We start from the raw sequence: 57671 nt of genomic DNA, 5'->3' as shown, positions 1-57671 counted from the left end.
CAAAACAAAACAGAAATGGTATACTCCTGAAAAAGGAACCCTCACGTCTAATCATCATCAGTCCGAATGAGCGGGTTCAGCAGCAGGAAGCAGCAGCGATGTTACATATACTGGATTATCAAATCGCGCTGTGACCAAGCCAATATATGGAGGATGAAGCATGATACCAAATCAATGGGATTCCAGTCAGGCAGCAGCTATTCAGGAAGGTGTAGATCAGCTTGTATATCGCTCCAATCTGATCGGTTCCGATCGTCGGGTATGTAACTGGGGCGGTGGTAACACGTCGAGCAAGACGATCGTGCAGGATTTTCGCGGTCGCGATGTAGAAGTGATGTTTGTGAAGGGCAGTGGCTCCGATCTGGCTTCGATGAAGGCGCAGCATTTTACCGGATTACGGATGGAGGATATTCGTCCATTATTCGAGCGGGAAGAGATGTCGGATGAAGAGATGGTCGCTTACCTTGCGAACTGTATGATCGATTCCAAGGCACCTCGTCCATCGATCGAGACATTGCTGCATGCGTTTCTGCCATTCCGTCATGTGGATCATACACACCCTGATTCGATTATTAGCCTGTGCTGTGCGGATAATGGTAAGGAAATTGCGAAGGAGATTTTTGGCGATCGATTTGTATGGGTGCCATATATTCGTCCGGGCTTTACGCTATCCAAAATGATTGCACAGGGTGTGCTGGAGCATCCGAATGCTGAGCTTGTGCTGATGGAAAAGCATGGTCTGGTCACATGGGGAGAGACGCAGGAGGAATGCTACAATAAGACGATTGAGATGATTAATCGCGCAGCTGATTACATTGCAGAGAAGGCAAGTCAGAAGGAAGCCTTTGGCGGTGCAAAAGTGGAAGCGTTATCATCAGAGCAGCGTCAGCAGCTTGTTGCGAGTCTGATACCTTCGCTACGCGGTGCTGTTAGTGATAGTAAACGAATGATCTTAACCTTCGATGATGCGGACGATGTGCTTACCTTTGTCAATGGAAGGGATTCGGCTACTTTATCTCAGGTTGGGGCAGCTTGTCCGGATCATCTGGTACATACCAAGATGACGCCGCTATTTATCGATTGGACGCCAGCAGCTGATGATCAAGAGGGCTTGAAGCAGGCAGTGCTGGAAGGTGTGAATCGCTATAAGCAGCAGTATAAAGAATATTTTGAACGTAATCATAGCGAAGGCGATGTGATGTTCGAGCCTGCGCCACGTGTTATTTTGATCCCGGGAATTGGAATGATCAATACAGGTAAAAGTCATGCGATGTCACTGGTCAGTGGTGCGCTGTACCATCGGGCAATTGCAGTTATGGGTGGAGCGACAGCACTGGGACAATTTGTATCGTTGAGCGAAGCGGAATCGTACCATGTGGAATACTGGCCGCTGGAGCTGTACAAGCTAACACTCGCACCGCCAGAAGCAGAATTTTCTCGCCAGATTGCCCTGATTACCGGTGGAGCAGGTGGCATTGGTAGTGCCACAGCACGTCGCCTTGTGAGCGAGGGAGCACATGTCGTACTCGCCGACCTGAATCTAGAAGGAGCACAAAAAGTAGCCGATGAGCTGAATGCCAGCTTCGGTACTGGACGTGCACTGGCGGTTCGCATGGATGTGACGAATGAAGCGCTCGTGGAGGCTGCTTTTGCCGAAGCTTCCATCGCATACGGTGGCGTTGATATTTTGATCAACAATGCAGGTCTGGCAACTTCCAGTCCATTTGACGAAACATCGCTCAAGGAATGGGAGCTGAACATGAATGTACTGGGCACAGGTTATTTCCTTGTCGCTCGTGAAGCGTTCAAAGTGATGAAGCAACAGGAGCTAGGCGGCAGCATGGTGTTCATCGGCTCCAAAAACTCCGTCTACGCCGGCAAAAATGTCACTGCCTACAGCTCAGCCAAAGCACTGGAAGCTCATCTGGCACGCTGCATCGCAGCCGAAGGCGGCGAACACGGTATCCGCGTCAACACCATTTTGCCCGATGCGATCCTGCAAGGCTCAGCGATCTGGAACTCCAACTGGCGCAACGAACGCGCCGCCGCCTACGGCATCGAACCGGATCAGCTAGAAGAACACTACCGCAAACGGACAACACTGCTCGTCAACATCTACCCGGACGACATCGCCGAAGGCGTAGCCTACTTCGCCTCATCCAAATCAGCCAAAACAACCGGCTGCATGCTAACGATCGACGGCGGCGTGCCTGCGGCGTTTACGAGATAGAAAGTGGATAGCGACACAGAGCTGTTATGCTTTTATATGGAAGAAAAGAGCTATACAGCTTAAAGTCATACTCAAGTTAATATTGAAGCGATCCACAAACTAACCTGAATCATACTTCTAATGCCACCACTTAGCGTGTATGTGAATTTATATGTTGCAAGCATCGCGGAACGGAGGGAAGGAAATAAGGGGAAAGGACGACTTACCGTGCTAGCGATCTCCTAACACGGGGTCCAATAAAAAGTGATTTTTGCGGAGCAAAATATCTTACAGCTTTGGAGGGGCGGGAATCTACATTCAATCCTAATCCGTAGATTCCCGCGGCTCCACTCGAGTCCGTCCCCTTATTCCTTCCCGCAGTGAATAATGCCCCAGCAAGAAAATTCAATTACACGCACACACAATCACATGTTAAATAAATTATCCGCCTAAGGAGGCAAAATCATGACCGATAAAGCCTACGCCTTATTCGAAGAACAGCAGCAAGCACGCGGAATGGATCTGAACAAAATCAAATCTCGTCTCAAAGCGCTCCAAATCGAAACCCCTTCCTGGGGATATGGCGATTCAGGTACACGGTTCAAAGTGTTTCAAAAGGAAGGCGTGCCGCGTGATCCATTTGAAAAGCTGGAGGATGCTGCACAGGTTCATCGGGTAACTGGATTATGTCCATCTGTAGCTATCCATATTCCGTGGGATAAAGTCGACGATTATGGCAAGCTACGCAGTCATGCAGAAGGACTGAATTTGCAAATTGGTGCGATCAATCCGAACCTATTTCAGGAAGAGGATTATATGCTGGGTAGTGTAACGCATACCGATCCCGCAGTACGGCGCAAAGCGACTGCACATTTACTGGAATGCGTCGATATTGCCCGTGCCACAGGCTCGCGCGATATTAGTCTATGGTTTGCCGATGGTACGAACTATCCGGGGCAGGGCAGCATTCGTCAGCGTAAGCATTGGATGCTGGAGGCTCTTGCCGAAATGTATGGGGCGCTATCGCCGGATATGCGGATGCTGATTGAATATAAGGCATTTGAACCTGCCTTTTATCATACAGACATTGCGGATTGGGGCATGGCGTACAATCTTGCCCTCAAGCTGGGTGAGCAGGCACAGGTGCTGGTCGATACCGGTCATCATCTCCCTGGTGCGAATGTGGAGCATATCGTCTCATATTTGATCGATGAAGGACGATTAGGTGGATTTCATTTTAATAGCTATAAATATGCAGATGATGATCTGATCGTTGGTGCGATTAATCCATATGAGCTGTTTCTGATCTTTTATCAGATTTTGGATGCAGCGGAAAGTGGAGAGCAGCGTCTGATCGATGCGGTGAATAGTATCGCGTATATGATCGATCAATCGCACAATATTGAGCAGAAAATTCCAGCGATGATTCGCTCGGTGCTGAATGTGCAGACCCAGTATGCGAAGGCACTGCTGGTCGATCATCGGGAGGTAGTCGAGGCACAGCAGCGTGGCGATGTGCTTGGTGCAGAGGATGCGGTCAGACGAGCATTTGAATTTGACGTAACGCCATTATTACATGCGGTTCGTGAAGAGCAGGGCTTGCCGGTTGATCCAATGAGAGCGTATCTCGGTGATGCCTATGGACAACGTATTCTGGTACGAGGTAAGGGTGGTGCAAGCTGGTGACGATTCTTGCTTATGATCTGGGCGCAGGCAGTGGCAGGGCGATTGTCGGCAGACTGACAGACCACCGGATCGTGACGCAGGAGATTCATCGTTTTGCGAATGAGCCGGTGAAGGTTGGTCCGCATCTGTACTGGGACATTTTACGACTGTATCATGAGCTACAGCAGGGATTGGTAACAGCGAAGCAGGAGCGGATGGTGCCCGAAAGTATCGGTATTGATTCATGGGCAGTGGATTTTGGCTTGATTGGGCGCAGTGGTGAGCTGCTTGGCAATCCGTATCATTATCGCGATCCGCATACGACAGGAGTGATGGACGAGCTGATCGCCGAGCTAACAGCTGAGCGGATTTTTGAAGCAACGGGTATTCAATTTTTGAGCTTTAACACGCTGTATCAGCTTGCAGCCTTACGTCGCGAGGATTCATCGTTGCTAAAGGAAGCGCAGCGCTTGCTCATGATCCCCGATCTGCTGCGTTATTTTATGACAGGTGAGATGATCAACGAATTTACGAATGCAACGACGACGCAGCTGTACAATGCACGTCAGCAGGAATGGGATCGCAAGCTGTTATCGCATATTGGCATCCCATCATCATGGTTCGGTAAGCCTGTTCAGCCCGGCACCTCGGCAGGGCGACTGCGCTCATCGCTTATGGATGAGCTTGGATTGCCTGCCATTGCGGTTACAGCCGTAGCGGAGCATGATACAGCATCCGCAGTTGTCGCTGTTCCAGCATTGTCGGATTCCTTTGCTTATTTAAGCTGTGGTACATGGTCACTGATGGGCACAGAGGTGTCGGAGCCTGTTATTCATGAGCAAGCGCTCCAGCTTAATTTTACCAATGAAGGTGGGGCATACGGCACCTATCGTCTGCTGAAAAATATTATGGGGCTATGGATTTTCGAGGAGTACAAGCGTGAATGTGAGCGCAATGGGCATCATGCTTCCTATGGAGAATGGTTATCCGGAGTAGAGCAAGCACCTGCATTTCAATCGTTTATCGATCCAGATGATCCGATCTTCCTCCATGCAGGCGATATGGCGAAGCGAGTTGCTGATTACTGCCGGCGGACGAATCAGCCGATCCCAGCATCACGTGGCGCGATGGCACGCTGCATTTTTGAAAGTCTCGTATTAAAATATCGTTATGTGTTAGAACTGACCGAGCAACTGTCAGGTAAAACCTTTGATGGCCTGCATATGGTAGGCGGCGGCATTCAAAATCGTCTGCTCTGTCAGTGGACAGCTAATGCGATTGCACGTCCCGTATGGGCAGGACCAGCCGAAGGAAGCGCAATTGGCAATCTGGCGGTACAATGGATAGCACAGGGTGCATTTCGAGATATTCGGGAAGCGCGCGCCGTTATTCGCGATTCCTTTCCTGTTGATGTGTATGAGCCACAGGATCAGGAGGCATGGGAGCAGGCGTATGCACGCTTTTGTCGATATGTTGAGGTGCCCGTACAATAACGAGTCGGAGTTGAGGATATGATGCTGGTGGCACAGCGATATGACAAGATTGTGAAGCTGGTCAATGAACATGGAAGTATGCGCGTTACGGAGCTGAGTGAACGCTGTCAGGTAACGGAGGAGACGATACGGCGTGACCTGGATCGTCTGGAAAGACAGGGACTGCTAAGGCGCTCACATGGTGGCGCGGTTAGCGTACAGGGCGAACAGCCAGAGACCCCGTTCTCTGAACGTGAAATTATGCATGCGGAGGAAAAACGCCGTATTGCTGAGCAGGCGGTCAAGCTCATCGAGCCCAACGATCGGATTCTGCTGGATGCGAGTACGACAGCATGGTATATGGCTGCCTCGTTACCGGATATTCCGCTGACCGTACTCACCAATTCGATTCGCGTGGCAACCCAGCTTAGCAATCGGGAGAAGATTGAGGTGATCTCGACTGGCGGTCAGCTGGTGTCTCGCTCGTTGTCCTTCGTTGGCCCACTGGCTGAGCGCTCATTGGACACCTACTATGTGAACAAGCTATTTTTATCCTGTCAGGGGGTTCATCTGGAGCGCGGCGTGAGTGAGTCGAATGAGCTACAGGGACGTGTGAAGCAGAAAATGGTCGGTATGGCGGATCAGGTGATTTTACTGGCGGATGCGAGCAAATTCGGGGTACAGGCATTTGCACATGTGATGAATCTGAATGAGGTCGATCAGCTGATTACCGACAGTCGTATTGAACAGCGTATTGTGGAGCAATTACAGGAGCAGGCTATGAAAGTCATGATTGTCTGATCATCGTTCAGTCTGCTAAGTCAGGTCATAACGGTTGGATAACTTTTGGAAATGAGTATAGGTAGCATAAGCATCATTGAAAAGATGGCGGTCATGCGGCGAATTGCATGTGTATGCCCGGAGCGCCGGGTATGGGATGAGTGTTCGCAGCGAGAAGCCATCTTTTTTATATAGGATTCGATTCCATGAAGGTGAGGTGCAGCAATGAAGGTATCGCTATTTATTACCTGTCTGAGTGATGCGATCTATCCGCAGGTTGGCGAGGCGATGGTTCGCCTGCTAGCAGCGCATGGAGTGAAGCTGGATTTTCCTTCGGTACAGACCTGCTGTGGACAGCCGTCTTACAATAGCGGCTACTGGGAGGAGACACGTACGACCGCAAAAACGATTTTGAAAGCGTTTCAGGATAGTGACTTTGTCGTCTCACCCTCAGGATCATGCACATATATGATTCACCATTATGCAGAGCTATTCAAGGACGAACCGGAATGGCTGGCGCAAGCGCAGGCGCTGGAAGCGAAGACGTATGAGTTTACGCAATTTCTCGTACAGGTGCTTGGTATGACCGATGTTGGTGCTTATTTTCCACATCGAGTGACGTATCATCCGTCCTGTCATGGTAGTCGTCTACTGGGCGTGAAGGAGGAGCCGATGGCGCTGCTATCTCAGGTGAAGGGGCTGGAGCTGGTGCCATTACCGTTTGCTGACGATTGCTGTGGATTCGGCGGTACCTTTGCCGTGAAGATGGCAGATATATCCGGTGCAATGGTGACGGAAAAGGTTGACCATATTAAGGAAACCGAAGCCGAGGTGCTGGTCGGTCTGGATATGGCATGCCTGATGAATATTGCTGGCAATCTGCGACATCGGGGGGAGCAGGTGCGGGTGATGCATCTGGCTGAGCTGCTCTACGAGGGGGTGGCGGTGCGATGAGTAGGAGCGAGAAAACCTCTGCTACAGTAAAAGAACGCGCGGATATCGCACTGAATAACGACTTTTTGCGTAAAGCGGTTCGTTTTACGACCGAGCGGCTACGTAATGGCAAGCAGCTGGCTTCGACCGAGCATGGCAACTGGGACGAGTGGCGCGAGCGCGGTAGACAGATTCGTTTGCATACGATTGCCCATCTGGACTATTATCTGAATCTATTTGTGGAAAATGCGCGTGCGAATGGAGTACATGTTCATTTTGCCGAAGATACAGCGGCTGCGACGGAGATTGTCATGACCATTGCCCGCCATAAGCAAGCCGAATCGGTCGTCAAATCCAAGTCGATGGTATCCGAGGAACTGCATATTAATCATGCACTGGAGGAAGCAGGCATTGAAGCGGTGGAAAGTGATCTGGGGGAATACATCATCCAGCTCGCTGGCGAAGGCCCTTCCCATATCGTAATTCCAGCGATTCATAAAAACCGCTATCAGATTGCCGAGCTATTATCGAAGGATGCTGGCGAGGAATTACCACCTGATACAACGGTACTGGCAGGCTATGTGCGGCGTAAGCTACGCGAGAAGTTTCTCGATGCGGATATCGGAATGACCGGCTGTAACTTTGCAATTGCCGAGACAGGCTCTATGGTGTTATTTGAAAATGAAGGCAATGCTCGGATGGTAACGACTGTGCCAAAGACACAAATTACACTGATGGGCATGGAGCGTATTATCCCGTCCTGGGAAGATCTTGAGGTGATGGCAACACTGCTGCCACGCTCTGCTACAGGTCAGCGTCTTACGATGTACATGTCTGGTATTACGGGTCCTAAGCGCGATGAAGACAGCGATGGGCCTGAGGAAATGCATATGATTATCGTCGATAATGGACGCTCCGGTCAGCTCGGCGATCCTGAATTTCAAGAATTGCTCAATTGTATTCGTTGTGGTGCCTGCCTCAATGTATGCCCGGTCTATCGTCAGATTGGAGGGCATTCGTATGGTGGGACTTATAGTGGCCCGATTGGTGCAGTATTAACGCCTGCGCTCAATCGCAATGTAGCCGAATGGGATGATATCGCTAATGCATCGAGTCTGTGCGGTGCATGCTATGAAGCCTGTCCGGTCAAAATTCCGCTGCACGATATGCTTGTCTATTTGCGTCGCCGTAAGGTAGAGCGTGGTCACGGCAATCGCTGGGAATCGATCGGCATGAAGGGCTTTGCGATCCTGATGGGCAATTCCAAGCGTCTTGGTACAGCACTCAAGATGGGACGAATATTACAGAAGCCTGTAGTGCATAATGGCACGATTTCACTGAAAATAGGGCCGCTCAAGGGCTGGACTACGTACCGGGATATGCCGCCGATGGCAGATGATCCATTCCGTGAGCGCTGGAGCAAGCTGGAGCAGGAGTTACAGCAGGATCAGGTAACGATGGATGCTACGGTTAAGGATCGCATGGAGCAGCTCGTTCAGGCGAGACAACGAAGTAAAAGAGGTGACTTCGATGAGTCTTGATACCAATCGTTCTAATGATCTATCGAAAAGTAAAGCGACCAACATTGCAAATACTGTGAATCACAATGCTACACAGCCGCCCTGGCTTGCCGAGCTAGAGCAGCGCTCACGGCGCAATCAGCAGACCTTTATCGATCATATTTCCTCTCGTCTAGGACGTCCGCGAGCTACAGAGCCGCCTATCCATCCATTTCGTGGTGCGCCCTCCTTCTGGAAGGAATGGAGCTGGGAGGAGCAGGAACGCGTCGAGCGATTTACCGCTCATTTTCAAGAGGTGGGCGGACATGTGGTATCGGTCGATAATCTGGAAGCCGCAGGAGAATGGATTGCGCAGTACGCTCAGGATTTAGAGGCACGAGAGATTGTACGTCAGCAGCTGCCTGAGCTGGAGCAGCTCCGTCTGGAGCAGCGGCTACCCGATGCACATCTTGCAGTATGGAATGAAGACCAGCAGACCGATTGGCGAGCAACAGCCGCAGGTGCGGATATCGGAATCGTCATGGCAGAAGGTGCCGCAGCGTATACCGGAACCGTGATGGTCACTTCGTCCGCTATGCAGGGACGCTCTGTAAGCTTACTACCAACTGTATGTATTGTTTTGCTGTATAAAAAGAATTTGCATACTCGCCTGGGCGAGCTACTGGTTCCACTGGATCAGCGTGGACGACAGCAACTGCCCGCCGGTGTACACTTTATCTCAGGCCCCAGCCGTTCCTCGGATATTGAAAATGACCTGACGATTGGTGTACATGGGCCAGGAATTATTTATACGTTGCTGATTGGTTAGAAAGGATGACAGGTAGGCTGCAAAAATAACGCGTTGGAAGCTAAGCATAGCTTAACGGCGAGCGTTAACAGCTATAGAGTAAGACGCAAGGCAGGCAGCCGCGAGGGATAATGATTCGGGAAGATATCGAATAAAGATAAGGCTTTTCAAGCAGCTCCTATCCATATTATCCGTAAAAAAAGGTCATCCTACAAAGGATGACCTTACTTCTATTTTATTCTTATATGCAGTAGCATTTTCTGATACAAAGTGGCATGTTTTGCTATGCAGTATCCAGTCTAAAGTAGCTGATGCTATACAGGTGAATAATCACACAAGCGCGACTATTTCGCTTTTTTACAGACACTAATGATCGAAGGTGAGGAGACCGAGAAGGGAGTTCGATCCCAATCTGCATATTGATGCTCGATTATCCATCTAAACACCCCTATATCGCTTTATTCCTGTACCGATTCTTCATTTTCTTCATCCGAATCATTCAGCATCTTCTCTATATACTTCCGCAGACGCACTTCATCCACGCCAAGTACGGCGGCACCACGAACGGTTTTCGCTTCGAGTAACGAATTCGGTGGAATCTGTACCTTCTCAGTACGGCTCACATTCACGTCCAGCCCCAGGCGTGCCAGCTTTAGCATCGTCGACGTAGACATATTCGTTTCGATGTAAGGGGCTACGCCATTCAGAATGCTGGGGAGCTTGAGCAGTGAACTGGAGCTTTGTAGCTTCGCCGCCAGTGCCGTTAAGAATTTACGCTGGCGCTCCGTACGTGTAAAGTCAGAGGTCGCATCATGACGAAAACGTACATATTGAAGGGCATGGGTACCATCTAACGTCTGGACGCCCTTTTTCAGATCGATATCATAGCGATGTCCATCGCCACCATCGGTATATTTCATATCCTTTTCGACATCAATTTCGACTCCGTCTACTGTATCCACAAGTGATTTGAAGCCTTCAAAATCAATCTTCACATAATGGTCGATCGGTATGCCAAGCAGCCTACCTACCGTTTCCATTGCAAGTGGAGCACCACCATATGAATAGGCAGCATTGATACGACTATAGCCATGACCCGGTATATCAACATATGTATCACGCAAAATAGACATAAGATACGTTCGCTTGGTGACTGGATCGATGGTAGCCACCATCATCGAATCGGAACGTCCATTGCTATCTGTATCCCGGCTGTCTGTACCGAGCAATAACAGGTGTACGGGCTCTGTACCATCCCATTCGGGAATATCTGGCAGCTCGCCACCCTTACCTGCACCAGATGGATCTGTATTTGGATTACTCTGCTGGGCCGTAGAGATCGATGAAGCAAAATGAGCTATGGAATAGGCGTAATACCCTGCGATACCACCACCTGCAAGCAAGACGACAAGCAGAAACCATTTCCATGCTTTAAATGATTTTATCAAAAATGACACTCCTTTCACCATTCGTTGCTATCACTAGGCGATCAAGAAATAGAGAATGGATCACAACTTGTTACGGTCTATCAACCTATCACAACCTTATAAATCATAGACAGAAACAAACACAATGTCAATTTTATAGCACTTTAGTAGCGTTTTTGAAATCAAAAGATCAATTTTTCATACAAAAAGATATCATATGTCATTATTAGATTACACATATCGTTTAACTAGTAAGGTATCTATTAAAATAGCGGAACATGTTGCATCCAGTGAACAGATGCTTTATACTTTATTAATAGTAATAATTACGATTAAATAAAGGGATGGAGTGTGTATCCGTGGCTAAAAAATCTAAGGTTGTTCGCCAACGCCAGCGCGAGGCACTGGTTGCTAAATATGCAGAGAAGCGTCGTCAATTGAAGGAAGCAGGAGATTATGAGGCGCTGAGTAAGCTACCGCGTGACTCTTCACCAACACGCTTGCATAATCGTTGTCAGGTTACCGGTCGTCCACACGGATATCTGAGCAAATTCAAGGTTTCTCGGATCGTCTTTCGTGAGCTTGCCTATCAGGGACATATTCCTGGTGTGAAAAAGGCGAGCTGGTAAGCAGTAATATATAATTTAGAATCAGCGTTCTAGCAATGGAGACAGTCTGTTACCAATAAAAGGGTAGCAGACTGTTTTATAAATTTCAGCCTATTCATTCGACGGCTTATGCGAAATTATTATCTTTTTCGGCAAAATCAACTTGAAAGCGCTTCAAAAGATGCTATAATGAATAGCAAATGATGGATTGTTACCGGAATTCCGGGCGAAACCTGATTTGGCAAAGGTCTGTACCTCTGTGTACATGCTGTTGCCGGGTCAGGTTTTTTGTTTGTCCGGAGGAAGATTGCACACTACTGCAATCGTTTACATATCAGTCATCGCAGCAACAATCCACATTCTAATCGTATGACTACAGTGTATGGATGAGAGAGGCGGGGTATAATGAGTACAATGAACAAGCGCTTAATTGCGGCAATCATGACGATGCTACTACTGCTATGCACATGGGGCACGAATGGTCTAGCTTTAGCAGCGAGTAGCGAAACAGGAAGTGAGCAGATGGCTTACGCGTATCAGGCAAGCCTTGTACAGCCAACATCTCAAGCCATCCTGAGTGGTACAAGGGCAGCGTCTGCGAATACATGGACATGGCTTGGTGTACCTTATGCGAAGCCACCCGTCGGTGAGCTACGCTGGCGTGCACCGCAAGCACCGATAGCCACACCAGAGCAGACGGTTGAAGCAAGCAAACTGCCGCAGGTATGCACACAGCTTGCCAATGGTAAAGTTACAGGTAGTGAGGATTGCCTGTATTTGAATATTTATCGTCCAGCTACGGCAGACGACTCGCTGCCTGTGCTTGTCTTTTTGCATGGGGGCGGTAATGTGACGGGAAGCGGTGGCTCTTTCGATGCGAGTAAGCTGGCGGAGCAGACGAATGCCGTTATTGTAACGGTCAATTATCGTCTTGGCTTGCTTGGCTGGATGCGTTCTCCCGCACTGCAAACGGGCAATGCAGCTGAGGATTCGGGTAACTTTGCGCTGCTGGATCAGATTCAAGCGTTGAAATGGGTGCAGCAGCATATCGCTAGCTTTGGCGGAAATGCAGCGAATGTTACACTGGGTGGACAATCAGCAGGCGCACGCGATGTACTGGCATTAACGATTTCTCCGCTCGCCAAAGGGCTATTTGTCAAAGCCATGCCATTGAGCGGTGGAATGACTACGTCCACACCTGCACAGGGCGAAGCTTATGATCGCGAGAAGCTGGCTGAGGTGCTGGTGAAGGCGGGTAAAGTGCAGACCGCCGAAGAAGGGATACGTTATTTAAAAGAAACCGACCCGACCGAGCTCCAGCAGACACTCCGTAGTCTGGATAGTGCCGCACTGGTTGAAGCGGTAGGTACGGTGATGATTCGTATATCGGAATTCCCGCATCTATTTACTGATGGCACCGTATTGCCGAAGCAGGGCTTTGATGTGGTCGACCGGGGGCAGTATAATCGTGTACCGATGCTGATTGGAAGCATGCAGCATGAATTTAACGCATTCGCTGCTTTTGATCCGACATTTACGAACAGCTTTATGAAAAACACATGGGAGCCAACACTGCAAAAGCAGTTCTGGCAAGCCACGGCGTACGGAAGCGAGCTGTATTCATCCTTTAATGCTGATCAAGTAGCAGCGAAGTATAGTAAAGACTCGCAGTCGAAAAATATGTATGTCTATCGTTTTGCCTGGGGCTTGGATGGAGCAGGTGTGAAGGCACCAGCTAAGTATGTAGCTGCTACACATGGCGTCGATCTGGACTTTTTGACTGGAGCATTCGATAAGAGTGCATTCGCCGCGCTGTTCAAGGATCAGTTCTATACGACAGCCAATGAAAAGGGACGCCTTGCGCTCGCTGATCGCTATCGTGGGTATGTGGCGAACTTCCTGCATGGACGCTCGATTCAATCTGGCGGTCTCACACCGTGGAGCACATGGCAGCAATCCGGCAAGTTGATGAAGCTGGATGCAACCTCATCTACAGTCAAGACTTCTATGATTGCAGGCAAGCCTGATGTGGATGCTTTGAAAAAGCAGATCCAAGCCTCGCTAACACCGCAAGCCACAGCGATTGTGTGGGATAAAGTGCTGAATGGGCGCTTCTTCTTTGACCCACAGTATAAATAACACAAATCAATACAAGGCTCGACTAGTATGAAAGTAGCCGCCATGAATCGGACAGCGATATCCATTCGTGGCGGCTATTAGTATGTGGTAGGTATCCTTCACTTCTGATCATAGTCCGCATACTCCTCACGTATGCGGATCAAGAGGAGCTGCTTGTCGATGTATCGACTTTACGAATTGCTTTATAATATTTGTTTTTGTGGCTGACGATGATGCAGTCGCGGGTACTGCGATTACGGAATTTGTAGATCGGGGTATCTACACTGAGTACATTGCTATCGCCATTTTTATAAGAGGTATCGATGAGTGAATTGTCATCATCCACCTGATCAAAGCTACTAATATTCCGCTCAACCTTGCCCAGCTTCGGTCCTACCTTGATCGTATTCACTGCCGGGTCCATCATAATCCGATACGTGCCATTACGGAAATGCACGATAGGATATTCCCACGACGAACTGGAGACGATCTGAGTGGTGTTGTCCTGTGAAGCCGGAATAACCGCATCGATCACATCTTCAGCGTAAGAGGTGGCAGGGCCAGCCACGAGAGACGCAATAATCGGTGCTAACAGATACGCTTTCATGATTGTTCCTTCATACTCCTTTCGTTCAGCAAATGCCGATTGATTACAGATGAACCAAGCTGCATTCCATGGTCTATCATAATACAAAACAAGTATGTTTTTCAAAGCAAGCCCGCTTGCTTACGTAGGATAACTGTCCCTATTCATCAATATAGCAAGCTTACAGTACAAAACTGGATATATTCGGATTATATACGATAATATAGCATAAAGGTGAACAAAATGAGTGAAATTCGACTGCATATTGCCGAATTTCAACAATATGCGTAGAGAACAGGAGGAGAATGCGATTGAAATCTTATAGGGTCGTGCAAGCTCATACTAGCAATTACCCGAATCCGATTCGCTTGCGTCAGGGAGAACGGATACACATTGGAGAAAAATACGAAGGCCCAGAGGCGTGGGATCGCTGGTACTTTTGTGAAAATGAAGCAGGCATCAAGGGCTGGGTGCCAGAGCAGATTTTTACCCGTAGCTTAGCTAATGCTACCGAAGGTGTGGCGACCGAAGCCTACGATGCTTTTGAAATGAATGCTGTACCGGGTGATCAGGTGATCGCTTTGCGTGAGTTGAATGGCTGGATCTGGTGCTTACGCGAAGCGGATGGGCAACAGGGCTGGTTACCGCTTGACCATCTTCAACCGATGCCAGTGTTGTGAAGGAGAGGAGCAGGCTCACAGCGATCGGCTGCGAAGATGGTGCAGTCCGCATACATAACGTTTAAAAGCAAGTATAGGGTGAATGAAGCTACATCGATTTTGCCTGTTGATTCCACTATAATGAATAGAACAGAATGAATCAAAAAAGAATGAATACAAAAGCTAATGAAGGCTTTCTGTAGTATCTGATTTCCAAGTGTATGCACATTCGTATTCAGCATCGATCCAGAATGAGAACAGGAGTGATCATGATGACCTCTACCCCGGCAACACGTTTGCATAAAGATAAGTCCAAGCAGTGGCACGATGTATTAAGCGAGCTATACGATAAATTTCAACAGCATGGGCAACGTGCAGTGGATACCTTCGATGAGGAGGATGTGCATCAGGCAAGGGTCAATTGTCGCAAGCTGATGACCTTGCTACGCATTCTAGATCCGAATGATACAACAGAGCTGCTGCCGCTTTTCAAAAAAGCCCAGAAGCGTCTTGGCAAAGTGCGTGACGAGGATGTGCTGATCGATGCCTTCAAGGATCGCCGTAAGCAGGCAAAGAAGCTAGACCAGGATCAACTAGCTAAATTGTTGAAAGCGGTTATCGAGGAGCAAAAGGAGCATCGTCGTCTGTACCGGAAAAAGCTCGTGAGTAAGCTGCCCAAATTGCAGGGCAAAAAGCTGCAAAAGAAATGGGAGCCATTTTTGGAGCAGCAATTATCGGAGCTTGTCGCGACATCAGATGTCAACCGTCTCATGCGCGAGCTGGAAATCTCCTATGAGCAGAAGAAAAAGCACTATCGTCAGATCGCTAAGGAGCAGGGCTTAGAAGCAGATGATACATTAACTGCGCTGCACAAGGTTCGCATTGCGGCCAAGGAGCTACGCTACACCGCAGAAGCGGCAGGCTTTGCGCTCAATGCTAAATTCCGTGAGCATGAGCAGGTGTACAAAGGGATTCAGAAGGAGCTTGGTCATATTAACGACCGCCATGTCTGGATCGAAGCGCTGGAGGAGCTGGAGCCCAAGCGAGTCAAGTTCGATGCGGATGTACGCGATGAACTGATTGGCGAGCTGCGCCGGGAGATGAGTGAAGCCATTCATGAAAATGAGCGCGTGATTTAGATCAAGCTCAAATGCGGGTAATATGTAGATACTGACATTTCAGTCATACTAGACATCATTCCACCAAAAGGAGCGATTTTCATGTCCAAGCATAAAAATTGGGTTCTAGCAGCAGGCGATTCGATCCGTTTAAAGGATATTGATCCGAAGGACACGGGCAAGTATAAAAACAAAGCGGATGCAGAGCAGGAAAAAACGGAGCTATCTGCCGTATTTGAGGATTTGCAGCCCAAGCTATTTGCCAGTAAAAAGAAAGCCGTGTTATTCGTCTTTCAGGGCATGGATTGCAGTGGTAAGGATGGCGTGATCAACAAGGTGTTTAGCATCTCTAATCCTGCGGGTGTGCATACCTATAGCTTCAAGGCACCGACACAGGAGGAGCTCAGTCACGACTATCTATGGCGTGCGCATCAGTATGTTCCCTCCTATGGCTATATCGCTACCTTTAACCGTTCGTATTATGAAGATGTGCTGATCACCCGTGTACATGGACAGGTAAGTGATGAGCAGGCACATGCGCGCTTCCGTCAGATCAATGATTTTGAACAAATGCTGGAAGAGAATGATGTTCATATCGTAAAAATATTCCTGCATATCTCCAAGCGCTTCCAGCTCGAAAAGCTAATCGATCGTATCGAAAAGCCGCATAAAAACTGGAAGTTCGATGAGAGCGACCTGCATGAGCGTCAATACTGGGATCAATATCAGAAGTGCTATGAGGATCTGTTCAAGCATTGCGCGACAGAGAAGCACCCATGGCATATTGTACCCGCCGATCATCGCTGGTATCGCGATCTGGCTGTATTGCAGATTGTGACCGAGACATTGGAGGAAATGGGGCTGTCCTATCCAGATCCAATGCCCGAACTGAAGGAGCACTTGCCTGATATGTATGCAGAGCTGAAGAAGTTGAAGAAAAAGTGATTCCATTATACACATGATAGTGATAGTAGACGGTGCCTTGCTGGTGCCGTCTTTTCTATTGCATGATAATCAAAGGACAAGCTACAATCTTCAGACAGACAGACAGACAGACAGACAGACAGACAGACAGACAGACAGACAGACAAATAAGACCACCTGCGATCTATTAGATATTGTAATCTACATATTCACTAGCTCGAAAGCGGCTAATGTCCATGCAGCAATCGATAATAGTTTGCACAGGTGGTCTTGCTTGTATTGAAGTACAGTCATTTACGTAAAAGCGATTTATTTAGCGGATACTTTATACGTAGCACGCTCTGTCGTTAGATGTACGTGCTCGTCATTGATTTCATCAATACGCAAATCATTCGTAATGATCTCATACGTATCACCAGGCACAGGTACGCTTTCACCCTCAGCATTTTGCGTACGACCTTCACCACGAAGAAGCAATGCGCTCTCCAAATAATCATCAATCTCATTATCCTGACTGCGCTCATCTACATCGGATAGTACAAAGTGAATGATATCGGTATCGTCCAACTCCTGCTTTTCAATCACGAGCGTCGTACCCGTATAGCGATTCAGCCATTCCTGCAATTGCTTAATATCATTTTGTTCCGTCATTGTGATCAGTCCTTTGTTATAAAGTAATGGCATATCATCGAGCTGGACGAGTCCATATAAAACACAGCATGTAATTCGCCCTCTAGCCATCTTTTACCCGATCACTTGCTTTCATAATCGGGTGCCGATTGTACTTCTAGTTATCCATATCCATTTGTGGGTCTTTTACCGCATTTACAGTTGCGGTTTACTCGTTCATAATTTTGTATGCAAGCCAGATTAGTTCGGGAACGCTAGAATGACGTTTAAACGCACAACGTACACCTGCCTCGTCCCGTTAGTATGGCTTTTTTGCCTGTTTTCCCCAGATCGGTGGTCATGCAATGAACTGTGATGGAAGGCGCGGTAACTGGAGAGTTGTGGAAGAGAGTCCGGATTACGGATAAGCTGGATGATAGACTTGGTGCTTTAAGCACATTGTCTTTTGGCAAAACTGCGGCTTCCTACGCATTTATGCTAGAAGGTGATTCAGCGATGAATCGTTGCGGTATATTCGATTGACTTCAATATTCTTCCCGATAGGATTGCACGTACCTTGCCCCATGGCATGCTGACATAGGCACGGAACAGGAGCATTACTTCTTTAAGCCATAGAAGTCCACAATCACTGCTCATATACACAGATGGAGCATCTCCAGGTAACTGGAGGATAGGAGGAGTATGGATGAATAGTAATCATAGTGGGAATGTCCATCAGCGTGCGTACCACATCGTGGCGCTACATATGATGGAATGGAACCCGATGAAGTTACGGGAATGGTGTCTGCCTCACGAATATAATATTGAAATTGAACATATTATCAATGTATTGCCGCATGTTCATTCCTCAGATGAGCTGGGCCAGCAGCTATATTGGATTATGCAAAAATATTTCGGTGCCTATGCGAAGTGTACAGATCGTGAATGCTACGACGTAGCTGAGCGGATGTACGCCGATCTACAGGCAGTACCTGAAAAGGCACGCCCGCTCGCATCTTTTCAAGTGTGCGATGATCGTATCATATTTGGTATCCGAGAAGGTAGCTTGTATCGCCGTTCCGACAGATCGGATTGAACAACTTTATGCATAGTAGTAGAACGATGCAGTCCTGGAGGGGCTGCATTTTTTGCTATGTTTGGTGAGGGAGTGCGAAAATGCACTGGTTCAATTTTGAAGGCTCGAATGATGGATGCTTGAGGAAAAAAGCTGGTGTTTTGCTTTGAGCATTTGCAAGCGTGATTGTAACGGTTCAGCTGGAATATTTACTTGGAAGCAAAGACGACTAAAGATGACCAAAATATGACTAAATATGATCAAAGGAGTTAATGTTGGGCGACTTGCACCGACCACTCCAGCCAGAGAACATGCCAGCGACCTCCGGTTAAGCCGGGATACTTGGAATGGGGGGAAAGATGTCGTATCCCGGCTTAAAGGTCGGTCTTTTGGCATTGTTCTCTGGCTTGCGTTCTGTGGGTGGATGGAATGTGGCTGTGTTTTAAAATCTTGGTGTGTATGTGTATGTGTATGTGTATGTGTATGTGTATGTGTATGTGTATGTTTCTTGAGGATTAGTATTTACAGTATATTTCAAGGAATTTCTTAATATTTCTTACTTATCCAATGCCTATCGTTCGGCTATCGTAAGCTCTCTACTGAGATAGCAACCAGCAATAGAGTCATAAGCTGGCTAGTTTGCTTACATTTTGGTTAGGAATTTTGAAATATTGCTGAAAAGTTCGGAAAATGACGATTCATAGTGTGTTTACAAAGAATGAGTCATTAAAGTTCGTGAAAATACATATTTAGCTCTTATTTATTATTTATATATTCGTATTTATATTATAAAAACGAACATTAATTTATTTTAACTATTGACCATTCGTATATTATTCGTTAATATACGATATGTAGCTCGCTGTTAAGTCGCGTGAGCGGTACGTTATTCCGACGATAAGCGTACATTAAATAGTATAAAATATATTAATATTCGTATATCCTCGAAAATAAGGTTCGGGGGTCTCTACAAGGAACCGCAAATTCCTGGCTACGGATAGGATGCTTTGGCATACCTGTTCGCTGGCCGGGGATTTTTTTGTTGTCTTGTCGATCGAGGTTCTGTTTTGTCATGCCCAGACAGGCCGTTTTGGAGCAGGATGAATGTACAGAAGCTGTGGATCAGTTGGAGATGTAGCCGCCAGTAAGCAGAAGCATGCCACTAAAATGAATGAATACAGGTGGGGGATACGATACCATGAATAAGTATGATTGCATCGTTGTAGGAGCAGGGCCAGCAGGGATTTTCGCTTGTTATGAGCTGACGCGCATTGCGCCAGATTGGAAAGTGCTGCTCATTGATAAAGGGCATAACATTTACAATCGGAATTGTCCGATCATGCAGGAAAAGATTCAGTTTTGTCCGCCGCCAGCAGGGAAAAAGGACTTTGCAGGCTGCTTGCCAGCATGTTCTGTAACCGCAGGCTTTGGTGGAGCGGGTGCTTACAGTGATGGCAAATTCAATATTACGACAGAGTTTGGCGGCTGGTTGACCGATTATTTGCCAGGCTCACGTGTTGAGGATCTGATTCGTTATGTGGATAGTATCAATCTGGAGCATGGGGCGACAGAAAGTATTACCGATCCAACAACCGATGTGATCCGTGATATCGAGCAGCGTGGGTATGCGTCCGGGCTAAAGCTGTTGCGCGCAGAGGTTCGCCATCTGGGGACCGAGCAAAATCTTGAGATTCTCAAATCCATCTATGAATACCTGAACACTCGCATTGATATGGTATACAAAGTTGAGGTTGAAGATATTATTACCGTCAAGGAAGATGGCAAGCACCGTATTACAGGGATCGTAACGAAAAAAGGCGATACCTACGAGGCCGATCAAGTGATGATTGCACCGGGTCGTGATGGCTCCGCATGGTTGACTGAAATTTTGAAAAAGCGTCGTCTGAAAATGTACAATAATCAGGTTGACGTCGGTGTACGCGTAGAAACATCGGATGTAGTAATGCAGGAAATCAACAAGCATCTGTATGAAGGGAAGTTTATTTTTAATACATCGGTTGGTACGCGTGTGCGTACATTCTGTAGCAATCCATCCGGTCACGTAGTGGTTGAAAATCATAGCGGCGTGATGGCGGCAAATGGTCACTCATTTAAAGACCCGGCGCTTGGCTCGCGTAATACGAACTTTGCCCTGCTCGTATCGCATAAATTCACCGAGCCATTTGATAAGCCTAACGAATATGCACGTGAAATTTGCCGTCGTGCAAATGATCTATCCAGCGGCGGTGTAATTGTACAGAAATTTGGCGATATTTTACGTGGACGTCGCTCGACGACCGAGCGTATTAAGGAAGGCTTTTTGGAGCCGACGCTCAAGGAAGCTGTACCGGGCGACCTTGGACTCGTGCTGCCATACAACACGATGAAGAGTCTGGTGGAAATGGTGCATGCACTGGAAGGCGTAACACCAGGTATTGCATCGGAGCATACGTTATTTTATGGCGTAGAAGCGAAGTTCTATTCTGCTCGTCCGAAGCTGAACGAGAATCTGGAAACGGAGATCGGTGGCTTGTACTGTGGTGGTGATGGCGCAGGCGTAACGCGTGGTCTGGCTCAAGCTGGCGCTGCTGGCGTATGGATTGCACGCAGTATGCATACTCGTGCAGGAAGCGGCAGCCGTGTACCGGCAACTGTAGTATAAATTCACCTTCTGCCAATCCTAAGTATTCCATTTATATCGTAACTGTATAACTGCGCTATCGAACCGACTTTTCTTTAATGAAAAGTCGGTTTTTCGTTATCCGCTTTCTGTAGCAAGGATCGTGTATAATCAAACCAGGTGTAAAAGTTGACACTGGATTCATCTATCCCCTATAGTTGCATTAAAACTTACTTTTAGTAAGCTTTTTTAGCAACGAGCAACGAGCAACGAGCAACGAGCAATAGTTGAACGAATGTAAGATTGCAGCTTACCGCGTAAGCTGGTGGCGTAAGCAAGATGACTCGACGATTGGAGAGGGCACGCTATGAAAATGATTATTTTCGGAGCTACGGGCAAGACAGGTCGTGAGCTGCTATTACAGGGACTGGAGCAGGGGCATGAGGTTACCGCTTTTGTACGAAATCCAGATAAGCTAAATATGGAGCATCCATCCTTGCATATCGTGCAGGGGGAGGCGACAAGCTATGATGATGTGAAAGCAGCGCTGGCAGAGAAGCACTATGATGCGGTCTTTTCCGCGCTCGGTGCCAAAAGCCCATTTCAGCGTGATCTCCGTCTGGTAGAGGCTGTGCGCCATATTACTCGCGCCGCCGCCAAGCAGCAGGCAGGAAAGCTAGTGCATATTTCCTTTGTGGGAACGAGGGAGGATGCAGGCAAGCTGGGGCTGCTATATCGCTGGGTCACTCCATTGCTAATGAGGAACTTGCTTGCCGATCATCGGGATAAAGAGCAGATCGTATCCTCTGGTGCAGCGAACTGGGTGATCGTGCAACCGCCAATATTAACCAGCGGTGAGCGTACACGCAGCTATTATTACGAAACGACTATTCGTCAGCTTCCTTCCAGTAAACTCAAAATGTCCAGAGCGAATCTGGCGCAGTTCATGCTTAAGCAAGCACAACAATCCGAGCACGATCGAAAAGCGGTTATGGTGAGTGAGTAAGCAGGGCTGAATCGAAAGCGCTGGGTGGAAGCATATCCATCGTTATAGGGATGAAGTCGCATGGATCAGAATTGATCTGGTGGATGAACTCAATGCTGGTTATCCGTTGACTCCTATGTGAAAGTATAGATTTGCTTTAATGCAAAGCCGATCAAATGAGATTATAATGTACATTTTTGAAGCACCAACAATGAATGGGTCACATTTATATAAGTAAAAGCAAAAAATAAAAGCCGCTTGTTCTCCAACGGACGTCTTCTGTTTTAACCTACAGCTTTGAGGTGTACAGATTGCAGTCTTTCATGGAGGACAGCGGCTTTTTTGTACAGTTATGCGGGCCCTTCAAGCCATTCAAACATACGTGCAATCGCCTGCTTGTGTACTTCTTCTGGCATATGATGTCCGTAATGCTCATACCAGTGTACGGCAAATGGCTTGTGCAGCTCTTCCAGCCGTTCGCGCATCAGCTTGCCGTGACCGGGATCAACCTGCATATCCTGCTCACCATGAATAATTAGCACAGGGCAGGAGAGCTGTGGAGCCAGTGCGACTGGCGATCTTGCTTCATACCGCTCTGGATATTTTCCCGTAGAACCGCCGATTACGCGCTTAAGCATACGACGTAGATCGATACGTTCCTCATATGTGAGTGCCAGATCTGCTACACCGCCCCACAATACCAGTCGGTAAACTCCATTATCTGTCTCCCCATTGCCCGCATCCTGGCGCTGCCATGTTGCCGCCGCCAGTGTCGCATTCACGGAGCCGCGCGAGAAGCCCATTAGACTGATGCGAGTCTCATCTACAAAGGAGAGTGTGCTGAGCCAGTCCAATGCAGACGTGACATCCTGTGCATCTGCTCCTCCAAATTGATCCCAGCCCTCGCCGCCTTCTGCGCCACGATAGCAGGGCGCAAAGACAAGCTGACCGTGCTGGGCGAAGCGTTCTAGCCATGTAGCGCGTACACTACCGACTCGTCCAATCCCGCCTCTACAATATACAAATACAGATAAACGTTGCTCGCGTACATCCTCATGCGGATGATACAGTGGACAGGCAATCTGCTCCACTTCCAGATCCGTTCTATCATAAAATTGTTGTAATGAAAGCTGGAGTACTTCCTGATCCACATTCATACCGTATGGCAAAGCCAGATAGCCCTTCACCTTGTACGTATCTGATATATAACTGACACGATAAATCATGTCCTCATCTCCTATCCTGCCGAAGCACATGCTGTCTCTGGTATTATTCCATACATAAACCTCCTCGTCGACCGCCAAACGGTAAGCAGTGGTTTTACAGAATACTCCTCTATATCAAATGATGTGCGCTTCATAAATGTGTTATACATACTTCTGTTGTACATGCTTCTCTTATAGATGAGAGACTCTGTTTAACAGAGTGAAATAGCTTGACGCTCGACATGATTCTAGTTCGACATGCTTGCGACCAATCGCTACAATGAAGTCATTACTAGATTCAGTAACAAATTCAGTAATCGATTCATATTAACGGCTATAGATAAGGGATACACCGATAGATTGGGAGTATATAGTTTAGTACGGTGAGGATTTCTCATACTGATTTTCAAGCTATCGTATCTAATAAATAATATATATTTCAAATGTATAGCGTATAAGGAGGAACGAGATGAAGCAGACGCGCTGGCAGATGGATCCACTTGGGGATGCAGCGGTTATTATTGAATTTGGACATGAGATCGGGCTTGACGTACTCGCGAATGTACAGCGGGCATTACGTGCGCTGGAGCAGGAGCCTGTCACTGGAATTATAGAATATGTACCTTCCTACACAACGCTGGCTGTGTATTATGATATGGAAGCGTGGGCAGATCACAGACAGCCATCGATTCCTCCGTACGAAGCGATCTGTATGTATTTGGAGCGTCGTTTGTCTGCTGTATTTCAGTCGTCGTCAGATTCGCAACGATTGGAGCCGTCTATCACTCGTATTCCAGTATGCTATGGAGGCGAATATGGCCCTGATCTGGATGAGGTGGCGTCCTATCATAGAATATCTGCTGCTGATGTCATACAGATACATAGTGGGACACTGTATACGATCTATGCGCTGGGGTTTGCACCGGGTTTTCCGTATCTGGGGGGGATGCCGGAGTCCATTGCAGTACCACGGCGCGATACTCCGCGTCTTCGCATACCAGCCGGCTCGGTTGGTATTGCAGGGAAGCAGACGGGAATTTATCCGCTGGATACACCGGGAGGCTGGCAGCTGATTGGGCGAACGCCGCTGCGTTTATTCCGACCAGAGCAGCATCCACCGGTGTTGTTGGAGAGCGGTGGACAGGTGCAGTTTTATCCGATTACGCCTGCTGAATATGAGCAGTGGCGAGAGCAATAACAAGAGCAGGATCGATATTAAGAACGAAATCACAGCGAGAGCACCAACGAGCTTACACGTAAAATCACAGCCAACGTCACAACAAGCTTACAGGCGCAATGACAAGCACCATCACAATAAGCTTATAAGTGAAATCACAACAAGATTACAATCAAGATCAAAAGCATAGCCGTAAGCATCATAGTATGAATGTACAAGTACATTCCTCTTTAGTGTCAAACCGAACGTTTAATTGGAAGCAAGCCAGAAGGGAGAACAGAAATGAGCATACAGATCGAAAAGCCGGGCATGCTAACGACTGTGCAGGATGAAGGTCGACAAGGCTATGCCCGCTACGGTATTAGCACCAATGGAGCAATGGATGGACTCGCTCATACGCTGGCGAACTGGCTCGTTGGTAATGATGCAGCAGAGGCCACTCTGGAGGTCACATGGTCTGGATTGTCAGCTCATGTGCTGGAAAATAGCTGGATTGCAGTGACAGGCGGCAATCTGGAGCCTTGGCTGGATGATCAGCCGTTGCCGATGTGGAGACCCGTGTATGTACAGAAGGGGAGTCGGATTTCGTTTCGCAAAGTGATCACTGGCTGTCGTGCTTATATCGCTATTGCAGGTGGCTGGCAGATGGAATCGGTGTTAGGGAGCTACAGTACATATTTGCGCGCAGGTATTGGCGGCTGGGCAGGCCGAGCTTTGCAGCAAGGCGATGTGCTGTATAGTCGTTTCGAGCATGCTATAAATGCGGCAGAACTGGAGCAGATTAGTGAAAAGGCTACCGATTCTGCACTTGAACCTATAGATACTATGGTAGAGGATTGGACTGATGCTCCGTCTGACCAGTCCAATATAGCTGCAAACACAGGCAAGGAGGATAGGACGAATGCGACGTCTTCTTTGCCAGCTTCATCTCGTAATACGTTTGAAAATAGCGTGGTTGCTTCAGAAACTACTACTCTACCCAGCCCTGTACGCTGGCGGGTCAGTTCTCATATATTGCCTCATTATAGTGATGAGGTGACGATTCGGATTGTTGCAGGCAGGCAATGGGAGGATTTTGAACAATCGTCTCAACAGCTGTTCCTTGAGCAGGCATATCGGGTCACTCCGCAATCGGATCGTATGGGTTATCGTTTAGCTGGCGAGCCGCTTCAATTGAAGCAGTCTACGTCTTATCTGTCTGAAGCGGTGACGCATGGGACGATACAGGTTCCTGTTGATGGACAGCCTATTATTTTAATGGCTGATCGGCAAACGCTGGGCGGCTATGCCAAAATCGCTCATGTGATCCGCATGGATCTGCCTTTACTGGCACAGCTTGCCCCGGGAGCAACCGTACGCTTTCGACGGATCGAGCTAGATGAGGCACAACGAATATATGTGGAATGGACACACGAGCTAAAGCTGCTACGTCGAATGATTCAGCTACGCCTTTCAGCACTCGGTTTACGTGTTCAGAAGAATGGATAAAGGAAAGCGTAGTGTCGTATGGGTAGTTCTTCTATGGAAAGTTCCTCTATGAATAGCTGTACGGACAATACGTACACGGACGACTGGTATATTGATAAATGCAAAAGGGTTACATGAACTGATATCAAGCTGCTCATATTAAGTTACTGATATAAAGCTACTGGTGTGAAGATGCTGGTCTGAACCCACTAGTTAGTTATTTCAAATATAGGATAGTCAAAAGAGCGAAGGGATGTGAATCGGGCGATGCGCTCAATTGATCTGAATTGTGATATGGGAGAGGGCTTTGGTATATATGAGCTAGGACATGATGAACAGCTACTGGCAGAGGTAACCTCGGCTAACATTGCCTGTGGCTTTCATGCAGGTGATCCTTCTGTAATGCGTAGGACGGTGCAGTCTGCACTTCGGCATGGTGTAGCGATTGGAGCCCATCCCGGCTTTGCTGATCTGGCGGGATTTGGGCGGCGGCAGATGCAGCTATCGGTACAGGAGGTACGCGATCTGATCACGTATCAGATTGGTGCGCTTCAGGCTTTTGTCCATCAGGAAGGCGGCAGACTGCATCATGTGAAGCCGCATGGAGCATTGTACAATATGGCGGCTGTATCCTTACCACTGGCAGAGGCGATTGCTGGAGCGATTGCGGATTTGGATTCGTCTCTCATTTTATATGGATTGTCGGGAAGCCAGCTTATTGAAGCAGGACGTGCGGCAGGCTTGAAAGTGGCAAGTGAAGTTTTTGCCGACCGTACGTATCAGGCAGACGGCACACTAACACCACGAACGCATCAGAATGCGATGCTACACGATGCGAGTCAAGCCGCTGAGCAAATTATGAATATGCTTCATACTCGTACCGTCCGTGCAATTGACGGTACAGTTGTACCTATTGAGGCAGCTACCGTCTGTATCCATGGCGATGGTGCTAGAGCGGTAGATTTTGCACGTGAGCTTAAAAAATGTCTATTGGCTGAAGGAATCGCACTGAATACCATTTGAGACAGAGACAGAGACAGAGACAGAGACATCGTGGCGCGAGTCGTTGCTTGCTACCCAGCAGTTCAGAACTGGATGGAGTAGCAGCACGATGCGCACACATCCATATCTCTACCCCAGCATTGCAATATAATGGAGGTCATGTATTGATTACCGAATTACAAACGGAACGTCTAATTGTACGACAGATTAAGGTAGCCGATGCGCCTGAGCTGTTTCGGATTTGGTCTGATCCTGTCGTTACGCAATATATGAATATCAGTCCTTTTCAGACGGAAGGTCAGGCGCTCGAAATGATTGAGCTATTGCAGGAGCTCGCTCAGGAGGATAAGGCGGTTCGCTTCTCGATCATTCATAAAGAAACGAATACGATTATCGGCTCCTGTGGCTACAATTTTTTGGATGATGAGCAAGGAAAAGCTGAGATCGGCTATGATCTGGCACAGACCTACTGGGGAAAAGGCTATGCATCCGAAGCGATTGGCTTATTAGTGGACTATGCTTTTTCCTCATTACAATTCAATCGTATCGAAGCCAAAGTAATGCCTGAAAATAGGAGCTCGATCAAGCTGCTGCAAAGGCTCCACTTTACCTGTGAAGGTGTGCTTCAAGAATACGAGGAAACAGATGGGCAGCGTATCGATCTGCATATGTATGCAAGATTAAAGGTAGATTGATAGCATATAAGCTAGAAATCAATCGGTGCTCCTCATATCAATGTTTCTGATCTCCGCTCTGCTGCGGTTCCACTGACATCCTCTATAGTCACGAATATGCTATATTACTATAATCGAATACACAACATATACAACGAGATCGATCATATCTCATCTCGAACCGCACCAAACAGAAAAGAGGACTACCAATGCCAGAACATATAGATTCCGCAACAAACGAGCAGTCTAAGTTTGACACACTGCAAACGCCACACCAGTATATATATACCTATGCCTGTCACGAAGATGAGCAGGATCTATGCTCTTTGGAGCTTCGTCGTTTATTGAACGCAAGCCCTGCATCGGATTATGTGCGTAGCTCCGTAGGTATATCCCCGTCACGTAGCCCATTTATTCACCAGCGACTTGATATTTGGCTTACAGCGAACACGCTGGAGGAGCTGGAGCAACGGGTGCGTGAACTGCACATAGCAGAATGGAGCGTACAGGAAGGTATAGAACATGAAACGGAATTGACCGCAGAATCATCTGTACAACAATCACAGTCATCCTCAGTATCTGCGATTACTTTCAAGCTACTCTGTCTCAATGGCGATGAGCCATTGACATATGAGGACAAGCGTGGCCTTGAGCGGCGCATCGGTATGAATGTGCGTGCCCGAGCACAGATGAAGCAGCCGCAGGTATGGCTTGGCATGATATACGCAGACGGACAATGGCTGCTCGGACAGCTATGGCAGGGCGAATCGGTGTGGCTTCAGCATAATGATAAGCCGCGTCATTATTCGACCGCGCTCAGTACGCGTGTAGCTCGCGCCGTTGTTAATATCGCTGTGCCGCAAATCGAAGGACATACATTGCTTGATCCATGCTGTGGCATCGGTACTGTCCTCGTTGAAGCGTTATCGATGGGAATTAATGTTACAGGCTCTGATCTGAATCCGCTGGCTGTGCAGGGTGCGCGTGAGAATTTATTATTTTATGGGATGCCCGATGTGGTGAGCATTGCGAATTTGACTGAATTGAAAGGAAGCTATGATGCCGTTATTCTCGATCTGCCTTACAATCTATGCTCCGTACTGGAGGAGGATGAGCGGTTACGCATGCTGCAAGCAACGGGGATATTGGCACCTCTTCAAGTCATTATTTCGACAGAGCCACTGGAAGTCTCGCTCGATGCAGCAGGCCTACAGCTACGCGAGGTTTGTCATATTCGCAAAGGGCATTTTACGAGGTATGTATGGCTTTGCCACACTCGCTTGGATGGAAGTGGGACAGAATGATATGCTACTAACTATGCCTTTATTCCGAAAACGATGGGAATAATTGCATATTAAATTAGGACTATTCGCCATCTATCCGCTATTTATATGGAGTATATGTAGGACATTTTACAGTTTTATTCGACCAGCGGATAAAAAATCTGTTCACTTAGTGTGAAATTTAGTAACATAGAGTTAGCCGGTACATTCCGAGACTATTACAGTGAGGTGCAAGTGCATGAAGTTTAGCGAATTTACTTATCAGCGCCCCAAAATGGATGAGCTGAAAACAAATTTTGATTTGCTGCTGAACCGCTTTAAGGAAGCATCTAGCTTTGCGGAGCAGGATGAAGCAATGGCGGATATTAACAAGCTAATCAATACGTTTTCCACCCAAACTCAGATCGTATCGGTGCGTCACTCGATCAATACAGAGGATGCCTTTTATAAGGCTGAGCAGGAATTTATGGATGAGATCGGCCCGGTATTTCAGGAGTACATAGATAGCTATTACAAAGCACTTGTACATTCTGCTTTCCGCAGCGAGCTGGAACAGAAATGGGGTAATCAGCTGTTCAACTCTGCTGAGCTGACACTGAAAACATTCCATCCTGACATTATCGCTGATCTGCAACAGGAAAATAAGCTGACTACCGCTTACGGACAATTGATCGCTTCGGCGAAAATTCCGTTTGAAGGCGAAGAGCGTACATTGACGCAGCTTGGACCTTTTGAGCAATCGAAAGATCGTTCCATGCGCCAGCGTGCAGGTGAAGCACGTTATGGATTTTTTGCGGAAAATAGCGAAGAGCTGGATCGCATCTACGATGAACTCGTGAAAGTACGTACGACGATCGCACGCAAGCTGGGATATAACACATTTACCGAGCTGGCGTATGCGCGTATGAATCGTACCGATTATGGCCCGGAACAGGTAGCGGCTTTCCGTAAACAGGTACAGGAATATATCGTACCTGCTGCTGCACGCTTGAAGGAGCGTCAGCGTCAACGCCTTGGTCTGGATCGTCTGGCGTATTTTGATCAATCGTTTAGCTTTGAGAGCGGGAACCCGACACCGAAGGGTGATGCGGACTTTATTATTAACAACGGTGCGAAAATGTACTCGGAGCTGTCTCCAGAGATTGATGCCTTTTACCGGATGATGCAGGAAAATGAACTGATGGATCTGCTCAGTAAAAAAGGCAAAATGGGTGGTGGCTACTGTACCTTCCTGAATGATTATCAGAGCCCATTCATCTTCGCTAACTTTAACGGTACATCGGGCGATATCGATGTATTGACCCATGAAATGGGACATGCTTTCCAGGTGTATGAAAGCCGTCACTTTGAAGTGCCGGAATACATCTGGCCAACCTATGAAGCAGCCGAAATTCACTCGATGAGCATGGAATTCTTTACATGGCCGTGGATGGAGCTGTTCTTCAAGGAAGATACGGATAAGTACAAATTCGATCACCTGTCCGGTGCGCTGAACTTTATTCCTTACGGTGTAGCGGTTGATGAATTCCAGCATGTTATTTATGACAATCCAGAATTCACACCAGCAGAGCGTAAAGCGGCATGGAAAGCGATCGAAGAGAAGTACCTGCCATTCTGGGATCAGAGCGATAACCCATTCCTGGCAGCAGGTGGTTACTGGCAAAAGCAAGGACATATCTATGAAGCGCCTTTCTACTATATCGACTACACGCTGGCTCAAATCTGCGCGTTCCAGTTCTGGAAAAAGATGCATCAGGATCAGAAGGCAGCGTGGGCAGACTATGTGAACCTGTGTAAGCAGGGCGGAAGTAAGTCCTTTACCGGACTTGTTGAAGTAGCGGGTCTGATCTCTCCATTCCAGGAAGGCTGCGTCGCTTCGGTTATCGATGATATCGAAGCCTGGCTGAACGGAATCGACGATAGCAAGCTGTAATGAAACGAAAACAGGCTCATTGCTACTCATTTGCCATATAACAGGCAAACGATGAAGCGATGAGCCTGTTTGTTTTGCGGAAACACAGAGGTGTATAATGTGGTTCATACCGTAGTCGAAACGAAGGACAGGAGCGTGCGCAGATGTCATTATTAGTATGGAAGCCCAATCAAGTCATTATTCCTGATGAGCTTAAAGCATATTTACCAGTATATGAAGCAGGGGAAGCGATTCATACATATATAGAGCGAGCATTTGATCATAATGGACAGCGAGATACATGGCTGCATAGTCAGGCAGTAGCAGAGCAGGCACAGCATCTGGCTCGTCAATATGGAGCAAATGAAGAGCTGTCGATACTGGCAGGCTGGCTACATGATCTATCAACCGTTATACCGGATACGGAAAAGTGGACACTTGCCTGTCAGTACGGTCTTGCTACAGTGGAGGCAGAGCGTCAGGTGCCATTTTTGCTGCATCAACGATTGTCAGCATGGATTGCTCAGCATGTACTGGGCTATAAGCAGTGGGAGCTATTACATGCGATTGAATGCCATACTACCCTGCGTGGTGATCTGGAGCTACTGGATAAGCTATTATTCGTGGCGGATAAGCTGTCATGGGCCGATTCCGATGCAGCGCCTTATATCGCTGCGATGCGCAAGGAAGCAGAGGTATCCTTGGAGCAGGCGATTCATGTCTATATCGAAGCGATGCTCGGTGAGCCGGGCAAGCTAGCCGTTATTCATCCGTGGCTGGAAGCGGCACGATATATACTGGCAGCAGAAGAGTACTGGCGCTCACTGCCTGCCTTAGCTGCGCCGATCCACTGGGGACCCGTTACAGCCCATTTTCAGCCGCGCAGGATATTACGCCCGGATCAGCAGGCGCTTGTTAGCAATGTGTCGATTGTACCGATGGTGGGTGATCAGCTGGTGATGATTCGTTTAACGGATGGTCGCTGGGAATTACCAGGCGGTACGCTGGAACCACAGGAGGCACCGATGGATGGACTGCAACGAGAAGTAGCCGAGGAGATGGGCGGTACGTTGCTGAACTATCATCTATTTGGCTACTTTGCATGTGAATCCTCTGCACCGATTGCCTATCGACCGCATATTCCGCATCCACATTTTATTCGCATGGCTGGCTATGGACAGGTGAAGCTTGATGGGAAGCCGCTGAATCCAGCGGATGGAGAGCAGATTGAGACGGTGGATATCGTAACAATTGAACAAGCTGAGCAGCGCTTTCGCAGTACCGGACGCGATGATCTGGCAGACTTTTATCGGATGGGCTATTATGCATGGCAGCAATCGCAGTCAGGCGAAGCGTTCACTGACACGGAGGAGACGGGATTATTATATAGTGGGAGCGAGAATGAATGATGATTCGTGCGGCTAAGCTGAGCGACGCAGCCGACATTGCTGCTGTTCATGTGCAGAGCTGGCAGACGACCTATAGCGGGCTACTGGATGAAGCCTATTTACAGCAGCTTTCGATAGTGCAACGCGAGCAGGCATGGGTAGAACGTCTGCGTGAGGCTAAGACCGAGCATGATGTGATCGTGCTGGAAAATGAACAGCGACGTATCGTTGGCTTTATTAGTGGAGGTAGGAACCGGGAATCAAGTTTTCCTGCTGCGCAATATGACGGTGAAGTGTACGCCTTATATTTGCTCGCTCATGTACAGGGTCAAGGCTGGGGCAGACGGTTACTGGATCAGATGCTTCAATACCTGTATCAAAGCGGCTATATATCGGCAGTAGTATGGGTGCTCAACGGTAATCCAGCATTGCAATTTTACAAGCATACAGGTGCTATACCTGTGCAGGAAAAAACGATCCGCATCGGCGGTAAGGTATGCCGTGAAACCGCACTGGTCTGGGAAAGCTTGCATGATGTGCTGGTAGAGCGAGGAGTGATAGAACGACAATGAGGCAAAAGCGCAAAAGAATAGAAACACGCCAATGGGTATCGGTCTGGCAGTATGTTGCGGCAGGCGTACTGCTTGCTTATACAGGCTTGCTACTGTATTGGATGTTCTGGGGCTTCGGACGCTCAGCACCGAATGCAGATACGCCTTATCGCTACAATATCATACCGCTGCATACAATTGTTGAATTTGCCATGATGCGTGTAGGTAGCAGGCTGGATCAGTGGATTAATTTGCTTGGGAATATAGCGGTATTTGTTCCGTTTGGTGTGCTGATTCCGATGGTGCTAAGGGTACGGTTTTGGATGTTTACCTTTGGGTTTGCGGGTTGGATTCTGCTGTTGGAGCTAATGCAGCTGGCTACTCGGCGTGGAACCTTCGATGTGGATGATATTTTGCTTAATACATTGGGGGCAGGTGGGGGTTATGCGCTATTCATGCTGATGATTCGCTGGCGTCGAGCGAAGTGAGAGTGTTAATAGGAAAGCTAATTGTATGGTAGCTGTAAAATAACGATATAACAGTACATAGAAAATAGGACGTTCACGCCTCGAACGTCCTGTTTTGGTATTTATATCTGTGAGTTATACTTTGCAACATAGCACATAGCACATAGCACATAGCACATAGCACATAGCACATAGCACATAGCACATAGCACATAGCACATAGCACATAGCACATAGCACATAGCACATAGCACATAGCACATAGCCACAGATAAAGGCATATAGGAAGAGAGAAATATAGATTAGGTTGAAGGCAGTGCGGATAGACGCTGCTATTAGCGACTTACGCTAGGGTTTGTGTAACCGTGCCGCTTCCATTTTGCACATGAACCTTCGCTAGCGCGCCATTAATCATTGTAATCTGTGGTGGAATATGTCCAATATCGACACCATACACGACCGGGATATTCAGCTCGTCAAATACCATATGCAGCGCGTCGATCAGTTCAAACTCCTGTAGTGGCTTATAGCCAGCAGGTCTACCGATCAGCACCGCATGCGTATGCTGGAACCAGCCGGCTTGCCTCATTTGCCACAGATGTCGATAAATCGCACCTGCATTCAATTCACAGCTTTCCAAATACCAGATCATGCCATCCTGTTCACCGTATTGCTGGATAAAGTCAGTCACTTGTGCCCAAGGTGTGCCGACCAATGCGGCAAGTACATCCAGACATCCGCCTATTAAACGACCGGAGACAGTTAGCTCCGCTTCGGATTGTTGCTCGTGGCCGAGCCATTCCCAGCGCGTTGGTGCATCAAGCGTGAATCCAGCACGGCTATAATCAGCCTTTGATTGATACATCGCCGAGGATGACTGTTCGATCGATTGGCCGCTGGTGGCAGTCAGCAGATCATGCCAGCGTGAGGTCGTTTCATCCTTCGATTGTGCAATATCCACACCGCTTGGTCCATGCGCACTTCCATATCCTGTTTGCAAGGTATATGCGAATGTCAGTGTGCTAATATCGGAAAAGCCAAGAATCCATTTGGGCGGTAGCTGACGGATGCGTTCCCAGTTCAGGAGTGGCAACAGCTCCATCAGGAATTCGCCACCCCATGGAGGGACGATCGCTTTGATCTCTTCATCGAGCAGATAGCGCTCCAGCTCCGCGGCACGTTCAGCCTTTGGCAAGCTGACGCATTTATAATTTGTCCACATGCTATCGCCGATTACTGGCTCATATCCCAGTTCAATCAGATAATCACGCATACGGTAAACGAGCTGATGCAGATCAGCGCGGACTCCACTCGATGGTGCCGTCAGGGCGATTCGATCGCCAGGCTGAAGGGGTGCAGGAAAAGTGATCGCAGCTGGATACGGTACACGCTGCGCAGGCTGTGATGATATAGATGTAGCGTTGTTTGGATTGAAGCTGGAAGATGTGCTCATCGAATTCCTCCTTAATAAAATATGCGATGGTGCGCTATTACAATAATGCTTGGATTCTATCTTATTTTCCAATGCTGAATACTAATAATGCGTAATGAAACGAATCGTAGGCTAGCGGTATAAACATATTACCAGAGACGATACGTAGCAAATGGCTCACTATAGCGGAAGGGCTTGCTCAGATGCTCCAGCTCTTCCTTGATCTTATCGCTCAGCACCACATTCACACTGTTCAGATTATTGTTCAGCTGCGCTACGGAAGTGGCACCTGCAATAATGCTGGATACGGCAGGTTGCTCCATCAGCCATGCCAGTGATAATACCGCTGGATCGATCGAAAGTGAACGCGCCGACCAGCTAATGCCATCTGCAAGTCCGATCCGCTCGCCGGTCATGAGTCGATTAAACGAAGGGTCTTTATCCGCACGCGAGCCAGCAGGGGCCTCATCCTCCTGCGAATATTTGCCAGTCAAAATACCACCTGCCAGTGGGAAATAAGGAATGATGCCAATGCCCTGATCAAGACAGAGTGGCATTAATTCTTGTTCGGGTGTACGGTCAGCGAGAGAATAGGACGTCTGAATCGATACGAATCGCTCCAGTCCGAGTCGATCACTGATGCCGAGCGCCTTCATCAGCTCCCATGCGGCATAATTGGAAGCGCCGATATAACGAACTTTACCGGATTGAACGAGATGCTCTAACGTGCGTAATGTTTCTTCAAGCGGTGTATTAGGATCAAATGTATGAATCTGGTATAGATCGATATGATCGGTTTGCAGTCGACGCAGACTGTCTTCCAGCTCACGCTGGATATGAAAGCGTGACGAGCCTCGTTGATTGGCACCCTCGCCACGTGGCAAGCCTGCCTTAGTCGCCAGAATGACATCGTAGCGCTTAGCCCCTTTAAGCCCGTCACCGATAATTTCCTCTGAAGCGGTATTCGCATAAATATTAGCTGTATCAATAAAGTTCACACCGCTATCAATCGCAGCGTGTAGAATCTCGATCGATGTTTTTTTATCGGCACGCTTACCAAACGAATTGGTGCCAAGACCCAGCAGCGAAACCTGCAAGCCACTACGACCAAGATATCGATATTTCATGAATAGATGAACCCCTTTCAATGGGTGGTTAGTAGATTCGTAATGTTCAAGCTCGTTCGGATGGCATGTACTCTTGCGTCCAAGCTAGATTCATATCAGTCTCAAATTACATCGCATGAGTGATGTCACTTTAATATGAGATCATGTAGCCCTTTGTATAACGTTGCCCTGTCTATTTTGACAACAAACATAAAAGCGATATTTACGCCTATGCTTGTGATTGTGCATCCTGTCCCGTCAGCCGGATCGAATACCGTCCACCGGGCTCAGGGCGCACATCGACAGCTGTACTGAAAAATTCACTCAGCCGCTCGGAAGCCAGCATATCGGTTGTATCGCCAGCCGCGAATACTTCTCCACCGCGCAGCAATAATGTTTTGTTGAAGCAAGGCATAATTTCCTCAATATGGTGAGTCACATAGATCAGTGTAGGTGCCTGCGCTCCAGTGGCAATATGCTGTACACGATGTAGCAATTGATCTCGCGCGAAAATATCCAATCCTGTACAGGGCTCATCCAAAATGAGCAATTCCGGCTCTGCCATCAGTGCGCGTGCAATGAGGATACGTTGCCGCTCTCCTTGAGATAAGGTATCATAGGTGCGTCCGGTCAGATGCTCAGCATCCAGCTGACGCATGAGCAAAAGCGCCTGTTCACGCTCCTGCTCACCAATCTGGTTATAGACGCCAATCGAGGCAAATTTGCCACTCAAAACAATGCTTTCTGCGGTATCGCGTCCGTGTAGACGTTGCTGGAGTGAGGTGCTAACCCAGCCAATCTTTTTGCGATGCTCACGCAGATCGACTTCGCCGTATTTTTCACCAAGCACCGCTACTTTTCCAGTGGTTGGCCATATGTATCCATTAATCATATTGAGCAGCGTTGTTTTACCGGAGCCATTCAGCCCGAGCAGACACCAGTGCTCGCCCGGCTGTACCTGCCAGGAAATATCGTTGATAATGGTACCTGTCTCACGTTGCCAGTTCACATGCTGAATATCGATAATCATGGTGCTCACTCCTTCAATTCGGGTTCAGCTCGCTATAGTTGCAGGTTGTATTGCCTTCAGAATATGGCGCAGCTATCCATGCTGTACAATAAAGCATTGCGCCGATCATATGCTAAAGGCGGACGGTATATTAAAATAATTATATCATCAATTGTCTACCCTTTGGCTAGGCTACATGATCATTCAAAAAAGCTAGTCAGCACTGAAAGAAATGAACGGTGAATGAATAGCAGTAGAAAGGAAGTACATAAATATGAATAATAATGAAGCTTCTCAACTTGACCATCCATTACAAAAGGTACGTGATGGCATCATCGGCTTGTTTGTCGGCGATGCCGTCGGTGTGCCTTATGAATTTATGTCTCGTTCCGAAATTGCTCACCATCCAGCCACCGATATGATCGGCTATGGCACACATCGTCAGCCGCCGGGCACGTGGTCGGATGATAGTACGATGACCATGTGTCTGTTATCCAGCTTGAGTATTCATCCGATGCTGGATACCGATGATCTCGGTCGCCGTTTTATTCAGTGGTATCGTCAGGGGCTATGGACAGCGCATGACGAATTATTCGATATCGGCATCGCCACCAGACAGGCGATTCAGCGGATCGAGGAAGCTCACCTTCCGGCTGAGGAAGCAGGAGGGGGAGATGAATACAGCAATGGTAATGGCTCACTGATGCGCATTCTGCCGCTCGCCTATCGGCTTGTACATGAAGATCGCGCGACGCGCTATGCATGGATTCGCCGTGTATCGTCACTGACGCACCGTCATCCGGTGTCCATTTTGGCAGGGGTGATCTATATTGAATTTGCTATTGGATTGTTAACGTACGGGCAGCAGCGTACACTTGCCGAGCATTACGATGCCCTTTGTCTGACGATTCGTGAATATTATCTGGAGCATGCAGAAATAGAGCGCTTCGAGCGGATATGGAATGGCTCGCTTGTTAGATTAACACAGGAGCAGATCGCATCGAGTGGCTATGTGCTGCATACACTGGAGGCTAGCCTGTGGACGTTATTGCATACGAACAGCTACCGTGACGCGGTGCTTCAAGCGGTCAATCTAGGTGAGGATACCGATACAACGGGTGCAGTGACAGGTGGACTTGCTGGTATTTATTATGGATATAACGCGATTCCGCAGGCATGGCTAGACCAGCTCGCTCGCCGTGAAGACGTTGAGGAGCTATGTCAGCAATTTGCAGATCGCTGTGCGCAAGTGAATGATGGGGGAATGAATAATGAATGAGACGGTATGGGGCACAAAGTCATGGACGGGCAAGCTAATTATGCTGTCCGCGCTTGTGCTCGCCACGTTGTTTTGCTTTTGGATTGGCTCACATCTGCGTGTGTATACGGGACGTGAACTGTATCGCTTTTTAAATTGGGATATATTTCTTGCCTGGGTGCCTGTCCTGCTAGCATTGCTGCTGGATGGAGCGATCGCACTTCATCGATATTGGCGTATGCGATGGGGCGGTACGGTATTGATCATGCTGCTTGGCGTTTGCTGGTTGCTCTTTTACCCGAATGCTGCATATCTGGTGACCGATCTGATTCATCCATTTGTGCATTATCGTCCAAGTGGACGTTTTGCGGAGGATCTGGAATTCTGGTATCATCTGTTTTTATTTTTTAATGCAGGGCTATTGGGGCTTGGCTTAGGAACGTATGCATTATCATCTGTGCAGCAGCATATGGCAGAGCGCTATAGCAAAGGGATCGGCTGGCTTTTTGCTGTCGTTGTGCTCATTTTGAGTAGTGTGGGGATTTACATTGGACGCTTTATTCGCTGGAATAGCTGGGATGTATTTACAAAGCCCCAAAGTATTATAAATGATGTTATGATGATCATTAAAGATCCATCGGAATTGCAGTTCATGCTTGTGTTTACGGGAATGATACTGGTTATTAGCGGGATCGGCTATATTTTGATGCGTGGTGGTATGTATATGATCCGCCGTACCGGTGGATATCGCTGGTAGAGATGAAGGAGTGCGAAAGGAATGTCCCGCTATAACCTGTTCACCAAAATTGTCATTCTTGTCGTGCTGATGCTGATTCCTGTGATTGTGCTATACAGCTACTCCAATCGGACGACAGCCAATGTGCTGCGCAAGGAGCTGAATCAATCCAATATGAATCAGCTCAGCTTTTTCCAAAATCAAGTCAATACGAACATTGAGCTGCTCGCTTCATGGCCGAATCTGCTTATTCATGATCCGGATATTGTGAGCTTTAATGATCTGTATTTGCAAAATGATTATCTGAATCTGGATGCGATCAATCTGGTCAAGCGCATTCAGGGTAAGCTCGCGATTCAGGAAAGCTCCTCGAACTGGCGCAGTCGTCTATCCATCTATTCTCCATCCCTCGAACGTCTGGTTACCGATAATGACGTCACCAATATTAGTAAAAAGGATGCCCTGCAAAGCTTTCATTCCGGCTGGCAGGTCAGTAAGCTGACGGGTAGTAATGGAAGTGCATCGAATGAGTTTGAATTTTCATGGACTTCGATTCTGCCATACAACGCAACCGTAGAGGCAGACAATATTAGTACAGTTGTTAAGGTTGAATTTGATAGCGGTAACATTCAGGATATGCTGGACAAATTCAAGAGCGACGGACGGCGTGACCCGTTTTATTATAATCCTGCCTTTGGTACGATCTATAACCGCTCTGCTGATCATCAATTGACCGATGAGCTTATCTCCTCGCTACATCAGGAGCCGCTACAGGATCTGGAAAGTCGCACGATTGAGGTAGAGGGCAAGCCTTATATGGTCAATGTGGTGCGTTCCGAAGCGACAGGCTGGTATATGATCGACTATATTCCGCTGGATGATATATTAAAGCCAATTGATGATTCCAATCGTCTATTTTATCTGGCGATGATTGTGCTGCTACTGATGAGCTGTATTGCTTCGTATTTGCTGTATGCTCAGGTGCAGGTGCCGATGCGTCAGCTTATTGCAGGCTTCAATCGCTTGAAGCAGGAGGATTATTCGGTACGGATTAAGCCGAAGGGACGCAATGAATTTGCTTATTTATCGGATCGTTTCAATTCGATGGTCGAGCAGATTCAGATGCTATTTGAACATGTGTATTTGGAGAAGATTCATGTGCGTGAAGCTCGGCTCAAGCAGCTACAATCGCAGATTAATCCGCATTTCTTTTATAATTGCTTCTCGTTTATTACGAGTATGGCGAAGCTGAATAACCAGCAGGCTGTAATTGCAATGTCGAAAAATCTATCTCAATATTATCGCTACACGACCAGGCAGGAGCGCGATCTCGTGCCACTATCAGAAGAAATGGCATTTGTCAGCAACTATCTGGCGATTCAGCAGATGCGTATGTCACGTCTGAACTATACGATTGAGCTGGAAGAAGCACTGAATGCAGTACCTATTCCACCATTGTTGATCCAGCCGCTTGTTGAAAATGCTGTTATTCACGGAATCGAACCCTACTCCTCAGCAGGTCAGCTTACGATCAAGGGCTGGCGAGAAGGAGATCACTGGCAGATCAGTGTGGAGGACGACGGCAAAGGACTGGATGAAGAGCGCCGCTTCAAGCTCTGGGCTAGCTTGCAGGAGCCGCTCGGTGAAGAAATGGGCTGTGGCCTGTGGAATGTGCATCAGCGGATGCAGCTTCGATTCGGCGAGGATGCAGGCGTTACACTGAGCCCTTCCGCACTGGGCGGCTTAAAGGTAAGTCTTAGCTGGCGAGTCGATGATGCTGCTCCTGTGCAAGACGAGTAAGCGGATGGAACAGCCTGAGAAATACCTAGAAAGAGATCAGGGAAGTGAACGAATATGGTTAATATTTTGCTTGTAGATGATGAATCGTATGTAACCGAAAGTCTGGCACTAACCATTCCGTGGCAGGAGCTGCGCATCGATAAAGTACACCGTGCAGAATCGGTTGATGCAGCACTGGAGCTATTACAGCAGCATGAGATTGAGCTGGTGGTCACCGATATTCGCATGCCCGATCGAGATGGATTAGAGCTGCTAAGTGAGCTGGCGCAGCATTGGCCGGGTGTACGCTCACTCGTGCTAACCGGACATTCGGACTTTGAATATGCACAGAAGGCGATTCGTCTGAATGCCAGTGATTATATTTTAAAGCCCGTGGATGACGATCAATTTATGACAAGTGTCAGTAAGGCAGTTGAGGCCATCGAGCAGGAATGGGGCAAGCTCGACAAATACAATCGGCTCGCCTATCGTCGCCAATCCGAGCTAGAGCTGCTGCGAGATGGACTGCTCAGCGACATGCTGCTCGGTCGTGAGCTGGGTGGACGAGAGCTGCTGGAGCGTCTGGATAGCTATGAGATCCTACTCAAGCCGGAACGACAGACACGCATGGTCTATATGTCGACAGGTAGCTCCCTTCGCGGAATGGAGGAAAGCGAAGCACGATTGCTAGAATACGCCCTTGGTAATATCGCCGTTGAGCTGCTGGGCGAGCACGATCCGGTCTGGTTCGGTCGCACACCGCATAGCGGACTCATTTTACTCTGGCAAAATGGTGATCAGCCCGATGCCGAGAACCGCGAACGATTACAGGCACTAACGACCAGTGCAGAGACATATTTAAAAATCCAATTGACGTTATATGTAAGCGAGCCGTTCCTATTCCCAACCGAGCTGGCAACCACGTATCGTCATGTTCTGCGCTCCGCACAGCATCCTGTAGCCGCAAGCAGCTCTCGTATCCAATGGCTACAGCAGGACGATGGTATTCAGGAGCGCCCAGCGATGATCAAATACATGGAGCCTCTTTATAAGCCACCCACCCTGATTCATTTACTCGAATCTGGACAATGGAATGGCACGCGCGATAAAGTGCTATCCGTGCTGGATTCGCTAGAGTCACTGCCACTTACACACGAGCACTTATATGAGGTGTACCTCGCGGTGAGCAACGCACTTGTGTATATGTCCCATCATCATGGACATATGCTAGGCGAAAGTGATGCCGGTAGCCTGGACCCGTTCGCCGCACAGCATATCACCGGCTCACTCGATCGTCTGCGTAGCTGGTGTATGAATGTACTCGGTCGATTGGAAGTGCAGCAAAATAACACGACCACAGAACCGAGCCGTAGCCGTATCGTCAAGCAAGTACAGGAGATCGTTTCCGAAAGCCTCGGTCAAGATGTATCCGTCAAAAGTATCGCCGACCGTGTCTACCTGCATCCGGTCTACCTGTCCAAAATCTACAAAACCGAAACTGGCGAAGGTTTAGGCGACTACATCATTCGCATTCGGATGGAAAAAGCGCTATATATGCTCAAGCATACCAACCGCAAAATCTACGAAATCACCGCCGAACTCGGCTACCAGAACCCACAATACTTTAGCAAACTGTTCAAAAAACACTATGGCATGACGCCCAACGAATTCAGGGATAGCTGAAACGACATAAACATATGTGCTGTGGCGGGGGACCGCTCCGGAAAGGGATAAGGGCATGGGCTCCGGTTGAGCGTTGAGAATCTACGGATTAGGAGAAAATGTAGATCCTCAACGCTCAAAGGTCGCCCATCGCCCTTATTCCCTTTCCTCCGCTCCGCCGCATCAATGTTTATTTCGCAGCGGGGAGGGGCAGGGGAAAGACGAGTTGCGGACAGAGGTGCAGTAGCAGACTGTAGTTGAAATTCTATCGTTCGTGTTGAAGGGATTGTTTGAATGATACTGGAGGGAAAATGGAGGGGGGAAATCCTAAATGGTTGTATAAGTCTAATACAATGCCAAGACTTCAAGACTTAAATACTTAAATACTTAAATACTTAAAAGATAAAAAAACTAAAAAACTGAAAAACTCAAAGACACAAAGGCTGAAGGACTGAAGAAACTAAATATTAAAAAGAACAAACTATTGAAAGAAAACTACATAGTCCCACACAGAATCATGAAATTAGCACGGGCTTTCAATTGCCACTCCCCTCCCAAGTTGGATTATTACCACCTCCCACCTCAAAAGGAGTTTTTAAATACGGCGTATCTACCCAATGTGTATAAACCCATCAGAGCGGAGGGAAGGGAATTGGGGAAAAGGACGATTTTGGAGGGGCGAGAATCTACATTTTATCCTAATCAGTAGATTCTCGTCCCTCCACCCGAGTCCGTTCCCCAATCCCTTCCCGCAGCGGCTGCTGAACTATAACAATCCCCCCTAGGTACAATCTCATCTAAAGCTCCAAAACCCCAAAGTGGTAAAATCCCAACCCAACACCTTGCAAAAGGTGCAGGAATATTAACTTCGTGACATAGGCGCACCTCGACCCCTCAAGTATAATAAAAATATGAAACAACAACAGTTCACGTACAATACAAGTACAACGAGCGGTGTTTAACCTGAAGGGGGAGCAAGCAACATGGGAATGAAGAGAATAGCGGCAGTTTTGCTGACCACGATGCTGACGGCAGGAAGTCTGGCGGCATGCGGTGGAGGCGGCACTTCGAGTAATGGAGCTGCATCGGCGACTACTGAAAACGCATACAAAGAAAAATATGATCCACCGGTAACGATATCGACTGTATGGGGTGTAGACCCAACACTACAATTCAAAAATGGTGAATCGATCGAAAACAATGTAGCGACCAAATGGGCGAAAGACAAGCTCGGTATCGATATCAAATCACTCTGGTCGGTAACAGATACAAATGGCGCTTTTGCAACCAAAATGCGTCTGGCGATGTCTTCCGGTCAGGAAATGCCAGATGTAGTGACAATCGGTGATACGGATTCGCAGCTGGCACAGGATCTGATCGATTCGGGTATGTTCAGCGAGGTTGGTCCTTTGTTTGACAAATATGCTTCTGATACATGGAAAAAAGCAATGTCTCAGGATCCAAATGCATGGAATCCATACATTCGTGAAGGTAAAAAGATGGGTATTCCGGTACTCGACTATGCGTATAACCATGATTATGTACTGTGGATTCGTCAGGACTGGCTGAATAAGCTGGGTATGAAAGCACCAACTACGATGGATGAGCTGGAAAAAGTCATGGATGCCTTTAAAAATAAAAATCCAGACGGCTTATCCCCGGACAAAGTCGTTCCACTGAGTATCGGCTTCAAAACGTCCATGAATACATGGATGGGCGATCCGTCGTGGATCTTCGGCGCTTATGGCACACTGCCACAGCAATGGAATGTTGCTGCTGACGGTACACTGCAATACGGTTCCGTACAGCCAGGCATGAAGGAAGGTCTGTCCAAGCTGAAAGAATGGTTCGACAAGGGCTACATTCCAAAAGAAGCAGCGCTGTGGGATGAGAACAAAACGTCCGAACCAGCTGTAGCAGGTACGGCAGGTATTATCCCGGGTCCTTACTGGATGAGTGGCTGGCCGCTACAGGATACAGTGAAAAACGTACCGGATGCAGTATGGAAACCAATTACGATTCCAGTAGGTCCAAATGGTAAAGCAATGCGTCACGGCACAAGCACAACGAACGGCGTCATTCTGATCAACAAAAACATGAAGCACCCGGAAGCACTGTTCACGTACGAAAACTATATGTTCGACAATCTGGCTAATCCAGATGCAAAAGGCGAGTTCAAAAACGGTCTGTTCAAAGGCTATGACTACGATCTGGATGCTTCTGGCAATACCGTTCCAATCGATAAAATTCCTGGCGGCTATGTGAATAGTGTTCGTTACCTGCTCGTTCGTGACGGCGCGCGTATTCCAAATGCACAAATGGACGCACTGCTCAAGCTGGCTAATGGCTCCAAACCAGAAACACGCCTGGAGCGCGATGTAGCGACTAACTATGGTAAAGAAACACCAGAAGCTGCTAAAGTGCTGATGTCCCAAAAAGATATCTCATTCCCTGACATGTTTACTGGCCCTACCACACAAAGCATGAAAACAAAAATGGACTACCTGAACAAAATCGAGAGCCAGACGTTTAACGAAATCATCTACGGTAAATCTCCAATCGATGCATTTGATACATTTGTACAAACGTGGAAATCCTCGGGTGGCGATGATGTAACGAAAGAAGTTAACGACTGGTACAGCAGCATCAAAAAATAAGTAGCCTAAATATAAAACCATCTGTAGCAGATACAGCAGCATACGAGGAGAATAACGACCTGGTCTCCGGGTCGTTATTTTCTTAAGCCTTGCCATGCGTCTGCATTGCTTGAAAGTAGGAGGAGAGTATATGAAAACATTAAAGAAAACGTGGCCGTTTCACGTCATGCTGCTACCATCGATGATTTTCCTGCTGTTGTTCAGCTATTTGCCAATGGGCGGAATTGTGATGGCATTTCAGAATTATAAGCCATGGCTCGGTTTTACCGGCTCCGAGTGGGTTGGTCTGGATAACTTCCGTTATCTGTTTGAGCGTCAGGACAGCGTACAGGTCATCTGGAATACGCTCATCATTGCAGTGCTGAAGCTCATTTTCAACCTGCTCGTTCCGTTCGTATTTGCGATTTTATTGAACGAGATTCGACGGGTGAAGCTGCAACGGACGATTCAGACGCTAGTCTATTTGCCTCACTTCCTGTCCTGGGTTATTCTGGGCGGTATTTTGATCGACCTGCTCGCAACAGATGGCTTCGCCAACCGCATCATTAGCTCGGTATTTGGCATTCAGCCTATCTTTTTCCTCGGTGATAACGACTGGTTCCGCTTCACCGTGATCGTATCGGATGTATGGAAGGAATTCGGCTATAACACGATTATCTTCCTCGCGGCACTGGCGGGTATTAACCCGGCGCTGTATGAAGCGGCGGAGATGGACGGGGCGACTCGCTGGAAACAGACGATTCATATTACCATTCCTGCGATTATTCCAATCGCTGCGGTTGTTGGCACACTGGCACTTGGTAACGTACTTAATGCCGGCTTTGACCAGATTTTCAACCTGTACAACCCGCTCGTTTATCAAAAAGGCGATATCATCGATACGTTTGTGTATCGTACCGCGATTTTGAATGGCGAAATGGGCTTTGGTACAGCGATCGGTCTGTTCAAATCGGTGATCAGTATGATCCTGATTCTGCTGGCTTACCGTGCAGCTGCCAAATGGGCGAATTACCGCATCTTCTGATGACTTACGAGGGAAAAGAGGGAAACTATGTATTACAAAACAACAGGCTATCGTATCTTTAATGTTTTCAATGTTGCACTACTCATTCTGCTCGCCGTCATGTGTGTCGTGCCTCTCATCCACGTGCTGGCGGTATCGTTCAGCTCGAAGGCGGCAGCCGATGCGAATCTGGTCGGACTATGGCCGATCCAGTTCTCCGTCGAAGCGTACAAAAAAACGATGTTCAATCCGGTCTTTCTGCATTCGATCTGGATTTCGGTATTGCGTACAGTCATTGGTACAGCAATCACGCTGTTCTTGACCTTCCTTGCCGCATATCCACTATCTAAGGAAGAATCGGTATTTAAAGGTCGTACGATCTACTCATGGTTGTTCGTATTCAGCATGGTATTTACAGGTGGTCTGGTGCCCTTTTATATCGTTATTCAAAAGCTGGGTCTGATCGATTCGTTCTGGGTGCTTGTATTGCCAGGAGCGGTTAATACATTTCTTGTTATTTTGATGATGAACTTCTTCCGCGGCATTCCGAAGGAGCTGGAAGAGGCAGCATTTATGGATGGAGCGGGCCCATTCCGTACGCTGTTCACGATGTATCTGCCCATCTCGATGCCATCGATTGCAACGATTACACTGTTCAGCATGGTATTCCATTGGAACTCGTGGTTTGATGGCTTGCTCTATTTGAACAATTCAAACCAATTCCCACTGGCAACATTCCTGCAAACCGTCATCATTCAGCAGGATATGAGTTCGATGAGTGCGAGCCCGAAGGAAATGGAATTGATCTCGCAGACAACGGTAAAAGCAGCACAAATCTTTATCGGTGCTGCGCCGATTCTGATCGTGTATCCATTCTTGCAAAAGTTCTTTGTTAAAGGGATGACACTCGGCTCGGTGAAGGAGTAACCCTTTCAGGCAAATAGCGTAAAGTCTGTTTCGATCTACTGTGTCCTTTGTCCCCTCAAAGGAATGTGGATGGTGACGGGCTTTATGCTTTGTCTGATTAGATGTAGCTGGCAAGTACTAAGTACAGTTTATTTACATTTACAACTCAAAATATCAATCTATCTAACTTGCGAATCCAATACAAATCTAATCTCAATCTAATACCAATCAAAGGAGCCTGTCATGACAAATTTCACAACAAATGTTACTCCAACCTGGACAACGATGCTGCATGGTGCAGACTACAACCCGGAGCAATGGCAACATCGCCCGGATATTTTGGAAGAGGATATTCGCTTAATGAAGCTAGCCAAATGTAATGTGATGTCTGTGGGCATTTTCTCTTGGGTATCGCTGGAGCCGGAAGAAGGCGTGTACACGTTTGAATGGCTCGATCAGGTGCTGGATCGTTTTGCAGCGAACGGCATTCAGGCATTTTTGGCTACACCGAGCGGCGCGCGTCCAGCCTGGATGTCTGCGAAATATCCTGAGGTGCTGCGTGTAGAGAAGAATCGCGTGCGTAATCTGCACGGCTTCCGTCATAATCATTGCTTTACCTCGCCCGTGTATCGTGAAAAGGTAACCGAGATGAATACGCTGCTCGCTGAGCGTTATAGCGACCATCCAGCGGTAATCGGCTGGCATATTTCCAATGAGTACGGCGGCGAATGTCATTGTGACTACTGTCAGGATGCATATCGTACCTGGTTGAAAAAGAAATACAACAACGATCTGGAGCAGCTCAATCGTGCATGGTGGACAACGTTCTGGAGTCATACGTATACAGACTGGTCACAGGTCGAATCTCCAGCTCCGCACGGTGAAACACAGGTTCACGGGATGAATCTGGACTGGCGCCGTTTTGTAACCGATCAGACGGTAGACTTTTGCCGTCATGAAATCGAGCCACTACGTAAGGTAGAGCGCCTGCTGCCAGTCACAACGAACTTTATGGAATTTTTCGAAGGGCTGAACTACTGGAAGTTTGCTGATCTGCTGGATATTTTGTCATGGGATAGCTATCCGACATGGCATGATCATGATGGTGATACGATGCAAGCTGCCAAAATTGCGATGATGCACGATATTGTACGCTCGATCAAGCAACAGCCATTCCTACTTATGGAGAGCACACCAAGCCTGACGAACTGGCAGCCGATTAGTAAAAATAAGCGTCCAGGCATGCATCTGCTGTCTTCGCTACAGGCTGTCGCACACGGCTCAGATTCCGTGCAATATTTCCAATGGCGTAAAAGTCAGGGTTCCAGCGAAAAGCTGCACGGCGCTGTTGTCGACCATGTTGGACATGAACATACCCGTGTATTCCGTGATGTACAAAGTGTGGGCGATGCGTTGGAACGTCTGCAAAGCGTACGCGGTAGCGAGGTACAAGCCGAGGTCGCTGTTATTTTCGATTGGGAAAATCGCTGGGCAGTGAAGGATAGCCAGGGACCACGTAACTCCGGTATCGGCTATGAAGAAACGGTGCTGAACTTCTATCGTGCGTTCTGGGAGCGTGGCATCGCTGTCGATGTGATCGATATGGAGCAGGATCTGTCCAAATATAAAGTTGTAGTCGCACCGATGCTGTATATGGTACGTGAGGGTGTGGGCGAAAGCTTTGAACGCTTTGTTGAAGGTGGCGGCACCTTGCTGAGCACCTACTGGTCAGGCATCGTAAATGAAACCGATCTGTGCTTCCTTGGCGGCTTCCCAGGCCCACTACGTAAAGTATTAGGCATCTGGTCCGAAGAGATCGACGGCTTACACGAAAATGACCGTAACCGCCTGATCGCTAACAGCGGCAACCCAGTGAATCTGCAAGGCGAATACGAAATACGCGACCTGTGTGATTTGATCCATCTGGAAAACGCACAGGCACTCGCTGTATACGGCGACGATTTCTACGCTGGACGTCCAGCACTCACTGTCAACGAGTATGGCCAGGGTGAAGCGTATTATATCGCAGCTCGCACCACAGATGGTTTTATCAGCGATCTGATTGAGCGCATCACCAGCAAAGCTAACGTTAAGCGCACACTCGATACAGCACTACCACAAAACGTGACCGCTCATGCGCGTGTACAGGGCAATGACGAATTTGTATTCGTACAAAACTATAGTGACGAAACGAAATTGGTTCAACTGGATAATCAATCCTATGATGATGTAATCGATGGAGCTGCTCTGTCAGTGAATAGCACCATCGAGCTGGAGCCATTCGGCATCCGCATCCTCAAACGCGAGCTTAGTCGTTAATCCTACGCAGTCCATAAAAAATGAAACGGTAAACAAAAAACAGTAAATTAAAAGACAGTACATCAAAAAACCACGGTGCAGGCTATGTTCTGCACCGTGGTTTTCCTTATACACTACACACCTTATTACTATCAAAACATTTCAAATTCACAGTCGCCTCTAATTCAAAAACGCATCCAGCGCAATCGTCACTTTACCTTTCGAATCAAATGCGCCTTTCGTATAAGCATACCAGGTGCCGTATTGCTCTGGCTCCCAGTAGAACACACCCAGACCCTTGCCACCACTCACCGCACGCGTCTTCGCAATAATATCGCTCAGGAACGCCTTGCTTGTAGCTGGATCGCTAGCATCCATACCGACTTCGCTAATCATCACTTCCTTACCATAACGACTCACCATATCATTCATATTGTTCAGTGTCTGCTGATTCAATGTTTGCCAGTTGCTTTTATCTGGATACAGTGACATGCCAATCACGTCATATTTTGCACCGTTAGCTTTCAGACCGTCAAACATCCAGCGGAACAGCGAATTATCATAGCCATTGGACAGATGCACGATGACCTTTGTGTCAGCATTAACCTTTTTCACTGCATCATAGCCAGAGTTGATCAGCTGAGCAAAGTTGCTCATGCTTTTCGAAGCACGACCGTCTTCCCATAGCATGCCATCATTCGTTTCATTGCCGACCTGAACCCATTCAGGCGTAACCCCCTGTGCTTTCAGTGTATTCAGTACATCGTAAGTATGATCGTACACCGCTTGCTTCAGACCGTTAAAGTCTTTGCTTTTCCATGCGGAAGGCTTCGTTTGATGAGCCGGGTCTGCCCATACGTCACTGTAATGGAAATCAATCATAATGCGGAAGCCCATATTTTTGGCACGTACCGCTTGCTTCACCACATCCGCTTTATTGGAGAAGTTAATCGATGGATTCACCCATACACGCAGGCGAATAGAGTTGATACCATGATCCTTTAGAATTTGTAATGCATCCTGCTTGTTACCAGCATCATTGTAGAATGCCCAGTTGTAAAATTCCATTTCAGATAACCAGCTCACATCTGCTCCTTTGGCAAAGGCAGTCGCTGCTTCGGCTTTTGGTGCAGGGGCAGCCGCAACACTAAGTCCGCCAACCATCGTTAGACTAAGTGCAAGTGCCGTTAATCGCTTCATGATTTTCTTCATCGGTATTCATCAGCCTCCAGCATATTGTATGCGTTTACAAAAACGCGTGTTCTTCGCGAAGGAACAGATTTATTGTAGCTTGAATTTTCCAAATGCGGTACGACACATTCCCAATATTTAAGCACTTTTTTCAAGATGATGAAGAGGTGAAATCTATATTTTAGCAATCAAGCGGTAAGGGCGACGCCTACCTGATGTGTGGGCTCTAGTAGAATAATACGTGAGCATTTATTGGTAGAATATGAGATCGCGGTAGGTAGTATCATGTTGATACGCCGTGCTATGTTTTGATAAAGGGCGTAGTGACGCACCCTGTACGAGCCGAAGTTTACAAGCTTGCTGATTCTGATTATCATAATAAAAGATATACATAGCGTCTATGGTCTGGTTGAAATGCTCACTAGCTGTATCTTTGTCAGCAAGTAGCCATTATTCAGCATATCAAGCGATTCTGTTAGCAGCATCGCCCTGGTACAGTCGTTAGAGCGAGGGGTCATCAAGGAAAAGGGGGAATGAATAGAATAACTGCTACGTTGCTATACTATTTCGCGATTCGTAGCAAAAACATATTGTACAGATAGCGAAACATTCAACGTCGACAGCTCGTCAAGGTAAGCAAACAGTAGCCAGGTAAGGAAGTAAGCGATACGCATCACACAGGCATTACATAAAGTACAAACAACAAGCAGCCTGTGTTCCGATAATAATGAGGTAGATGCGATTGCAACACTTTCCACCTGTCGTCTGTTATTTATATAGAAAAAAGGCGGCTAGCGATAGCCGGATGTCGGTGTCAGACTTATGCTACGCAACCAATCGTTGTGATGTCAGTGGCAGCTGAGGTCAGGCAGGTCAACGTACAAGCATAGACTTGAACAATCATTTATCAAATTAATGTCAACCAGAGAATGGCAGGGGAATGTATGAACAACAAACACAACTGGATATTGGGAATGCTGCTGGTGCTCATGCTGATGGTTATGCCATCGGTGGGACATGCAGCGCAGCAGGCGCACATCAACTTGAACGGCAAGGAAATTAGCATGCCGAGCAATGTGGACATCGTAAGTATGAAGGGGAGCGTCATGATACCGCTGCGTGTCGTTGTGGAGCAACTCGGTTACAAGGTAAGCTGGGCAGGCCCAAGTCAGACGGCTACGATCAGTCAGGGCTCCAATGTAGTCGCACTGACTGCGGGCAGTACAACAGCGATCGTGAATGGACAGCAGTTCGATCTGGAGGCAGCGCCGATTATCCAGCATGGCACAACGCTTGTACCTCTTCGTTTCCTTGGTGAAAATACTGGGGCTACTGTCAAATGGGACAACAGCTCGAAGACGGTATTTTTAACGATGAAGCAAAGTCAGCCGGATACATCAGGCAGTAAAGGTGGCTCTTCGAGCGCTGGTAATTCCGCAGGTTCCAGCAATACAGGAACTACAGGCAATTCAAGCACCGATAATGGTTCCAGCGGCAGTGATCAGGGAAGTACATCCACAGCGCCAAGCGCGATGATTAACGCGATGAGCTTTAGCGACAATCGTCTTACCGTTACTGTAAATGGTAATGTGAAGCCCAAATACAGCTCGCTCACCAATCCTGATCGTATCGTGCTGGACTTGCCGCAGACAGGCTTGTCGGATGCTTTCCTTGGCGGACAGACGATGTCGGTTGGACAGGTGGGCAAGCTGGATGTGACCGGTTATCCGCAGGTGGCGGGTGTGCGCTATTCATTATTTAACAGCAGCCCATCAACCGTGAGAATCGTGCTGGATCTGACTCAGGCGCAGCAGTACAAGGTAATCACAGATACAAAAGGTCTGGTGATGGTAGAGCTAAACGGTGCAACAGGCAATACGACTTCACCGGGCGGTACGACTACCCCGGGAACCGATACGACAGGTGGCACCACGACAGGCGGTACAACAACGCCGGGTACTGATAATGGAAGCGGCAATACAGGTACAACCGACAATGGCTCCACAAGCGTCACACCAACACCAGGCTCTGGCCCTGGACAAAATGGCAAAAAGGTCGTTGTTATCGATCCAGGTCATGGCGGTACCGATCCAGGCGCAATCAGCTTGAATAAGCGCAATGAGAAGGACTTTACACTTGCGGTAGCACTCAAGATTCAAACTTTGCTACAGCAAGACCCGAATATTGATTTTGTACTTACTCGAAGTGATGATACGTATCCAACGTTACCGGATCGGGTGAAGCTAGCGAACAATCTGCATGCCGATGTATTCGTATCGATTCATGGCAATAGTACAACATCCAAAGTATCGCCAAGTGGAACTGAGATCTATTACACACGTCAGCAAAGTCTTGATTTTGCAAAGGTTGTCCATGATCATGTCGTTCAGGCACTGGGTCTTCCGGACCGCGGTATCCATGCCAAGAGTCTACACGTTACGCGTGAGACCACTATGCCGGCAGTCCTGGTCGAAGCCGGCTATCTCAGTAATGCAGGCGACGAGGCTTTGATGTATACGGACGACTTCCAGCAAAAGCTGGCACAGGCGGTCGTAGACGCAATTAAGGAATACCTGAATGTCCAATAGGTAACAAAAGCATGAAATACGTGTAATTTTTATTCGACAGCATTTGATTCAGTATGGTATAAATGTGGTAAGCAACTGTGATACAAAAATGACGTCCTCGTCATTTTGTGCGTGATCGCAGTCTCGCTTACCACATTTTTTTGCTTATTTTGCCGCCATTGATGGTTGTATGAATATGGTAATCGCTTAATAGCGGGACGGTTAGAAATGAGATTCGACTGAGTCTCAAGTCCTGTACCATGTTTGTTGATAGCGGCTTCAATTATTTCATTTTTGTTCATTTGTTGATTGTTATTATGAATGATCAGTACGAATGATCATTATGAAATTATGAATCATTAGCCTATTCAACTGTTCTGAATCAATCCATGACAACCCATTGTATACATAACTCCATGATCAGACAGCATGACAGATAGAGAACCGCTGAGGAGGACATCCATGAAAAGAAAGCTCATTACACTACTGACTGCTGCCGTATTGTTAACTTCCGTGCCGGAGATCAGTCAAGCGGCAGTTACACCTGTGCCGATTGGCAAGATCAATATGCCTGTTAACTTCCGTTCGGGTCCAAGCACAGACAGCACCGTGTACAGCACACTTCAGCCTGGCACAAGCATCAAAGTTCTAAGTGAGGTAAGCCCTCACTGGCTTCGCATTAAGGTAGGCGTGAAGACAGGCTATGTATCTGCGACCTATGTTGACTACAAGCCGCTCACGACGGGATCAACAGCCTCGTCAACTTCTGCAAGTAAGAGCAGCACGTCATCCTCTAGCGGTACAAGTACAGCTAACAGCAGCACAGGTAGCAAAAGCACATCCAGCTCGTCCAACACGACGGTATCTTCACCTGCACTGGCTTCTTCTACAACGGTGACCGCCGCAGCTCCAGCGATCAATAATGATGCATCTGCCAATGTGAGCACCAATGCACCGGGTACGGGCATTGTAGAAAAAGGTGTAAACTTCCGTGCCGAGCCCAACACAACCAGTAGCGTACTGCGTGTGCTGGCAGCAGGTGAGGCGTTCAGTGCACTGGAGCAGCCTACAGCAGCCTGGGTGAAAATACAGGATAAAAACGGTGTGACCGGTTATGTATCGACCGATTATGTATCCTATACATTACCTGCTTCACAAACAGCTATTCTGGCTGAGGTACCGCAGCAAACGGTAGATCAGGTGGAGGACAAGCCATTTAATCCGCCAGCAGCAGCCTTTAACTTCCCAACGCTGTCGACGGGGCAGCCATTGGACGAAGCTTCGGCTGATCGCATTCTTGCCAATGCACTTGCATTACAGGGCATCACGCAGTACGGATATGGTAAGAACGAAGCACCGACATTATTCGATTGCTCTTCCTTTACCCGCTATGTATTTGGACTGGAAGGTATTGATCTGGCGTGGGGAACACGGTATCAGAAGGATGTGGGGATTGCCGTTGAACGTGGACAGTGGCAAAAGGGCGACCTGCTCTTCTTCTCCGCAGGTGATCCGAATGTGATCACACACGTTGCGATCTATGCAGGCGATAACAAGATCGTGCACAATAGCCCGAGTCTGAACGGAATTACTATTTCGAACCTTGATCTGGCTTACTGGCAGGATCATTATGTGACCGCTCGCCGGGTTTTGCGCTAAAACAGCATAGTCTGCTTTGCCCGTCCGGTATTCGGTAAGATGCCTGACGGGCTTTTTGTGCCGAAAGGGTTAAGACAGTTTGTGTGGTATGCAGGCTTTATACATGGTAAAAGTCGACCTTTTTATGTTATGCTATTGATATTATGAAGATAACGTTTGCTTACTGCAATTGATTATACCCACTCAGGGAGGCAGCATGAATATTGATCCTAAGGCACCAGCAATCGACTGGGAGTATGTAGTGCAAAATTTAAAATCATCTGTGACCATTGCAGACGCGCGCAAGCCGGACTTCCCGCTTGTATTTGTGAATGGGCATTTTACGGATCTAACTGGCTATACTCGTGAGGAAGCGGTAGGCTATAATTGTCGCTTTTTACAAGGAGAGGACACAAGTCCAGAGACGGTTCAGGCGTTTCGTGATGCACTCGCGAAGCAAGAATCGGTAACGCTTGAAATTCTGAACTATCGTAAGGATGGTTCTCCTTTCTGGAATGAAGTCAATCTAGACCCGATCTTTGACCAAAATGGCGAATGCCATTATTTTGTCGGCATTCAATTTGATATTACGAAACGTAAAGAAGCGGAGCTTCAAGTATTACAGGCAAAGGATGAGGCAGAGAGTGCAAATGTGGCGAAAAGTCGCTTTCTTGCTAATATCAGTCATGAAATCCGTACACCGCTCAACGGGATTATTGGTATGACTGAGCTTATTTTGCTGAATGAAGTTGAAGAAGACCTGCGCGATAATATGAAAATCGTACAAAACAGTGCAGAAACCTTGCTGACACTCATTAACGATATTCTCGATTTTTCCAAAGCGGAAGCAGGCAAAATGAATCTGGAAAGTATCGAGTACAATCTGCATGAGCTGATGGACATGACGATCAAGGCGCATCGTCCACTCACACTGGAGAAGAGGATTGCACTCAATCTGCATATCGATCACAGTGTACCGGAGCGAGTATTCGGCGATCCCCATCGTCTCAAGCAGGTGCTGAACAATCTGATCGGCAATGCGGTGAAATTCACCCGTCATGGCTCGGTTGATGTATCGGTTACTGGCTTTGAGGATAACGGTGAGGAATTGAAGCTACGCTTCCGTGTGAAGGATACCGGTATTGGTATCGCTATAAAAGACCAGGACAAGCTATTCCAGAGCTTCAGTCAGGTTGACGATTCACAGAGTCGTGAGTTTGGCGGTACAGGTCTTGGACTTGTTATCAGTCAGCAGATTGTTGAATTGATGCAGGGAACGATTACGGTAGACAGCGAGCAGGGGAATGGAAGCTCATTCGAATTCACGATTCCTGTGCGCTATCCGGTGATGTCTGATCCACGTAGCGATTCCAGTACGCTTGTGAAAAAGCTATCAGAAACCGTTGCACTTCAGCCCAAAGTGGTGGATGGGCCAGACAAGGAAAGCGCGCGTCTGAGCGTACTGCTGGCAGATGATGATCGCATTAGCTGTCTGATCACATCGCGCATGCTGAACAAGCTGGGCTACTATGTGGATACGGTAGACAATGGTCTGGAGGCAATCCGTTGTCTGGAGCAGGATGATTCTTATGATCTCGTGCTGATGGACATTCAGATGCCAGTGATGGACGGCTTGGAAGCGACTTATGCGATTCGTCACTCCAAAACGATCACCAATAAAGATATCCCGATCATTGCGGTAACTGCCAATGTGTTCAAGGATAATCAGGACCATATTATCGAAGCAGGTATGAATGGAGTGATGTCCAAGCCAGTGCAGATGGAGCGTCTGATGGAGCTTGGACAGCGCCTGGAAAAACAAAAGCGTTTATAAATAAATGGAAATCACTGAAATGAAAAAAGGCTGTAGACTTGTCATGAAGGATGACGAGCCTACAGCCTTTTTGTATGTTGATGCTAGAATGTATGGTATAAAATAGTGCATGAATGATGAAGTGCTGTACAGCTAAAATGGCTGAATAATCGTACTGAATTATGATATCGAGTAGAGCAGAACAGAGTAGGATACCATGAAGTTAGATGCATTCGCATCGCATGATCATACAACTACTCGACGGATCATGGTGCTAGGATGTGACAGGATGTTTACCCCTATCAGCTAGCGCGAAAAGGCTATTAATCCTCCAGTGTAGACAGATCGCCTGTTGGCAGCTCCAGCTCCCAGGCTTTGAGTACACGGCGCATAATTTTACCACTGCGCGTCTTCGGTAGCTTATCTTTAAATTCAATCTCACGCGGTGCAGCGTGAGCAGAGAGCCCTTCTTTGACAAAGCGAGTGATATCCTGCTTCAGCTCATCAGATGGCTCGTAGCCTTCGCGCAGGGAGATGAACGCTTTGATCACTTCACCACGTACGGGATCAGGCTTACCGATAACGCCTGCTTCTGCTACGGCTGGATGCTCGACAAGCTTGCTCTCCACCTCAAAAGGGCCAACACGCTCGCCCGAGGTATTGATCACGTCATCAATCCGACCCTGGAACCAGAAATAACCATCCTCATCCATATAAGCCGAATCACCGGAAATATACCAGCCGTCAATGCGCATATATTCCTCGAACTTTGCCGGGTTGTTCCAAATTTTGCGCATGATGGACGGCCACGGTGTTTTGATCGCCAGATTACCCATCCGCAGTGGCGGTAGCACATTACCCTGATCATCCAGAATCGCTGCCTCGATGCCTGGCAGTGGGCGTCCCATCGAGCCTGGACGAATATCCATGCGTGGATAGTTACAGATCAGCTGTGCACCCGTCTCGGTCATCCACCATGTATCATGAATACGCTGCTTGTACACACGATAGCCCCAGCGAATAACCTCAGGGTTAAGTGGTTCACCAACACTAAGTACATGGCGTAAGGAGGAAAGATCATATTGCTGTACAGCCTCATCGCCTGCACCCATCAGCATCCGGAAGGCAGTTGGAGCGCTATACCACACAGTTACCTTATAGCGCTGGATTGTTTCATACCAATCCTGTGGGCTAAAGCGTCCACCTCGAATTACATTCGTCGCACCATTGAGCCACGGAGCGAAAATACCATATGATGTACCCGTTACCCAGCCCGGATCGGCTGTGCACCAGTAGATATCGTCCGGCTGTAGATCAAGCACAATACGACCAGTATATTCATGCTGTACCATTGCACGATGTACATGATATACACCCTTTGGCTTGCCTGTCGAG

The 57671-nt window shown here is 47.8% G+C and carries 44 protein-coding genes and 1 riboswitch (1 of these 45 only partly in view); of the genes, 35 read left to right on the top strand and 9 right to left on the bottom strand.

Annotated features, from left to right (window positions below; translation table 11 throughout):
• The first annotated feature begins 160 nt into the window (after positions 1 to 160).
• The 7 genes from IEX62_RS08185 (at position 161) to IEX62_RS08155 (ending at position 9387) form a co-directional block, all read left to right on the top strand.
• On the top strand, positions 161 to 2230 hold the full coding sequence (locus IEX62_RS08185; RefSeq protein ID WP_188774935.1) for a bifunctional aldolase/short-chain dehydrogenase: 2070 nt from the start codon (positions 161 to 163) through the stop codon (positions 2228 to 2230).
• Between the two features lie 444 nt (positions 2231 to 2674).
• Entirely contained in the window at positions 2675 to 3895 is a 1221-nt protein-coding gene (gene rhaI, locus IEX62_RS08180) for an L-rhamnose isomerase (RefSeq protein WP_188774934.1), read from the top strand.
• Entirely contained in the window at positions 3892 to 5367 is a 1476-nt protein-coding gene (locus IEX62_RS08175) for a rhamnulokinase (protein WP_188774933.1), read from the top strand. Before rhaI ends, IEX62_RS08175 begins: the two co-directional genes overlap by 4 nt.
• A gap of 21 nt (positions 5368 to 5388) precedes the next feature.
• Complete coding sequence (locus IEX62_RS08170) at positions 5389 to 6147, top strand: DeoR/GlpR family DNA-binding transcription regulator (protein ID WP_188775068.1); 759 nt, start codon at positions 5389 to 5391, stop codon at positions 6145 to 6147.
• Between the two features lie 204 nt (positions 6148 to 6351).
• Complete coding sequence (locus tag IEX62_RS08165; protein ID WP_188774932.1) at positions 6352 to 7080, top strand: (Fe-S)-binding protein; 729 nt, start codon at positions 6352 to 6354, stop codon at positions 7078 to 7080.
• Positions 7077 to 8600 carry a LutB/LldF family L-lactate oxidation iron-sulfur protein gene (locus tag IEX62_RS08160; RefSeq protein ID WP_188774931.1) on the top strand — a complete coding sequence of 508 codons (1524 nt, stop codon included), beginning with the start codon at positions 7077 to 7079 and terminating at the stop codon, positions 8598 to 8600. The genes IEX62_RS08165 and IEX62_RS08160 overlap by 4 nt, the downstream gene beginning before the upstream one ends.
• The gene (locus tag IEX62_RS08155; RefSeq protein ID WP_188774930.1) at positions 8590 to 9387 is read left to right on the top strand and encodes a LutC/YkgG family protein; all 798 of its coding nucleotides are present in this window, start codon (positions 8590 to 8592) and stop codon (positions 9385 to 9387) included. Before IEX62_RS08160 ends, IEX62_RS08155 begins: the two co-directional genes overlap by 11 nt.
• 437 nt (positions 9388 to 9824) lie before the next feature.
• Here the strand turns inward: IEX62_RS08155 and IEX62_RS08150 are convergent, their stop codons facing one another.
• Positions 9825 to 10835, bottom strand: a complete 1011-nt coding sequence (locus IEX62_RS08150; protein WP_188774929.1) for an LCP family protein — start codon at positions 10833 to 10835, stop codon at positions 9825 to 9827.
• Positions 10836 to 11152: 317 nt separating this feature from the next.
• Between IEX62_RS08150 and rpsN the strand changes: the two genes are divergently transcribed.
• Together rpsN and IEX62_RS08140 are read left to right on the top strand one after the other, a co-directional pair.
• Entirely contained in the window at positions 11153 to 11422 is a 270-nt protein-coding gene (gene rpsN, locus IEX62_RS08145) for a 30S ribosomal protein S14 (protein WP_229685678.1), read from the top strand.
• Positions 11423 to 11806: 384 nt separating this feature from the next.
• On the top strand, positions 11807 to 13540 hold the full coding sequence (locus IEX62_RS08140; RefSeq protein ID WP_188774927.1) for a carboxylesterase family protein: 1734 nt from the start codon (positions 11807 to 11809) through the stop codon (positions 13538 to 13540).
• Positions 13541 to 13679: 139 nt separating this feature from the next.
• Here the strand turns inward: IEX62_RS08140 and IEX62_RS08135 are convergent, their stop codons facing one another.
• Positions 13680 to 14126, bottom strand: a complete 447-nt coding sequence (locus IEX62_RS08135) for a hypothetical protein (protein ID WP_188774926.1) — start codon at positions 14124 to 14126, stop codon at positions 13680 to 13682.
• Positions 14127 to 14416: 290 nt separating this feature from the next.
• On the opposite strand from IEX62_RS08135, the gene IEX62_RS08130 reads away from it, so the two are divergent.
• From IEX62_RS08130 to IEX62_RS08120, 3 genes are all read left to right on the top strand, one after another.
• Positions 14417 to 14785 (top strand): SH3 domain-containing protein, encoded by a 369-nt coding sequence (locus tag IEX62_RS08130; protein ID WP_229685677.1) that lies wholly within the window; start codon positions 14417 to 14419, stop codon positions 14783 to 14785.
• A 248-nt stretch (positions 14786 to 15033) separates the two neighbouring features.
• Positions 15034 to 15903: a CHAD domain-containing protein gene (locus IEX62_RS08125; RefSeq protein ID WP_229685676.1), complete on the top strand. Its 870-nt coding sequence runs from the start codon at positions 15034 to 15036 to the stop codon at positions 15901 to 15903.
• Between the two features lie 81 nt (positions 15904 to 15984).
• A complete protein-coding gene (locus IEX62_RS08120; protein ID WP_188774924.1) occupies positions 15985 to 16827 on the top strand; it encodes a PPK2 family polyphosphate kinase in 843 nt (280 codons plus the stop codon).
• A 288-nt stretch (positions 16828 to 17115) separates the two neighbouring features.
• On the opposite strand, the gene ymzB is transcribed toward IEX62_RS08120, so the two are convergent.
• Positions 17116 to 17457, bottom strand: a complete 342-nt coding sequence (gene ymzB, locus IEX62_RS08115) for a protein YmzB (protein ID WP_188774923.1) — start codon at positions 17455 to 17457, stop codon at positions 17116 to 17118.
• 664 nt (positions 17458 to 18121) lie between these two features.
• Here ymzB and IEX62_RS08110 point away from each other — a divergent pair.
• From IEX62_RS08110 to IEX62_RS08100, 3 genes are all read left to right on the top strand, one after another.
• On the top strand, positions 18122 to 18511 hold the full coding sequence (locus IEX62_RS08110) for a hypothetical protein (RefSeq protein ID WP_188774922.1): 390 nt from the start codon (positions 18122 to 18124) through the stop codon (positions 18509 to 18511).
• 893 nt (positions 18512 to 19404) lie between these two features.
• Positions 19405 to 19504: riboswitch (purine riboswitch) on the top strand.
• Between the two features lie 184 nt (positions 19505 to 19688).
• Positions 19689 to 21152: an NAD(P)/FAD-dependent oxidoreductase gene (locus IEX62_RS08105; RefSeq protein WP_188774921.1), complete on the top strand. Its 1464-nt coding sequence runs from the start codon at positions 19689 to 19691 to the stop codon at positions 21150 to 21152.
• 325 nt (positions 21153 to 21477) lie between these two features.
• On the top strand, positions 21478 to 22116 hold the full coding sequence (locus tag IEX62_RS08100; protein ID WP_188774920.1) for an NAD(P)-dependent oxidoreductase: 639 nt from the start codon (positions 21478 to 21480) through the stop codon (positions 22114 to 22116).
• A gap of 329 nt (positions 22117 to 22445) precedes the next feature.
• Here IEX62_RS08100 and IEX62_RS08095 read toward each other — a convergent pair whose 3' ends face one another.
• On the bottom strand, positions 22446 to 23321 hold the full coding sequence (locus tag IEX62_RS08095; protein WP_188774919.1) for an alpha/beta hydrolase family protein: 876 nt from the start codon (positions 23319 to 23321) through the stop codon (positions 22446 to 22448).
• 448 nt (positions 23322 to 23769) lie between these two features.
• On the opposite strand from IEX62_RS08095, the gene pxpB reads away from it, so the two are divergent.
• The 9 genes from pxpB to IEX62_RS08050 all read left to right on the top strand — a co-directional run bounded on the left by pxpB (position 23770) and on the right by IEX62_RS08050 (position 33242).
• Positions 23770 to 24498 carry a 5-oxoprolinase subunit PxpB gene (gene pxpB, locus IEX62_RS08090; protein ID WP_229685675.1) on the top strand — a complete coding sequence of 243 codons (729 nt, stop codon included), beginning with the start codon at positions 23770 to 23772 and terminating at the stop codon, positions 24496 to 24498.
• Positions 24499 to 24759: 261 nt separating this feature from the next.
• Positions 24760 to 25965, top strand: a complete 1206-nt coding sequence (locus tag IEX62_RS08085) for a 5-oxoprolinase subunit C family protein (protein ID WP_188774918.1) — start codon at positions 24760 to 24762, stop codon at positions 25963 to 25965.
• Between the two features lie 246 nt (positions 25966 to 26211).
• Positions 26212 to 26967, top strand: a complete 756-nt coding sequence (locus IEX62_RS08080; protein WP_188774917.1) for a LamB/YcsF family protein — start codon at positions 26212 to 26214, stop codon at positions 26965 to 26967.
• Between the two features lie 143 nt (positions 26968 to 27110).
• Complete coding sequence (locus IEX62_RS08075; RefSeq protein WP_188774916.1) at positions 27111 to 27641, top strand: GNAT family N-acetyltransferase; 531 nt, start codon at positions 27111 to 27113, stop codon at positions 27639 to 27641.
• A 188-nt stretch (positions 27642 to 27829) separates the two neighbouring features.
• The gene (locus IEX62_RS08070; protein WP_188774915.1) at positions 27830 to 28924 is read left to right on the top strand and encodes a TRM11 family SAM-dependent methyltransferase; all 1095 of its coding nucleotides are present in this window, start codon (positions 27830 to 27832) and stop codon (positions 28922 to 28924) included.
• A 217-nt stretch (positions 28925 to 29141) separates the two neighbouring features.
• On the top strand, positions 29142 to 30836 hold the full coding sequence (locus tag IEX62_RS08065) for a M3 family oligoendopeptidase (RefSeq protein ID WP_188774914.1): 1695 nt from the start codon (positions 29142 to 29144) through the stop codon (positions 30834 to 30836).
• A gap of 143 nt (positions 30837 to 30979) precedes the next feature.
• On the top strand, positions 30980 to 32224 hold the full coding sequence (yqeK, locus tag IEX62_RS08060; protein ID WP_188774913.1) for a bis(5'-nucleosyl)-tetraphosphatase (symmetrical) YqeK: 1245 nt from the start codon (positions 30980 to 30982) through the stop codon (positions 32222 to 32224).
• Positions 32221 to 32775, top strand: a complete 555-nt coding sequence (locus IEX62_RS08055) for a GNAT family N-acetyltransferase (protein ID WP_188774912.1) — start codon at positions 32221 to 32223, stop codon at positions 32773 to 32775. Before yqeK ends, IEX62_RS08055 begins: the two co-directional genes overlap by 4 nt.
• Complete coding sequence (locus IEX62_RS08050; RefSeq protein ID WP_188774911.1) at positions 32772 to 33242, top strand: VanZ family protein; 471 nt, start codon at positions 32772 to 32774, stop codon at positions 33240 to 33242. The genes IEX62_RS08055 and IEX62_RS08050 overlap by 4 nt, the downstream gene beginning before the upstream one ends.
• A 322-nt stretch (positions 33243 to 33564) precedes the next feature.
• Here IEX62_RS08050 and IEX62_RS08045 read toward each other — a convergent pair whose 3' ends face one another.
• The 3 genes from IEX62_RS08045 to IEX62_RS08035 all read right to left on the bottom strand — a co-directional run bounded on the left by IEX62_RS08045 (position 33565) and on the right by IEX62_RS08035 (position 36789).
• On the bottom strand, positions 33565 to 34674 hold the full coding sequence (locus IEX62_RS08045) for a S66 family peptidase (RefSeq protein WP_188774910.1): 1110 nt from the start codon (positions 34672 to 34674) through the stop codon (positions 33565 to 33567).
• Positions 34675 to 34802: 128 nt separating this feature from the next.
• Positions 34803 to 35780, bottom strand: coding sequence for an aldo/keto reductase (locus IEX62_RS08040; RefSeq protein WP_188774909.1), 978 nt, complete (start codon positions 35778 to 35780; stop codon positions 34803 to 34805).
• Positions 35781 to 35988: 208 nt separating this feature from the next.
• A complete protein-coding gene (locus tag IEX62_RS08035) occupies positions 35989 to 36789 on the bottom strand; it encodes an ABC transporter ATP-binding protein (protein WP_188774908.1) in 801 nt (266 codons plus the stop codon).
• A 253-nt stretch (positions 36790 to 37042) separates the two neighbouring features.
• Here IEX62_RS08035 and IEX62_RS08030 point away from each other — a divergent pair, with 253 nt between their 5' ends.
• The 8 genes from IEX62_RS08030 to IEX62_RS07995 all read left to right on the top strand — a co-directional run bounded on the left by IEX62_RS08030 (position 37043) and on the right by IEX62_RS07995 (position 49088).
• Entirely contained in the window at positions 37043 to 38047 is a 1005-nt protein-coding gene (locus IEX62_RS08030; protein ID WP_188774907.1) for an ADP-ribosylglycohydrolase family protein, read from the top strand.
• Entirely contained in the window at positions 38040 to 38783 is a 744-nt protein-coding gene (locus IEX62_RS08025) for a DUF1361 domain-containing protein (protein ID WP_188774906.1), read from the top strand. Before IEX62_RS08030 ends, IEX62_RS08025 begins: the two co-directional genes overlap by 8 nt.
• Before the next feature lie 21 nt (positions 38784 to 38804).
• Entirely contained in the window at positions 38805 to 40562 is a 1758-nt protein-coding gene (locus IEX62_RS08020; RefSeq protein ID WP_188774905.1) for a sensor histidine kinase, read from the top strand.
• A 54-nt stretch (positions 40563 to 40616) separates the two neighbouring features.
• The gene (locus IEX62_RS08015) at positions 40617 to 42224 is read left to right on the top strand and encodes a response regulator (RefSeq protein ID WP_188774904.1); all 1608 of its coding nucleotides are present in this window, start codon (positions 40617 to 40619) and stop codon (positions 42222 to 42224) included.
• 962 nt (positions 42225 to 43186) lie between these two features.
• Positions 43187 to 44860, top strand: coding sequence for an extracellular solute-binding protein (locus IEX62_RS08010; RefSeq protein WP_188774903.1), 1674 nt, complete (start codon positions 43187 to 43189; stop codon positions 44858 to 44860).
• Positions 44861 to 44990: 130 nt separating this feature from the next.
• A complete protein-coding gene (locus IEX62_RS08005; RefSeq protein WP_188774902.1) occupies positions 44991 to 45884 on the top strand; it encodes an ABC transporter permease in 894 nt (297 codons plus the stop codon).
• 27 nt (positions 45885 to 45911) lie between these two features.
• A complete protein-coding gene (locus IEX62_RS08000) occupies positions 45912 to 46790 on the top strand; it encodes a carbohydrate ABC transporter permease (RefSeq protein WP_188774901.1) in 879 nt (292 codons plus the stop codon).
• A 222-nt stretch (positions 46791 to 47012) separates the two neighbouring features.
• Entirely contained in the window at positions 47013 to 49088 is a 2076-nt protein-coding gene (locus IEX62_RS07995; protein ID WP_308422633.1) for a beta-galactosidase, read from the top strand.
• Positions 49089 to 49247: 159 nt separating this feature from the next.
• Here the strand turns inward: IEX62_RS07995 and IEX62_RS07990 are convergent, their stop codons facing one another.
• Positions 49248 to 50279 (bottom strand): glycoside hydrolase family 53 protein, encoded by a 1032-nt coding sequence (locus IEX62_RS07990; RefSeq protein ID WP_188774900.1) that lies wholly within the window; start codon positions 50277 to 50279, stop codon positions 49248 to 49250.
• Between the two features lie 923 nt (positions 50280 to 51202).
• Here IEX62_RS07990 and IEX62_RS07985 point away from each other — a divergent pair.
• The 3 genes from IEX62_RS07985 to IEX62_RS07975 all read left to right on the top strand — a co-directional run bounded on the left by IEX62_RS07985 (position 51203) and on the right by IEX62_RS07975 (position 56297).
• Complete coding sequence (locus tag IEX62_RS07985; protein ID WP_188774899.1) at positions 51203 to 52846, top strand: N-acetylmuramoyl-L-alanine amidase family protein; 1644 nt, start codon at positions 51203 to 51205, stop codon at positions 52844 to 52846.
• A gap of 441 nt (positions 52847 to 53287) precedes the next feature.
• Positions 53288 to 54484, top strand: coding sequence for a C40 family peptidase (locus tag IEX62_RS07980; RefSeq protein WP_188774898.1), 1197 nt, complete (start codon positions 53288 to 53290; stop codon positions 54482 to 54484).
• Between the two features lie 196 nt (positions 54485 to 54680).
• Complete coding sequence (locus tag IEX62_RS07975; RefSeq protein WP_188774897.1) at positions 54681 to 56297, top strand: ATP-binding protein; 1617 nt, start codon at positions 54681 to 54683, stop codon at positions 56295 to 56297.
• A gap of 302 nt (positions 56298 to 56599) precedes the next feature.
• Here the strand turns inward: IEX62_RS07975 and acsA are convergent, their stop codons facing one another.
• Positions 56600 to 57671, bottom strand: the 3' portion of a protein-coding gene (gene acsA / locus IEX62_RS07970; protein WP_188774896.1) for an acetate--CoA ligase. 653 nt of this gene lie beyond the right edge of the window; only the last 1072 of its 1725 coding nucleotides appear in the window; the start codon falls outside the window, past its right edge; the stop codon is at positions 56600 to 56602.

This window comes from Paenibacillus hunanensis (genome assembly GCF_014645615.1).
Classification (GTDB): Bacteria; Bacillota; Bacilli; order Paenibacillales; family Paenibacillaceae; genus Saccharibacillus; species Saccharibacillus hunanensis.
This window is presented reverse-complemented; position numbering and strand designations above follow the sequence as displayed.

Bases quoted from the DNA above. Each gene is read 5' to 3' on its own strand.
- IEX62_RS08185 (WP_188774935.1), top strand. From the start codon at position 161: ATGATACCAAATCAATGGGATTCCAGTCAGGCAGCAGCTATTCAGGAA.
- rhaI (WP_188774934.1), top strand. From the start codon at position 2,675: ATGACCGATAAAGCCTACGCCTTATTCGAAGAACAGCAGCAAGCACGC.
- IEX62_RS08170 (WP_188775068.1), top strand. From the start codon at position 5,389: ATGCTGGTGGCACAGCGATATGACAAGATTGTGAAGCTGGTCAATGAA.
- IEX62_RS08165 (WP_188774932.1), top strand. From the start codon at position 6,352: ATGAAGGTATCGCTATTTATTACCTGTCTGAGTGATGCGATCTATCCG.
- IEX62_RS08160 (WP_188774931.1), top strand. From the start codon at position 7,077: ATGAGTAGGAGCGAGAAAACCTCTGCTACAGTAAAAGAACGCGCGGAT.
- IEX62_RS08155 (WP_188774930.1), top strand. From the start codon at position 8,590: ATGAGTCTTGATACCAATCGTTCTAATGATCTATCGAAAAGTAAAGCG.
- IEX62_RS08150 (WP_188774929.1), bottom strand. From the start codon at position 10,835: ATGGTGAAAGGAGTGTCATTTTTGATAAAATCATTTAAAGCATGGAAA.
- IEX62_RS08140 (WP_188774927.1), top strand. From the start codon at position 11,807: ATGAGTACAATGAACAAGCGCTTAATTGCGGCAATCATGACGATGCTA.
- IEX62_RS08135 (WP_188774926.1), bottom strand. From the start codon at position 14,126: ATGAAAGCGTATCTGTTAGCACCGATTATTGCGTCTCTCGTGGCTGGC.
- IEX62_RS08125 (WP_229685676.1), top strand. From the start codon at position 15,034: ATGATGACCTCTACCCCGGCAACACGTTTGCATAAAGATAAGTCCAAG.
- IEX62_RS08120 (WP_188774924.1), top strand. From the start codon at position 15,985: ATGTCCAAGCATAAAAATTGGGTTCTAGCAGCAGGCGATTCGATCCGT.
- ymzB (WP_188774923.1), bottom strand. From the start codon at position 17,457: ATGACGGAACAAAATGATATTAAGCAATTGCAGGAATGGCTGAATCGC.
- IEX62_RS08110 (WP_188774922.1), top strand. From the start codon at position 18,122: ATGAATAGTAATCATAGTGGGAATGTCCATCAGCGTGCGTACCACATC.
- IEX62_RS08105 (WP_188774921.1), top strand. From the start codon at position 19,689: ATGAATAAGTATGATTGCATCGTTGTAGGAGCAGGGCCAGCAGGGATT.
- IEX62_RS08100 (WP_188774920.1), top strand. From the start codon at position 21,478: ATGAAAATGATTATTTTCGGAGCTACGGGCAAGACAGGTCGTGAGCTG.
- IEX62_RS08095 (WP_188774919.1), bottom strand. From the start codon at position 23,321: ATGATTTATCGTGTCAGTTATATATCAGATACGTACAAGGTGAAGGGC.
- pxpB (WP_229685675.1), top strand. From the start codon at position 23,770: ATGAAGCAGACGCGCTGGCAGATGGATCCACTTGGGGATGCAGCGGTT.
- IEX62_RS08085 (WP_188774918.1), top strand. From the start codon at position 24,760: ATGAGCATACAGATCGAAAAGCCGGGCATGCTAACGACTGTGCAGGAT.
- IEX62_RS08080 (WP_188774917.1), top strand. From the start codon at position 26,212: ATGCGCTCAATTGATCTGAATTGTGATATGGGAGAGGGCTTTGGTATA.
- IEX62_RS08070 (WP_188774915.1), top strand. From the start codon at position 27,830: ATGCCAGAACATATAGATTCCGCAACAAACGAGCAGTCTAAGTTTGAC.
- IEX62_RS08065 (WP_188774914.1), top strand. From the start codon at position 29,142: ATGAAGTTTAGCGAATTTACTTATCAGCGCCCCAAAATGGATGAGCTG.
- yqeK (WP_188774913.1), top strand. From the start codon at position 30,980: ATGTCATTATTAGTATGGAAGCCCAATCAAGTCATTATTCCTGATGAG.
- IEX62_RS08055 (WP_188774912.1), top strand. From the start codon at position 32,221: ATGATGATTCGTGCGGCTAAGCTGAGCGACGCAGCCGACATTGCTGCT.
- IEX62_RS08050 (WP_188774911.1), top strand. From the start codon at position 32,772: ATGAGGCAAAAGCGCAAAAGAATAGAAACACGCCAATGGGTATCGGTC.
- IEX62_RS08045 (WP_188774910.1), bottom strand. From the start codon at position 34,674: ATGAGCACATCTTCCAGCTTCAATCCAAACAACGCTACATCTATATCA.
- IEX62_RS08040 (WP_188774909.1), bottom strand. From the start codon at position 35,780: ATGAAATATCGATATCTTGGTCGTAGTGGCTTGCAGGTTTCGCTGCTG.
- IEX62_RS08035 (WP_188774908.1), bottom strand. From the start codon at position 36,789: ATGATTATCGATATTCAGCATGTGAACTGGCAACGTGAGACAGGTACC.
- IEX62_RS08030 (WP_188774907.1), top strand. From the start codon at position 37,043: ATGAATAATAATGAAGCTTCTCAACTTGACCATCCATTACAAAAGGTA.
- IEX62_RS08025 (WP_188774906.1), top strand. From the start codon at position 38,040: ATGAATGAGACGGTATGGGGCACAAAGTCATGGACGGGCAAGCTAATT.
- IEX62_RS08020 (WP_188774905.1), top strand. From the start codon at position 38,805: ATGTCCCGCTATAACCTGTTCACCAAAATTGTCATTCTTGTCGTGCTG.
- IEX62_RS08015 (WP_188774904.1), top strand. From the start codon at position 40,617: ATGGTTAATATTTTGCTTGTAGATGATGAATCGTATGTAACCGAAAGT.
- IEX62_RS08010 (WP_188774903.1), top strand. From the start codon at position 43,187: ATGGGAATGAAGAGAATAGCGGCAGTTTTGCTGACCACGATGCTGACG.
- IEX62_RS08005 (WP_188774902.1), top strand. From the start codon at position 44,991: ATGAAAACATTAAAGAAAACGTGGCCGTTTCACGTCATGCTGCTACCA.
- IEX62_RS08000 (WP_188774901.1), top strand. From the start codon at position 45,912: ATGTATTACAAAACAACAGGCTATCGTATCTTTAATGTTTTCAATGTT.
- IEX62_RS07995 (WP_308422633.1), top strand. From the start codon at position 47,013: ATGACAAATTTCACAACAAATGTTACTCCAACCTGGACAACGATGCTG.
- IEX62_RS07990 (WP_188774900.1), bottom strand. From the start codon at position 50,279: ATGAAGAAAATCATGAAGCGATTAACGGCACTTGCACTTAGTCTAACG.
- IEX62_RS07985 (WP_188774899.1), top strand. From the start codon at position 51,203: ATGAACAACAAACACAACTGGATATTGGGAATGCTGCTGGTGCTCATG.
- IEX62_RS07980 (WP_188774898.1), top strand. From the start codon at position 53,288: ATGAAAAGAAAGCTCATTACACTACTGACTGCTGCCGTATTGTTAACT.
- IEX62_RS07975 (WP_188774897.1), top strand. From the start codon at position 54,681: ATGAATATTGATCCTAAGGCACCAGCAATCGACTGGGAGTATGTAGTG.